The following is a 53,495-nucleotide window of genomic DNA, read 5'->3' as shown; positions in this document are numbered from 1 at the left end:
ATGGTTCCATCTTTTTTGAGTACAAATCTGACCAAAACAGTTCCTTGAATATGGCGCCTTTTGGCTTCGGGGGGATACTGCACGTTCTCTTGCACATAGGTGCGAATTCTGTTGAGTTCCTGATGCAACTCCTCCTCATTATCCACCCCAAAGGATTCTACCGGTCCTGTGGGTTCCTGTGGGGGCGGCGGTGCTATCACAGGCGGTTCGTCGGTTACAGGCAGCGCAATCACCGGCGGGGTGTCTTGCTCTTGCATTTTTACTACTTCTTCTCTCTTTTTTTCATCGGGCACTTCCGCCAACTCGGGCTCTTCGGGCTCTACCATTTGAGCCGAAGACGGTGACTGCACACCAAAGGGAATGTACTTGCCGACTACTTTCTCAACCTCCTCTGCCTCTAAAAATAAAAATACTCCCAAAGCAAAGGATAACCACAAAAAGCGAGATTGTAAAAAGCCGGATTTTTCTTTCTTTTTCATGCCTACTTGTTTTTAACATAATACAACTACTATATACTGCAAAAACAAATATTTAGCCAACTTATAATTAAGCCGGTTGGTTAAAACAAAAAAGCCACCCTTCCGGATGGCTTTCGTTTGTCTTTTCAGCACACATTATTTTAGCCTAAAGGTAATAGGCATATTCAGCTTTACATCTACCGGGCGCCCACGTTGCTTGGCAGGTTTCCAGCCGCTGGTGCCTTTCAACACGCGTATCACTTCCTCTGCCAAGATGCCGTCGCCTAAGTCACCACCGCGCAGCACTTCCACTTCGCCAATAGTTCCATCTTTTTTCAGTACAAATTTGACAAAAACAGTTCCTTGAATATTGCGCCTTTTGGCTTCGCGGGGATACTGCACGTTCTTTTGCACATAGGTGCGAATTCTGTTGAGTTCCTGATTCAACTCCTCCCTATTATCCACCGCAAAGGATTCTACCGGTCCCGAGGGTTCCTGTGGGGGCGGCGGTGCCGCAACCGGAGGGCCGTCAGTCACGGGCGGCGCAATCACCGGCGGGGTGTCTTGCTCTTGTATTTTTACTACTTCTTCTATCTTCTTTTCATCAGGCACTTCCACCAACTCGGGCTCTTCGGGCTCTACCATTTGAGCCGAAGGCGGGGGTGGCAACTGCACCGTAGGGGGAATGTACTCGAGGGTTACCTCAAATACTTCCTCCATATCTTTTTGCTCAATAGTTTCTTGCTTTTCATAGGTGCGCCACTTGAAAGCTACCAGCACCAGTGAAAGCGAAAGCACCAGCCCCAAGGCAAAGAATAGCCCTGTATAGCGCTCCGGGTCCACTTCCGGATTCTTCTTATACAGAGGCACCTCTGTGTTTTTCTCCGGAGCTTGCCGCGGAGTCTCCTGTTTGCTTTTTTCTAAATCCATAGCCCTTGCTTTGAACTTTTTAACAGTGTAAAACTTCTTATAATACTCTGATTGATTTGTAATTATATACGTTATACTCTGCCAAATATACAAAAAAGACAGCTTAAAGCAATAAAGCCCCCAATAAAGTTTCTTTTTTGCATGTAAGGCATTACAAAAATTTGTATTGGTTTTATGATTGCAAATTTTAAACAAGCCCACTCAGAGCTTGTAAATTAGCACAAAAAGCATCCACCCCAACAATACCCCTACCGTATTCATCAGCAAATCTTCCCATTCGAAAGTGCGCCCTACCGAAGCAAACTGCAATACTTCCAACAAAGCACCATACAGGATGGCTGTGACGATGGCTACCCGTTCAGCATAATAATGTAAGTAAAGGAAAGTAGTTTGCTTGCGAAACCCCACAATAAGCATCAACACCCATACCATAAAAACAAAAGCATGTGCCACCCTGTCGAAGAGCAGAAGATCGCCTGTAGGGGGCATCTCTTGCCCGGGCAAAAGCACCAAAAAGGCAATGAGCAGCCCCCATAAAATGCCAAAAAGGTTGTAGCGAACAAACTCCATGCTTTAGATTAGGCCCCTATCAGTTCGCGATAAGCCTCTGCATCGAGCAGCTCATCCAATTCTGCCAAATTGGTAGGTTTGATTTTCACTATCCATCCCTCGCCATAGGGGTCTTGGTTTACCAACTCGGGCGCATCTACCAAAGCAGGGTTGACTTCCAGAATTTCACCACTGACAGGCAGGAAAAGGTCAGAAGTAGTTTTTACGGCATCTACTGTGCCAAAAACAGCCCCGGCTTCGAGTGTTTCGCCCACGGTGTTCACTTCTACGTAAACGATGTCGCCCAACTCACTTTGAGCGAAGTCTGTAATGCCTACATAGGCAACTTCACCTTCCAGGCGAATCCATTCGTGTTCGCGCGAATAACGCAAATCATTAGGTACGTTCATGATGGTTATTGTTTAATGCGTTGAAACTTTTGTCTATGGCAAATATATGCAAACAGAAAGGTTTTAAAAATCCCTTTTGCTTGTTCTCTTTTCGCGCAAAGGCAAGGTGACAGCCACAAACCAGTAAAGCGTTACGCCGGTGGCAACCAAGGAAAGCAGCAGCACGCCCCAATGTACATGCTGCACAGCATCGGGCGCCAACTCCGGAAAAAAACGCTGTTGAAAGCGCATAAGCAACAAAGCCACGCCGTTGTTGACAAAGTGCCCCCACATGGCCAAGAGCAGGTTGCCGGACCAGTAGTAAATATAGCCCAGCAAAGCCCCCAAAATCCAACGGGGCAGCAAACCTAAAAACTGAAAATGCACTACGGAAAAAACAAAAGCGGCAGTCCAGATAGCCACATGCGGGTTGCGTAACCACGCCAGCAAACGATTTTGCAAAACCCCTCGAAAAAGTAATTCCTCACCCACCGCGGGTAATAACACAATGGCTAAAAAGCCCATGAGCGATTGCCCGGGTCCTTCGAAGCCTACCAGCAACTTGGTAAGTGCCGCCAACTCCTGTTCTTTCTGCACAGCCCACTCGCCCATTGGCAAGCGGTGGTTCCAATATTCCAAAAAAGAAATGGTGGGCAGCAATACAATAAGCAGCAGTGCTACCAGCGCCCAGTGCATGCTTTGATTGGCTGCATCGTCTGCACACCAATGTTTGCGTTGCAAGCGCTCTACGCCATACCAATACAGGAAACTACCGCCGAAGAAGCCGCCCGCGGCTGTCATGATTTGCAAAAAAAGCAAGGCAGAACGGGCCTGATGGGCATTGCCCCATTGCGCCGGTGCCGAAACCATATACTCCAGCTCTTCCAAAGGAAGCCCGTAAGCTACTTTTAGAATAAAAAAAGCGATAAACTGCGACAACACCATGCAGGCAAATACCAATAAAATCAAAGAAAGCAGGCTTTGCCAAGTGGCAGTGCGAAAAGGTAAAGGTTCAGCTAATTGCATATTTTACAGTAAATTTGCGTTCTCAAATAAACACATTTCATTTTTAAGGCACAAAGTTATGCAAAAACATCCGGTACGCATCGGTTCGGTAGAGTTGGAAGACTTCCCCCTGCTGCTGGCGCCCATGGAAGACGTGAGCGACCCGCCTTTTCGGGCAGTGTGTAAAGAGCAAGGTGCCGACCTGGTTTATACGGAATTCATTCCGGCCGACGGTTTGATTCGCCATGCCGACAAAGCCGTGCAAAAGCTCGATATTTATGATTATGAGCGCCCCATAGGCGTACAGATATTTGGTTCGGAAATAGAGCCCATGCGCGAAGCGGCCCGCATAGTGGAAGCAGCCCAACCCGAAATACTGGATATCAACTATGGTTGCCCGGTAAAAAAGGTGGCTTGCAAGGGCGCCGGTGCCGGCTTGCTGCAAGATATTGACAAAATGCAACGCATGACCGCCGAGATAGTCAAGCAGGTGCAGCTGCCTGTAACGGTAAAAACCCGCCTGGGATGGGATGAAAAGTCGATACGTATTGTGGAAGTGGCACTTCGCCTGCAAGATGCAGGCATCAAAGCATTGACCATTCACGGGCGCACGCGCGTGCAAATGTACAAAGGGGAAGCCAACTGGGAACCTATCGCCCAAGTGAAAGCACACCCTGACATAGAGATTCCTATCTTTGGCAATGGCGACATAGACTCTCCCCAAAAAGCGCTGGAATACCGGCAAAAATACGGCGTGGACGGCATCATGATTGGGCGGGCAGCCATAGGCTACCCCTGGATTTTCCGCGAAATCAAGCATTACTTTCAGACCGGCGAGCTATTGCCCCCACCCACACTCGACGAGCGCTTGCGTGTCTGCCTCAAACATCTTCGGTTTGCCGTAGAGTGGAAAGGCGAACGTAAGGCTATTTTTGAGATGCGCCGGCACTACACCAATTATTTCAAGGGGTTTTCACACTTTAAACCGTTCCGCACGCGTTTAGTAGAAGCCGGCTCGCTGGCAGAAGTAGAAGATATTTTGGCTGAAATAGAACATTTCTACACGCATGAACAAGCACCTTTTGAAAACAGTGCCTCCTAAGCAAGAGACCGGTTGGGTTTCGTGGTTGCTGCTTTTAGCCCTGGCACTCATTTGGGGCAGCTCTTTTATTCTCATGAAGAAAGGTCTAAGTGTCTTTTCTCCCGTACAGCTGGCTGCCATACGCGTCAGTTCGGCTTTTAGTGTGTTATGTGTGCCGGCACTTTATCATTTGCGCCGCCTGCGTCATGTGCCTTGGGCTATGTTATTTTTGTCGGGCTTGCTGGGCGTATTCATACCCGCCTTCCTTTTCGGCTATGCACAAACTCACGTCAGCAGTTCTACTGCCGGCATCCTTAATGCTCTTACTCCGGTATTCACCTTCATTGCAGGGCTTTTTATCCTCAAGAGTCAAGCAGTAAGCCGCTATAAACTGGCGGGGGTCATTGTCGGCTTGCTGGGCTCGGTCTTTCTTTTGTTGAGCCGCTCGGGAGGACGTGTCAGCATTGACGCCTATGCCCTGCCCATCGTGGTGGCTACACTCTGCTACGGCATCAACGGCAACCTCATCAAGCGGTACTTACACCACATGAAGCCGCTGCATGTATCTACTCTGTCGTTGCTTTGCATTGCGCCTTTTGCTTTGACTCTTTTTTGGTTTACCGGCGTGCCCGGCATGCTGCAAACCGGTGATAGTAACACTTGGCAGGCATTCTTCTACCTGTTTCTTTTGGGCACCATGAGCACAGCCATCGCCTTGATTCTGTTTAATACGCTCATACAACGGGCTTCGCCTGTTTTTGCCAGCTCGGTTACTTATCTCATTCCCATAGTAGCCCTTTTTTGGGGCATTGCCGATGGTGAAAATATCGGATGGATGCATCTCATAGGCATGTGCTCTATCGTAGGGGGCGTGGTGTTGATTCACCGCGGATAAAAGTCTTCTCCCGGCATGTGACCGGACTCCAAAGAAAAAACCTGCGGGGGGATTTTTCAGCATCCCGCAGGTTCAAACAATATGCTATCGCAATGGCAGCCTCTATGCAGTAGCCAGAACGCTGCTAAGGGCTTTTTCTATCTTGGCTTTCAACTGTGCCAGTTCGTCTTCGGTCCAGGTGATGCGTACCACGATGGAAATCAAACGGCTCATTACGGCATCGGACTGCGGTAACTGCAGGCTTGCGTAATCTTGTGGCGGGGTGATGGTGTGCACATATAACTTGGCCGGGGCTTTCATTTCGCGAATGTGCTCCCAGTTTTTGATATAGTGGAAATGGTTATCATACCAATACTGCACACCTTCCACACCCTCTTTGCGCAAAGCAGCCACCACGGCACGCGCAGTAGCCTCATCGGGCAAGAAGAAATCCATGAAAGTAGCGGCATCGCCGGCTTCGTCAGGGATATGACGGAAAGTGACTTCCGGGAATTTTGCAAGGCTTTCTTTCAATGCCTTTTTGTTGGCACGCTGACGCTCCAGGATATAGGGCATCTTGCGGAACTGTGCCAAGCCGATGGCAGCATTGATTTCGCCAATACGATAATTAAAGCCAATAATGGGGTGCCCTTCCATGCCGCGGTTGTCGCCTATGTGGTCGTGCCCGTGGTCGGAGAATTGGTGCGCACGCTCATAGATTTGCTCGTCGTCGGTAATGAGCGCCCCGCCTTCGCCACAAGTGATGATTTTAAAGAAGTCGAAAGAGAAAGTACCGCATTTGCCAAAAGTACCCAAGGGCTTGCCTTTGTAGCTACCGCCCAAGGCTTGTGCCGTGTCCTCAATCAAAATCAAGTTATGCTTCTTGCATACTTCCATGATTTCATCGAGGCGTGCCATGCTGCCACACATGTGCACCAGCATGACGGCTTTGGTCTTAGGCGTGATGACTTTTTCTATGCCTTCGGGCGAAAGGCAGAGTGTTTCGTCTATTTCGGCAAAGACGGGCACGGCGCCGGCCAACAATACGGCCTCTATCACTGCCACATAAGTAAAGGGCGGCACAATCACCTCATCGCCGATGCCAATGCCACAGGCTGCCAGGGCAATGGCGTCGGCAGTAGAACCGCTGCTGCAGGCATGCGCAAAGCGCACTCCATGATACTGCGCCAGTGCTTGTTCAAATTCTTTGGCTTTCCAGTGGCCTTTTCGCTGTGCATCGAAATTATAGCGAAAGAGAATGCCTGTATCGAGTACGTCTTGTACTTCTTTGCGCTCTTCGGCGCCGAATAATTCAGTTCCGGGCATAATTCTTTTCTTTTTAAGTGTTTTTGAAACAAATAAAGAACAGCAGTAAAATTAAAGATTTTGCAACTATCTCAAATAGGTGACTTGGGGGTTAGCTGTAAATGCTCCCATATTTTTTTCAGATGCGGGTACTCTTTGGCTAAGTAGCGCAGTTTGTCTTTGGTAGAATAAAGCGTGGCAGCATCATCAGATGCGCTGTCTTTGATCTCTATCTTGGCTTCAATATCGTAGGATTGGCCGGTGAGTTCAAGCAGACGCTTGCGCCAAAGTGGTTTATACTCTTCTGTCAGGTGAAGCAATGCACGGCTTTCCACAGACAGGCAGATGGTGTTTTGCCGCACTTCATAAGGTTTCGAAAGCAAATAGTGCAGTTGAGCATCGTCTTTGTGCTCCTGCGCGAGCTGTTGCCATGCCTCCTGCAACGAAACGGCGGGTTCTTCTACCGTCAGGGGGCTTGCCGGTGTGGCAGCCGGCACTTCTTTGCCGCTCCCGGCCGGCTCGTCTGCCATTTTCTTCTCTTTCTGAATCTCGTCCAGTTTGGGGGTGGTGCGCACCTTGCGGGGCACAGCAGGGCGCCGTGCCGGGTCTGCTTCATTCAGTTCATTTTTTTTTTCCTCCACGACCACCGGCCGCTTGGCAAGCTCTATGGCATCTTGCAGATGCGCCAGCTTAAGCAACAAGAGCTCCGTGTGTACACGGGCATTTTTCACCGAACGGAATTCCAATTCAAACTTATGAGCCAGATTGAGCGCCGTCATTATCCATGAAGGTGACAGGCGTTGGGCTTGTTCTTGAAAACGCAACTTGGCGGTTTCGGGCACCTCCAATAGCGAAAGCGTAGCCTGTTCGCGGCTCATCAACAAGTTGCGCAGGTGCTCTTCCAAGCCCACTACAAATAACTGTGCGTCGAAACCTTTACGCAATATTTCATCCAGAACGAGCAATGCTTCGGTCGTTTGCCGGTTGAAGAGCATATCCACCACACGGAAGTAATAATCGTAGTCAAGGATATGCAGGTGCTCCAAAGCACCGGCATAGGTCAGTTTCCGGTCAGTGGAAAAAGTAACCAGCAAATCGAACATGGACAAGGCATCACGCAAGCCGCCGTCTGCCTTCTGTGCAATCAGGTGCAAAGCCGCTTCTTCTGCCTGAACCCCTTCCTTTTCAGCAATGCGCTGCAAATGGCGCACCATATCGCTTACTTGAATGCGGTTGAAGTCATATACCTGGCAACGCGACAAAATCGTAGGTATGATCTTGTGCTTCTCGGTAGTTGCCAAGATAAAGATTGCATAAGGCGGGGGCTCTTCAAGTGTTTTCAAGAAGGCATTGAATGCCGCATTGGAAAGCATATGCACCTCATCGATGATGTACACTTTGTAGCGGCCATGTTGGGGCGGATAGCGCACCTGATCGACCAGGTAACGGATGTCTTCTACCGAGTTGTTGGAAGCGGCATCGAGCTCATGCACATTGAAGGATGCATTTTTTTGAAAGCTCATGCAGGCATTGCAGGTGCCACAGGCCTCTATGTCGGGCGTCAGGTTTTCGCAATTGACGGTTTTTGCCAGGATACGCGCGCAAGTGGTTTTACCCACGCCCCGCGGTCCACAAAAAAGATATGCCTGCGCTATCTGCCCGGTACGGATAGCGTTTTTAAGGGTGGTTGTAATATGCTGCTGCCCTACGACGCTGTCGAAGGTAGCAGGGCGGTATTTTCGAGCCGAAACGATGAACTGTTCCATAGCTGCAAGTTAAGAACTTTTCGGCACAGATTCCGCATCTTGCATGTAGGACGGTATGCGTGGTAAGCTGAGCAAAAATTCGGTATATCCGGCTTGTGTGTGTTTCAGGTGCACGTGCCCGCCCAGGCGCTCCATTGCCAGGCGCACTACGTATAATCCTAAACCTGCGCCGCGGGAACGGCTCCCTTTGGTGAATACGTCAAACACTTTGTCTTTTATTTCTTCTTCTATGCCAATACCGTGGTCCACAATGTGAATATGTACATAGCGCCGCCCACGGGGTACAACTTCTATATCGACCTGTACGCCTTGATAACGGTCGCAGTAGTCAATGGCATTCTGAATAAGGTTTTCAAGCACGAGGCGAAACAAGGCAGGGTCTGCCCACAGCTCCACTTCTTTCGAAACACTCAAAGACCAACGCAGCCGGTCTTTGTACAGCTCCGCGTCGAATTTTTGAAATACCTCTTCTACCATTTGCTGAAAATCTATCTGCTTGGCTACCGGCTCATGGTTGATGATGCTGTTGATGGTAAGCAGGCGGGCTAAGATATAATCCATTTCTTGTGCTGTGTGCATAATGCGCGAGAAGTATTCTGCCGCCTTAGGGTCCTCAACATCATGCAGTGCCACATTCACCAAGCCAAGCACCCGGGCAATGGGTCCTTTCAGGTCATGAGAAGCACGGTAAAGGAAACTGTCCAGGTCGTTTTTTGTGCGCAGCAACTGTTTGTAAGACTCCTTCAACTCCTGTGTGCGGGCTGCCACCTGCTCTTCCAAACTTTTATTGGCAAGACTCAACTCCCGGTTTTGCCTTTCTATTACATGCTGATAAGCCTCCAGCTCTTCGTTCTTTTCCAGTATTTCCCTGCGGTGAGCTTCCACCTCCCTGCTTTTAGCTTCTAAGGCATTCAACAATCTTTTCTTTTCTGCATAACGCCGGTAAATAATCACGACAGCCCCCAACAATACCAGCAAAGCAAAACCGGCAAAAAGTAGTATCAGCAGCTTTTGCCGCTCTTCGAGCGCAGCCAGCTGCTCTGCCTTACGTCGCAGTTCGGCTTCCTTCGTGCGTCTTTCCGCCTCATATTGAAGCTGCAACTTAAAAATTTCGGCACGCTTGTCGCCCGGGTAAATTTTATCTCTGATTCGCTCATATTCACGCAAGTGCTTGTAAGCACGGGCATAGTCTTGTTTTTTTGCATAAATGTCAGACAGCAGGGCATGTGTTTCCATGATGATGCGTTGCACGCCGGCTGCCTGTGCATGATTCAAGGCGACAAGTGCCGACTGTTCGGCTTGCTCCGGTTCTTCCCGGTGATAATACAAACGCCCTATGTTTAAATAAAAATCGGCCAGCTCGGCAAGGTTATTATTGGTTTCTTGCTCCACACGCAACCCTTCTTCAAAGCATGCTTTTGCACGCTCGTAATCTTGCAAACGCAGGTAAATTTCCCCCATATTGCGCAAAACAATGGACACACCTTTTTTTGTACCATATTGCGCTGCCATGTCTAAATACTTCTGATAATAAGCCAGCGCTTTTTCGTACTGCCCCAAGCCGCGGTAAGCATTGGCCAGGTTGTTATAACTAATGATGGTTCCCACCCAGTCTTTGCGCAAGCTGTCTATTTCAAGTGACCTTTCAAGATAGGTGCGCGCCGCTTCATATTCCCCCATGTCGTTATAAATATTCCCCAAGTTATTGTACACACGCCCCATGCCACGAACATCTCGCTGTTCTTCAAATATTTTTAAAGCCTCCAGGTAGGTTTCTACAGCCCGGGCATATTCCCCCAGTTCATAATACATATTGCCCACATATACATGCATATGGGCTGCCTGCAACGTATCGCCGGCCCGCCAATAGTCACTTTCTGCCTTTTGGTAGAATTCTTTGGCTTTTTTAAAATCACCTTTACGGTGGTGCATGATGGCCTCAATGAAGGCATCAATCGCCTGAATATGGTGGTTATTGGAATGCCGGCGTGCCAGCTCATGCAACTGCCGGCGATAGATGTGCATTTGAATCGAATCATTGGCTACAAAACGTGCCGTAAGTTTTTTCAGCACTTCGGCCTCCCGGACTGCATCATTTTGACGACGACACTCCTCCAAAGCCTTTTTCAGACTGTCCACGTCGTACTGCCCACACAGCTCACAGAAGCTTCCGGTAAAAAGAAACAAAGATATGCAAAGAGACAGCCGCCACTTCATGAATACCTGCGATAAGTAAAAGTCGATTAAATATCAAGGTACTACATTATTTACGCAAATGCAAGCGTTCGGTCACTGCCAAAGCAGCATATTGCACCCTCTTTGTTCGGCAAAGTCCATGCGTCCGGTGATACGGAAACGCCCGTCAGGTAACAGGCTGCCCATATCTTGCGTGGCAATAAAAGCACAACTATCAATGTTGGCAAGGTCAATGATATTGACTGCGCCGGCCCTTTGACGGGGGTTCAGCGTTAAGGGGTCATTGGGCTCGCGCAGCAGCACACGCATCCAAGGCGGCGCATCGAAAATGCCTTCACCTTTTGAATAAGCTTGCGAAAGCAGCTCTGTCATACCATACTCGGAATGCACCCTGCGAAGATTCATTTTTTCGCAGAGAAGGGCATGCAGTTCCTCGCGCAACAGCTCCTGCCGTCGCCCTTTCATGCCCCCTGTTTCCATGACTATTAAGCCCGACAAATCGGGCGCATGGCGCTCTGCCAACTCCAGCAAAGCAAACGAAACGCCTATCAATAAAATGCGCCGCCCATCGGCTTGTTTCTTTAACTGCTCCACCTTGCGCAAAAGCTCCTCGTAGTTATAAAGGTAAAACCCCGATGCTTCCGACCGGCTCTGCTCTATGAAATGGCGCACCATCCACACCAAAGAAGACGTTTGGCGTTCGAGATAAGAAGGCAAAAGTGCCAATATGTGAAAGTTCGACAAAGGGCCATACAGACGCTCGAAAATTTGCCGGCTTACGGTGGCATACCATGCCGGGTCTGCCACATAGTGGCGGCTGCGCTGCTGCCCGGTCGTGCCGCTGCTCTCAAACACCAAAGCGGGGGACAAACCCTCGCACAATATTTGATGATCTTTAAACAACTCAATAGGCAAAAAAGGGATTTCTTCTATTTTGTGTATCTTAGAAGCATCAAGCCCCAGCGCCTGAACAAATGCACGATAGACCGTGTTTCGCTCGTATTGATAGCGAAACACATCTAAGGCAAGCAGCTCAAAGCGCTCTGCCGTGCACGTCAATATGCGGTGCATCAGTTGTTGGCGAAGGGGGTTGTTTAGCATAAGCGCAAGGTATTTAAAGGAAATAGAAATGCATATGCAAAAATACAATATTCTGCTTGCCTGCCTATTGACAGGGCTGCTTGGTGCCTGCTATGAAAAACCCAGCTTCCCTTTGGCACCCCAAATTACTTTTAAAGAAATCACGGCCATCCCGCAGCGCGACTCTACCACCGGCTTTTACTTGGGCGACTCGGTTATTATTGCCGTTGATTTCACCGACGGCAACGGCGACATTGGTTTATCACAAGCCGATACCCTTCCGCCCTATCAGCTGTACTTAGATGAAGACTCAACGCAAATCAACCGCTTTTACTTTAACTATTTTTGCGATGTGGAACGCCGCGAATCGGGCAGCTACGCTCCCTTTGCCCTTCCGAACGGTACTACCCTCAACGGACGCATCAGTCCCATTACCGATTCGCCCAACCCTGTTGAAGGCACCATCATCTACAAGACCTTTATACCTGCCTTCTCCAATGACCTACAATACACCTTGAATCCTTACGACACCCTGCGTTTCCGTATTTCCATTGCCGACCGTGCACTCAACGAAAGTAATGTTATCTTTACCGACTCTATTGTAGTTTATCAAACCCCTTGAAACAAAAACAAAACACAGCTAAGTGCATGGAAGGAATTGTTTTTCGCTCTACCGGTTCATGGTACGACGTGCGCACACCCGAAGGCGACTTTTACAAATGCCGTTTGCGTGGCAAGCTACGCCTAAAAGGATTTAAGACCACCAATCCGGTAGCCGTGGGCGACCGCGTGCATTTTGAAGTAGAAGATGAAACAGAAAAGCGTGGCTTGATAGTAGAAATAGAAGCGCGCCGCAATTATATCATACGCAAGTCGGTACACCGGACCGGTCATGCCCACCTCATTGCTGCTAACATTGACCAAGCTATTTTAATTGCCACTTTGGCTATGCCGCGCACTTCGTTCGGTTTTATCGATCGTTTTTTGGTGAGCTGCGAAGCTTACGACGTGCCCGCTGTCATTGTTTTCAATAAAACCGATATTCTCACCGACGAAGGGCGGGATTACCAAGCCGAAATTATGGACATGTATGAGGCTATAGGCTATCGCTGTCTGGATACCTCCGTAACCGAACGTTATCATATCGATGAATTTCGCGCTTTGCTCGACGGCAAAATATCGCTGCTATCGGGGCACTCGGGTGTGGGCAAGTCCTCGCTTATCAATGCCATCAAACCGGAATTGAACTTGAAGACCTCTGAAATATCGCATTACTCCCAAAAAGGAAAGCATACCACCACCTTTGCCGAGATGTTCGAGCTGTGGGAAAATACCTTCATTATAGACACGCCGGGCATCAAAGAAATGGGCTTGGTTGATATTGCAGCACAAGAGCTCTCGCATTACTTCCCTGAAATGCGGAAGTATTTGGGCGAATGCAAATTTCATAACTGCATCCATGTGCATGAGCCGGGCTGCGCCGTACGCGAAGCTTTCGAACGGGGCGAAATAGCCGATACACGTTATCACAGCTATCTGAGCATGCTCGAAGACCACGACAACCGGCGCTGAAGCATTTTTTGAGCGCTTTACTTGCCAAACAATTTGGGGGCAAATCCGTTATTCTTTATATTCAAAATAAGACAAACCATCATCATTATGCTTGACCTTTACGAACGCACCACGCTGGAGTGCAGCAAGCTCATTACGCGGCGCTACAGCACTTCTTTCAGCTTGGGCATTCGCACCTTACACAAGCGCTTTCACGCCCCCATTTACGCTATCTATGGCTTTGTGCGCTACGCCGACGAAATCGTGGATACTTTCCACGGACATGATAAAAAACAACTCCTCGACCGCTTCAAAGAAGACACCTACCGTGCCATAGAAGAAGGCATCAGCCTGAACCCGGTGCTGCATTCTTTTCAGTGGGCTGTGCGTCAATATAAAATTGAACGCGCGCTGATTGATGCTTTCCTGCACAGTATGGAAATGGATTTGTGGCTGACACGCTGCGACCGCCAAAGCTACGAAACCTATATTTACGGTTCTGCCGAAGTAGTGGGCCTGATGTGCTTGCGTGTGTTCTGTGAAGGCGATGAAGTGCTCTATGAGCTACTGAAAGAACCTGCACGCCGCTTGGGGGCTGCCTTTCAAAAAATCAATTTCCTTCGCGACCTGCGCAGCGACTACGTCGAGCGGGGGCGCACCTACTTCCCGGGCATCGACTTTGAGCATTTCAGTGAAAAAGAGAAAAAAGCAATAGAAGACGAAATAGCAGCCGACTTTCAAGCGGGTTACGAAGGCATTTGCCGTCTGCCCGAAGGTGCCCGCTTGGGCGTTTACCTGGCTTATGTGTATTATACCAAGCTGTTCGATAAGATACGCAAGCTGCCGGCAGCCACCATCATGCAAGAGCGGGTGCGTGTGCCCAACTTGCATAAGTTTTTGTTGTTGGCAGGTTCATACCTGAAAAACTTCTTTGTGGGGTTCCCTCAGAAAAACATGCAGATACAAAGGGTGCAATCGAGCTAAAGGCACGGGTTCCGCATGGGCAGCTGCCAAACGCTTGGCACCTTTTCCTTCGAAAGGAAATGCCTGCTGAACTTTTTCCATCCGCAAAAAGAGTTGATTCCTCCCATAAACGAAAAAACCGGGCAGCCGCATAATAGCAAACCGCCCGGTGAAAACTTAATGAGAGGACCATCAGGCATTCACTTTCTCCTCTACTTTATTACGGCGTTGCGCATCCACTACGGCAATGGCTACCATATTGATGATTTCGCGAATAGAGCTGCCCAGCTGCAAGATATGCACCGGCTTGTTCATGCCCAGCAAGATGGGTCCGATGGCTTCCAGCCCACCGGCTTCCTGCAGCAGCTTATAGGCAATGTTGCCCGATTCAAGATTGGGGAATATCAAAGTATTGGCTCCTTCTTTTGCCAGCTCGCTGAACGGATAGTTTTCGCGCAACAGCTGCACGTCCAGCGCCACGTTGGCCTGAATATCGCCATCCACAATAATGTCGGGGTAGCGCTCTTTTGCCAAAGCCACGGCTTTTTGCACTTTTTCAGGCACTGCCCCTTCGGCAGAACCAAAATTCGAGTAAGACAAAACAGCCATACGGGGCTCAAAACCGAAGAACTGCACGCCGCGCTGTGTCAGTTTGATGATATCAACCAGCTCTTCGGCAGTGGGGTTTTCATTTACGGTGGTATCGGCAAAGAACAAAGTGCGGTGTTTGGAATGCAGGATATACATGCCGGCAACGCGCTTCATGGGCGCCCGTGCCCCCACTATCTGCAAAGCCGGACGAATTACGCGGGGGTAATTTTTAGTCAAGCCCGAAATGAAAGCATCGGCTTCGCCGGTTTCCAGCATGGCAACGCCAAAGTAGTTGCGGTCGAGCATGAGCTTGCGGGCATCATAAAGCGTAACGCCCCGTCTTTGCCGCTTTTGATAAAGTATTTGGGCAAAGCGCTCACGACGCTCCTCTTCTTCGGCCGGGTCTATGATTACACAAGCCGAAAGGTCTAAATGCAACTCAGCGGCTATTTGCTCTATTTTTTGACGGTTGCCCAGCAAGATAGGATGCGCAATGCGCTCGTCTGACACCACTTGTGCCACTTTCAGTATTTTAGGGTTGTCGGCTTCGGCAAATACCACCCGTTTGGGATTACTTTTGGCTTTTTGTATGATGGTGGACATCAGCTTTTGGTCTATGCCAATACGCTCTTGCAGCTCCACTTCATAAGCCGCCCAGTCGGTAATATGCCGGCGTGCAACGCCCGATTCCATGGCTGCTTTGGCTACCGCCGGCGAAATGGTGGTAATCAGGCGGTAATCCAGTGGCTTGGGAATCAGGTAGTCTTTGCCAAAAGACAGGGTTTTGTCGCCATAAGCACGGCTTACCGCATCGGGCACCGGCTGCTTGGCCAAGTCGGCAATGGCGCGCACGGCTGCCAGCTTCATGGCTTCGTTGATTTCGGTGGCACGCACATCCAAAGCCCCCCGGAAAATGTAGGGGAACCCCAAGGCATTGTTCACTTGGTTGGGGTGGTCCGAACGCCCAGTTGCCATGATGACATCGGGGCGGGTTTTCATAGCCAAATCGTAGGCTATTTCGGGATCGGGGTTTGCCAAGGCAAACACAATGGGGTTGTCTGCCATGCTCAACAGCATTTCGGGCGTAACCACGTTGCCGCGGGACAAGCCCACAAACACATCGGCGCCTTTCATGGCGTCCTCGAGTGTGTGCAAATCACGCCCGGTAGCAAATTCGGCTTTGATGGCATCCAGGTTTTCACGGTCTTTTCGAATCACGCCTTTGCTATCGAGCATCACGATATTTTCGGGGCGTGCGCCCAAACTCACATATATCTTGGCACAGGCAATAGCCGACGCCCCCGCACCATTGACTACGATGCGCACTTGGTCTATAGACTTGCCCACCAACTCCAAAGCATTGAGCAGGGCAGCTGCCGAAATGATGGCAGTGCCGTGTTGGTCGTCGTGCATAACCGGTATGTTCATCTGCTCACGCAGTGCCTTTTCTATTTCAAAGCACTCGGGCGCTTTGATGTCTTCCAGATTGATGCCCCCAAAGGTAGGCTCCAGCGCTTTCACAATCTTCACGAACTCGGCGGGGTCTTTGCAGTCCACTTCTATGTCGAACACATCAATGCCGGCAAACTTTTTAAACAATACACCTTTGCCTTCCATCACCGGCTTGGAAGCTTCGGGACCGATGTCGCCCAAGCCCAAAACAGCCGTTCCGTTGGAAATGACGGCTACCAAATTGCCTTTGGCAGTATATTCATAAACCTTTTCTTTATCGGCGGCAATCTCTTTGCAAGGCTCTGCCACACCGGGCGAGTAGGCAAGTGCCAAGTCCAACTGGGTGCTCAAGGCTTTGGTAGGCACCACTTCGATTTTACCGGGAACGCCTTCCCGGTGGTAATTCAGTGCATCTTCACGTCTTACTTTTATTGGCATAGTCCAAACTTTTGTTGATTAAGTGCAAAGCTAAAAAAAGCCTTTTATTGAAGCGAAAAGCAAGGTGGAAATATTCGCGCTGCCATCCAAACATTATGTTTTAACAAAAGGTGAAACTTATTTAAGTTTGCAGGGCTGTTCATTTAAATATCAAGAATATGACAACCTTCATGACGCTATTTCAGCGTATTTCCCTGCTGGCATTTGTGGTGGTGCTTCTGTATGGATACAGCCTGCTGCCCGAGGTAGTAGGTTTTCAATTCAATGAATTTCAACAACCGCTTGAAGCTTTTCATAAAAGCCAGTTTTTTTATGTGACGGCCGGTTTTGTGGTGTTTTTCAACCTCTTGATGGTGTTGTTCGTGCAATTCGTAGCCCAAATACCGGTACGCCGCCTTGCCATTGCTTCGTTTTGGACCCAAGACAAAGCCCATGTGCAAGCCACCTTTCAAATATTGCGCGGATGGGCCAATGGCTTTGCCGGCTGGGTCAATGCCCTTTTTGCATGGTTTGTATATCAGTTTGTACATCACAATACCATCACCTACCTTTCGCTTGACCTCTCGCCCTACTTGATGGCAGGGGCAGTGCTGCTGGTGGTGTGGATGCTTGCCCTGCCACTGCGTTTTGCTGTCAAACGCATTTAGTACAGAAAGTATTTTCCACCGCAGCGGAACAATTATCCTCTGCGGTTTTTTTATCTTTAATGCAACCCCCAATAAAAAGAAACGGCTTTGTGGAATCTACTCTCAAACTTATGGCGTATGCCCTCAGGTAATGGTAACCGCATGAAGAAAGTAGTGGTACTGACCGGCGCCGGCATCAGTGCCGAAAGTGGATTGAAGACTTTCCGCGACGCAGGCGGGCTGTGGGAAGGCTACGACATCACCGAAGTAGCCTCTATTGAAGGCTGGCACCGCAATCCGCAAAAAGTGCTGGAGTTTTACAATATGCGACGCCGGCAGCTGGCGCAAGCACAACCCAATGCTGCCCACCGGGCGCTCAAAGAGCTGGAGCGCTGCTACGAAGTAGTCATCATCACGCAAAATGTAGATGACTTGCACGAACGGGCCGGTTCCTCGCGCATCATACATCTGCACGGCGAACTGACCAAAGCACGCAGCAGCCGCAACCCACAGCTTATTTACGACATAGGCTACCGCGATATTCAATGGGGCGACACCGCCGAAGACGGCAGCCAGCTGCGTCCGCATATTGTGTGGTTTGGCGAACCGGTGCCCATGATGGATGCCGCCATTGCCGAAGTAGAACAAGCCGACCTGTTCATAATCATAGGCACCTCGCTGGTGGTGTACCCTGCCGCCGGCCTTATCGACTACGCCTCCCCTCATATTCCCAAGTATTTGGTAGATATCAAGCGCCCCGACATTTCATGGCGCCGTTATCCTCACTTGCACATGATCGAAGCCAAAGCAAGTGAAGGCGTGCCCCGTCTGGTCAAAGAGTTGTGCCCGCAAGCCGATGTATAGCGGCACTTTAGCTAACTGTTTACTTCCAACACTATGATTTTAAGTATAGAAACCGCCACCGACGTTTGCTCTGTTGCCCTGCATAACGAAGGGCAACTGCTTGCTTCCTTTGCACTTCATTTGCCTCAAGCACACGGCAAGCATTTGGCATCACTCATAGACAAACTGAAACAAGAACTATCGCTCGATTTACGGCAATTGAGCGCCATTGCTGTTTCCAAGGGACCCGGCTCTTACACTGGCCTGCGCATAGGCGTAGCCACTGCCAAAGGGCTTTGTTATGCTTTGCAGAAGCCACTGATAGCTGTCAATACGCTTGAAGCCATGGCTTACAGCGCACGCCAATACAACCTCATACAAGATGCCTGGATATGCCCCATGATTGATGCCCGCCGGATGGAAGTGTATTGTATGCTCATAGACCACCGGGGCAAGGTGCAAAGCCCCACCGAAGCCAAAATTATAGACAAAGACAGCTTCAGCGAACTTTTATCTGAAAGATATGTTATCTTTTGTGGGAATGGCATGCCCAAGTGCCGCTCTTTGCTTGAAAAGCATGAACGGGCACTTTTCATGGACCATGTGGTGCCACACGCCGAAGCCGTAGGTGCTTTGGCATGGCAACGCTTCCAAGAAGGGGCTTTTGAAGATGTTGCCTATTTCGAGCCTTTCTATTTGAAAGACTTTATTGCCGGCAAGCCCAAATCAAAAATCAACCCACAATGAAAGAAGAACCGATTGTCAATCGTGTAGCACGCAGCCCGCTTGTGAGCATAGACCTTCAGGAATTCTATCCGGAAGGTGAATGTGTTTGGCTCGACATAGCCCCGCAGCTCTTTCAAGGCATGGTGCTGCGGGAAAAAGATTTTCGCGAATACGTAAAAAGTGAAGACTGGAGCCGCTATGAAGGCAAAAATGTGGCAGTAGGTTGCAGTACCGATGCCATTGTGCCTGTATGGGCTTATATGTTGCTGGCCACATCACTGGCTCCTTATGCACGCTATGTTACCTACGGCACCCTCGAAGACCTGCAGCGCGAGTTATGGCAGCAGCAAATCGACACCATCACCCCCCAAGCCTATCAAGACAAAAAGGTGGTGGTAAAAGGATGTGGCGAAAAACCCATTCCTGAATATGCCTTCACCTTGCTGGCGGCACGTCTGCAGCCCTATGTAAGCAGTTTGATGTATGGTGAACCATGCAGTACGGTGCCCATTTACAAACGAAAAAAATAAGCACATACATGGCCGACTTATATGACCTTATCATCATCGGTGCAGGACCATGCGGGCTGGCCTGTGGCATTGAAGCGCACAAAGCCTCTCTGCGCTACCTCATCGTGGAACAAGGCAGCATAGCAGAGTCTATTCGCCGTTATCCCGTGCATATGCGTTTCTTTTCCACTGCCGACAACATCAGCATCGGCGGCATTCCATTTGCCATTGCCGATGCCAAAGCCAACCGCAGCGAAGCCCTGCAGTATTACCGCAAGGTGAGCGAGTACTTTCAGCTGCACATCCGGCTTTATACCCGCATCGAACGCATTGAGCCGCAAGGCAATTCCTTTGTTTTGCATACACACCGCGGCGAACAGCTCCACAGCCGGGCAGTAGTGGTGGCCACCGGTTATTTCACCTGTCCACGCCTCCTGCAGGTAGAAGGCGAAGACCTGCCGCATGTATCGCATTACTACAAAGAGCCTTTCGAGTATGTGCATCAGCGCGTGGTCATTATCGGCGGGGGCAACTCTGCCGTAGAAGCCGCCCTTGATCTCTATCGCCACGGCGCCAAAGTGCACATGCTGGTGCGCGGGCAAGACTTCAAACCTACTGCCAAATACTGGCTGGTGCCCGACTTGAAACGACGCATTGCCGAAGGGCATATACAAGCCTCGTTTGGATGCCAAGTGCAACGCATCACCCCCACCATCGTGGAATATACGCAGCAGGGGCAAGTGCACCGCCTACCCGCCGATTTCGTGCTGGCGCTCACCGGCTACCTGCCCGATGACAACCTGCTCCGCCAGGCAGGCGTGAAGGTGGACAATGAGCTGGTACCTCAGCACAACGAGCATTTCGAAACCAACGTAAAAGGCTTGTATGTGGCGGGCACTGCCATTTGTGGCATACACACCGAAAAAGTGTACATAGAGAATGGGCGCTTTCATGCCCCCGTGATTATAAAACACCTAAGCCGACGTTTGCAAAATGAATCTACAATCGGCACCCAAAGAAGTGCTCATTGACTATATCCGCCAACTGGAGCAGGAAGTCGCTTTTTTAAAAAAAGACCCGGAAGGCATTTACAAAGAGCTGCAGCGCACCAATGCCGCCCTGCTTGACCTGTTCGACAATGCACACGATTTGATATTTGTGATTTCCCGCTCCGGCGAATTCTTGTTTTACAACCGGGCCTGCCGCGAAAAGCTGGGCTACACACAAGAAGAACTGCAAAAGTTGCGTATTCAAGACCTCATTCATCCGCAATATAAGCACGAGACCTACCAACAGGTGTTTGCCCAAGCGCGGGAAGGGGCTCCCTACCGTCTGCCTTTTCACACGGCACTGATGCACAAAAGCGGCAAAGTGGTTTATTTGGAAGGGCACATCAGCTTGCGTTATGAGCAGAGCCGCATTGCAGCCATCCGGGGCATCTTGTACGACGTGACCGACCGCGTGAAAGCAGAGCAAGCCCAGAACCTGTACAACAGCATTGCCCGCCTGGCTATTGAAAGCGACAGCATGCGTGAGCTGTTTCGCAACATACACATAGAGTTGAGCAAGGTGATGGAAGTAGAAAACTTTTACATCACCCTTTATCACCCGGAAGAAAACACGCTCACTTATCCCTACTACGTGGACCAATACGCCCCGGAAAATGCCCTTGCGGGGCGCCGCCCCATCGGCAAAGGACTGGTAGAGTATGCCTTGCGCCAAGCCAGGCTGGTAGTACTCAACAAGCATAAAATAGAAGCACTTATTGAAGAAGGCGAGCTGGCACTGAGCAACCGGCAAATGGTGCCTTTGGTGTGGGTAGGCATTCCTTTGCGTACAAAAAAAGGAACGCTGGGCGTCCTCTCGCTCAAATCATACCGCAATCCGCATGCCTACACGCAACAAGACCTGAAACTGCTCGAATTCATTTCGGGACAAGTGGCCGTGGCTGCCGAACGTAAGCAAACCGAAATGCAACTGCGCAACCAAACGGCACGCCTGCGCGCCATCTTTGAAAGCGGCTCGCACATCATGTGGACGGTCAACCGCAAGCGCCAATTCACTTCTTTCAATCAAAATTATGTGCGCACGCTGCAAGAGCAATATGGCATCACCCCCAAGCTCTATGAATACCCCAAAGAGCTGAAAGATCTCATGCGGCAAGAACAAGTGGACCTGTTTTGGAAAGAAAAATTCAAACAGGCATTTGAAGGCAAGGCGCTGCATTTTGAAATGACCGTCAAGGACCTGAAAGGCAACGTGCGGTGGCGTGAAATCTATTTAAACCCCATTCCCAACGACGAAGGCGAAATTGAAGAAGTATCAGCCATTGCCCATGATATTACCGAAAAAAAGCTTTCAGAGATAGCCCTCAAAGAAAGCGAAGAAAAGTTCCGCACCATCTTCGAATCTTTCCAGGATATTTACTATCGTTCCGACCTCAAAGGGCGTATTCTGATGATTAGCCCCTCCATCAAAGAGTTGGGCGGCTATGAACCCGAAGAGCTGATAGGCAAACCCGTAACCAGCTTCTATACGCGCAATATAGACAAGCGCTCGGCTTTCAGAGCCATACGCGAGCTTATGCGCAAAGGGCGTCTCAAAAACTTTGAAATAGGTTTGCGCCGCAAAGACGGCACCGAAGTGGAATCTATTTCCAACATACGCCTGCTTTACAACGAGCAAGGCAAGCCTTATGGTATTGAAGGCGTAGTGCGCGACATTACCGAACTCAAACGGGCTTCCGAAGAAGTGATGCGTGCCAAAGAGTTGGCAGAACATTCGCTGCGCGTCAAGGAAAATTTCCTTGCCAACATGAGCCACGAGATACGCACGCCCATGAATGGCATCATCGGCATGATAGACCTGCTCGACAGCACCCCTCTAAGCCCCGAGCAGCGCGAGTATGTAAACATTCTGAAGGAATCGTCTGAAACCCTGCTCAACATATTGAACGACATCTTGGATTTGTCCAAGATAGAAGCCGGCAAGATGCAACTGCGCCCCCGCGCTTGCTCCGTGCATTCCATCGTGGAACGTGTGCACCACCTATTCCTCCCCCGGGCGCACCACCGCGGCAATCAGCTGCGTTTCCGCATCGATGAAGGTGTGCCGCCCTATGTGGTAGCCGACGAAACCCGCCTGGTGCAAGTGCTCAGCAACCTGGTAAACAATGCCATCAAGTTTACCGAGCAAGGTAGTATCGACATTGTAGTGAAGGTGCTGGAAGAACAAAAACAACAGCTCACCCTTTACTTCGAAGTGAAAGATACCGGCATAGGTATTGCCCCGGAAGACCAAAAGAAGCTGTTTCGCACCTTCAGTCAGTTAGACACCTCCACCAAAAAGGCTTATGCCGGCACCGGCTTGGGCTTGGCCATCGCCAAGCAGCTGGTAGAGTTGATGGGGGGCAGCATCGGTTTGCACTCCACACCCGGGCAAGGCAGCCGTTTCTTCTTCACCATACGTGTGCGCAAACACAACCAACCGCTTGCCACACAGCACCAAGACCCCATGCACCGCCTCTATGACATCTTAAAAAAACGGCGCCCGCGCCTGCTGGTGGTTGACGACAACGCCGTAAACCGTAAGGTAGCCGCCGAAATACTGCGGCGCGCCTACTGCCACGTGCAACTTGCCGAAGATGCACGCAAAGCGCTGGAGCTGGTGCAAAGCCAAGACTTCGATTTGATACTCATGGATATTCAAATGCCTGAAATAGATGGCATTGAAGCCACTCAAATGATGCGCGATTTGCGCCACGACCTGCCGCCCATTGTGGCAATGACAGCCTATGCCATGCCCGAAGACCGCCAACGCTTCTTGCAACTGGGCATGGACGATTACATAGCCAAGCCTTTGCGCGCACAGCAGCTTTTACAAAAAGTAGTGGACCTTACCACGCTCTCGCCGCCCGCACCGGAAGAAAAAGGTGCCCCCCGGCAGGCACTGCCCACGCCACAAGGCACCCACTTGCCGGTACTCGATGAAGAAGTGCTTGAACAACTGAGCAAATACGGCGGAAAAGCCATTGTGCAGGCAAGCCTGACTGAGTTCATAGAAGAAAGTCAAGGCATGCTTGATGACTGTTTTCGCTTGCTCAAGCAAGAAGACTACGAAGGCATCCGCAAGTTATTGCACACGCTGAAAGGCACTTCGGGCACCTTAGGGGCAGCCCGCTTTGCACAAGCCGTTACCGAAACCGAAACTCTGATGAAAAAAGAAGTGCCGCAAGACCTGAAAGAAAGGCTTTTGCTTTTTGTGGATTTGCTGCAGCAGGTGCGCGATGCCTGTCGCAAGCGCTTCGGTTTACAGTGATTTTACGTAAATTGCCATCCCTTTAAAGAAGGAACAACACAGCTTTTTCTTTTTTGTCTTTTAAAATTTTATCAACATTTATGTGGTCTAAGCTTGCACGATTCATCTTGGTTTATCGCCTCCCCCTGTTGATTGTCATTTTGCTGCTTACTGCCTTTATGGGCTATATGAGCCGGGGCGTCGAGCGTGCCTACGATTATGCTGCCGTCGTGCCCGACAAAGACCCTGACATGCAGTATTTCAAGCTCTTCAAACAAAAATATGGTGAAGACGGCAACATATTGGCCATAGGTATCCACGACAGTAGCATTTATCAACTGGATAATTTCCGGGCATGGGCAAAGCTGGCGCAACAGCTGGAAGGCATCCGGGGCGTTGAGCGTGCCGTTTCCATAGCCCACCTGCAGTATCTGTACAAAGACACTGCCGACAAGGTCTTCCGTTTCCGCCCTATTTTCGAGCCGATGCCCCAAACCCAAGCCGGGCTTGACAGCCTGCTGGCATTCACCCGCCGGCTGCGTTTTTATCGTGGACAGATATTCAACGAAGCAAGCGGCGCCACTGTGTTGCTGGTGTCCATAGATAAACAAGTGCTCAACACGGCCTACCGCGAAACCGTCATACGCCACATAGAAGATGCTTGTAAAGCCTTTCAAGAGAAAACCGGCATCGAAATTCACTATGCAGGTCTGCCTTATGTGCGTTCGACCATGGCAACCAAAGTCACCGATGAGTTGAATTTGTTTTTGATTCTTTCGGTGATAACCACCGCCGTCGTGTTGTTTCTTTTCTTCCGTTCGTTCAAAGCCGTTGTTTTCCCTCTGATTATCATCGGTATCATCATCACATGGACGTTGGGCTGGATGGGCATCCTCAACTATAAAATCACTTTGCTCACAGGGCTGCTGCCGCCCATCCTGGTTGTCATAGGTATTCCTAATGCCGTGTATATGCTCACGAAGTATCATCAAGAGTTCAGAAAGCACGGCAACAAAATATTGGCATTGGTGCGCGTGATTCAAAAAATAGGTGTGGTCACGCTCATTACCAATACCACCACCGCAATAGGCTTCGGTGTGCTCATGTCCACCAACATTGCTATTTTGCGTGAGTTTGGTGTGGTTGCCAGCATCAATATCTTTTGCACTTTCCTGCTGAGCATTGTTTTAATTCCTGTCTTTTTCTCTTATCTGCCCGAGCCCAAAAGCCGCCATTTGCGCCATTTGGACGGACGCATGCTCAACGGGCTCATCAACACTTTCACGCATTGGGTCACGCATAAGCGCTTGTATATTTACACCTGCGTAGTGGTCTTGGTAGCGCTTTCTATTTATGGCACTTACAAGATACGGGCGGTTTCTTATATGGTCGATGACATCCCCGAGCATAGCCGGCTACGCCAAGATCTCGCTTTCTTCGAAAAGCAGTTTAAGGGTGTCATGCCTTTGGAAATTGTGGTGAATACAGGCAAGCCGAAGGGCACGCGCAGCTACAGCAAGCTGAAAAAAATAAACGAATTTCAGGCATCGCTCGACAGCATAGGCATTTCGCCCCCTTCGCTCTCCATGATTACCTTTCTGAAAGCTGCCCGTCAGGCTTTTTATAACCAAGATACCGCTTATTATGCTTTTCCCACAAAGCGAGAGCTCCCTTTCTTGATGCGTTATCTGAAAGGGGAAGAAGACAAATCGGCGCTTACACGCAGCTTTATCGACTCTACCGAACAAGAAGTGCGTATCTCCATGAAAATTGCCGACATAGGCTCCATACGCATGGATTCGCTCATTCACCGTGTCATAGAGCCTAAAATTGAACGTTACTTGCCCCAAGAAGCAGGCTTTGAAGTGCATATCACGGGCACCACGCCCATTTTCATCAAAGGCAACAGCTATTTGATTCGCAATTTGAAACAAAGCATCTTGTTGGCCTTTGCCTTGATAGCCGTTATTATGGGGCTTTTGTTCCGCTCCTTGCGCATGGTGTTGGTGTCGGTCATTCCCAACTTCATTCCCCTGCTTATCACGGCGGGCATCATGGGGTGGTTCGGCATTCCACTCAAGCCCAGTACGGCGCTGATATTTAGTATTGCCTTCGGCATTGCCGTTGATGATGCCATTCACTATTTGGCACGCTTCCGCAGCGAATTGTTTAGCCGGCGCGTGAGTGTGCGCGAGGCGGTGGTGATAAGCTTGCGCGAAACAGGGCAAGGCATGATTTATACCTCCATCATTCTGTTCTTTGGTTTTGTGATCTTCGTAGGTTCCAATTTTGGCGGTACCGTAGCATTGGGGCTGCTCACTTCCCTGACCTTGTTCACTGCCATGCTTACCAACTTGATTCTGCTGCCCTCGCTCCTGCTTAGCTTCGACAAATATGACCGGCGCCGCTTGGCATGGGCTGAGAGCTACGACGAAAACAAAGAACCTGAAGCATCAACACCTTCGGAAGCAAAATAAGCCCCTTGCAAAGGCCTTCATAATCAAAAAGCGGAAGTACCCGGGTACCTCCGCTTTTCTTTATGAAAGAAAGTGTTCGTCCATCATTTACACTGCCACATGCTCCAATATGCTTTCAAAGAAAGCACGTCCGTCGGTATTTTTGAGCAACTCATCGGCAGCGCGCTCCGGATGGGGCATCATGCCAAAAACATTGCGCTCTTTGTTACAAATACCTGCAATATTCAGCAAAGAGCCATTGGGGTTGGCTTCCTCGCTTACCTTTCCCTGCGCATCGCAATACTGAAACAGTATCTGGTCGTTATCCCGGATGCTTTTCAGCATGTCTTTGGGCGCATAAAAACGTCCCTCGCCATGGGCAATCGGTATTTTGTAGGCTTTCTTTTGCGACAGGCCGGCCGTCAAAATGGTGTTTTGTGTGGCCGGCTTTATGTAAACATTTTTACAGATATAGCGCTGATTCAGGTTGCGCAACAAAGCCCCTTCGAGTAGCCCCGACTCTGTCAAGATTTGAAAGCCGTTGCAAATGCCCATGACATAGCCTCCACGCTTGGCATGGCGGATGACTTCCTGCATGATGGGCGAAAAGCGCGCAATAGCCCCCGCCCGCAGATAGTCACCATAAGAAAACCCACCGGGCAGCACGACAAAATCGACCCCTTGCAAATCCGTATCTTTGTGCCAAAGCTTGACGACCTTCTGCCCCATGACATGGCGCAGAGTATAAATCATATCTTCGTCGCAGTTTGAGCCGGGAAATACCACTACTCCAAATTTCATTTCTCTTGAATTTGTTGTTAAATTGATGGCAATTTAGGGCTTTTTCCGTGTTTTTTAAAAAACCAAACAAGTCATTTTTTAAACATTCATTCATATGCTATTATCCATGACGGGCTATGGGCGTGCCGAGTACCAAGACGCCCATCTTTACATCAAAGTGGAAGTAAAAACACTGAACTCCAAGTACCTGGACCTCAACCTGCGCAGCGGGCGCCTGCTCAACAGCAAAGAAATAGCACTGCGCAACCTGATTCAGCAAAAATTGGTACGCGGTAAGGTGCAGATGAGTATCGACTTTGAACGCATCGACTTGGAAAATCCGCTTCAGCTCGATGAAACCTTAATCACCCAGGCCTATCGCCAATTGGAAGCCCTTGCCGACCGTCTGCAAGCCGACAAACAAGATCTTTTACGCCTGGTGATTCAGAAAACCGAAAACCTCAACAAACAGGAAGAAGACAGCCTGCGTGATGAAGAGTGGCAGCAACTGCTTGCCGTTGTAGAACAAGCCATTGAGCAATGCACACAGTTCCGGCGCCAAGAAGGCGAAGCGCTCAGCCGCCAAATCAACGACGAGCTGGATAGAATAGAACACTACTTGCAGGAAATCAACACCTTGGACCCACAGCGCATACAACACATACGCGAGCGTATTCAAAAGCACCTGCAGGAAATTGCCCAGAACGACCACTTCGACCCGAATCGCTTCGAGCAAGAAATGATTTACTACATCGAACGTCTCGATATCAGCGAAGAAAAGGTGCGTTTGCAAAACCACCTGCAGTATTTTCGTAAATTGATGGGCAGCGCTGAAAGTCAAGGAAAAAAGCTTAACTTTCTTTGCCAGGAAATAGGCAGGGAAATCAATACCATTGGCTCTAAAGCCAATGATGCGCAAATTCAGCAGTATGTAGTGCACATGAAAGATGCCCTCGAACGTATCAAAGAGCAGGTGCAAAACATACTGTAAAGCGCCGGTGGCTACGCTCATTTACTTATTGCCGTCCCGAAGAATAAAGAAATGATATGCTTCGAAGATTTGTATTTCTGCTGCTGTGTTCTTTAAGTGGAAGCGTGGGAATTGCCCAAAACACGCCAAAGTACAGCAACGAGTTTTTGAATATAGGTGTAAATGCGCGGGCCATGGCGTTGTCGAATGCACAAACCGCCACCGTATCTGATGTAACCGCCGGTTATTGGAATCCTGCCGGCCTGATGCACACTTCATATCAATATGAAGGGGCGCTTACACATGCCGAATATTTTGCCGGCATCGCACAGTACGATTATATGGGCTTCACCACGAGCATAGACAGCAGCAGCCGCCTGGGCGTTTCATTGATTCGCTTCGGCGTGGACGACATCCCCGATACGCGCTTCATTTACGATGCCAACGGTGCCATCAACTACAACAACATACGTTATTTTTCAGCTTCAGACTACGCCTTTCTGCTTTCCTATGCCAAAAAAACAAGCGTGGAAGGCTTAAGCTGGGGAAGCAATTTCAAAATCATTTACCGGCAAGCCGGCGACTTTGCCACCGCCTGGGGCTTTGGCTTGGACATGGGCATGCAGTACCGGCGCGGACAATGGCAGTTTGGCGCCATGGCGCGCGATATTACGGGCACCTACACCACCTGGAGCCACAATGTGGCATTGCTTTACGATGTGTATGCCCAAACCGGCAATGAGATTCCCAAAAACTCGGTGGAAATCACCCTGCCCCGCTTGCAGGTGGGCATTGCACGGCAGTTCCGGTGGAAACAGTTCGGCATATTGCCCCAAATCGAGTTGCCACTCACCTTTGATGGCATGCGCAACACTTTAATACGCAGCCACACCGTATCCATAGACCCCTCACTGGGCATTGAGCTGGACTATCAAAAAATGGTGTATGTGCGTTTTGGTGCCGGCAACTTTCAGCAAATCAAAGACTTTGACGGCAGCCGCTCGTGGACCTACCAAATCAATTTTGGTGCCGGCTTCCGCCTCAAACGCTTCACCATAGATTATGCCCTTACGGACTTGGGCGATAATGCTGAAGGTTTGTATTCTCACGTCTTTTCACTCAAAGCAGGCTTTAACAAATAACATCATGATACAGTCGGCAATACAACATCTTATCCGGTGGTTCCTCTTCCTTGCGCTTCCCTTCTGCCTGCAAGCGCAATATGGCAATGAATGGATCAATTACAACCAAAGCTACTGGAAGCTGAAAGTGGTACAAGACGGCTGGTATCGCATAAGCAGTGCCGAATTGGCTGCTGCCGGTTTTCCTACTGCAAGCATAGACCCACGTAAAATACAACTCTTTCATCGTGGCCAAGAGATGGCTATCTACGTCAACGGCGAGCAGGATGGCAGCTTTGACAGCGGCGACTACATCGAGTTTTACGGAAGAAAAAATGACGGCACCAACGATGCCGAACTGTATTACCCCACCCTCGCCAACCATTTGAACCCTTACTATAATTTGCACAGCGACACCAGCGCCTATTTTCTCACCTACCGTCTGGACGCCGGCAATGGCAAGCGCATTACACAAAACAACCTGCCCAATAGCGGCTATTCTTCGCTTCCTTATGGCTGGGCAGAAAGTCTGCAGGTGCCTGCCGAGCAGTGTTCACCCGGCAGAAATTATGTTATCACGGGAAGTTATGTATTCATCAGCAGCTACGACGTAGGCGAAGGATGGGCAAGTACGCCTATCAATGCGGGCAGCAACCGTGTATTTAGCTTTACTATTCAAAGTGCGGCCTATGGTGTGTCCGATAAACCCACCCTCGAAATAAAGCTTGTCAGTCGAAGATATTACACCAGCACGCTCAGTATCGATGTGGGAAGCGGCGGAAGCTATCGCACCATAGGCAGCTTGAATGTAGCCAACTACACCCCCAACACTTTTACCCAAACACTCGAGTGGAGCGATTTCCCCGGAAGCAACGGCACCTTCAATGTGCGTGTTCGCAATACTTCTACCAACGGCACCAGTGCTTCGGTAGTATATGTGCGCCTGCGTTATCCCAAAAGCTGGGATGCTCAAAGCAGCGAGCTCTATTTTGAAGTACCTGCACAAGCAGCTGCCTCTACCGTTACCCTCAATAATATTCCTGCCGGAAGCCGTTTGTTTCACATTACCGACCCTTACAATATAGAAGAGTTTGTGTTGAATGCCGGCACTGCGGTCTTGCCTGCCGCCGGCTCTGCCCGCAAATTTTTTCTACAGAACAATACACTCAACATAGCCGGTGTGGAGCCGGCAAACTTCGTACAAATCAACCCTTCGGCTTATAATTACCTTATTGTATCGCACCCCCGGCTGATGCAACCGGCCGGCGGATACAACGACCCCGTAGCAGCCTACGCAGCCTATAGGGCTTCGCCCGAAGGGGGAAGTTATGCCCCATTGGTAATGAGTATCTACACACTGTATGACCAATTTAACTACGGCGAAACCAGCCCTTTGGCCATCCGCCGTTTTGCACGCTATATGTACGACAACGGAAACCCGGATTTTCTCTTTCTCATTGGTGAGGGCGTCACCCTTCCTTTTCGCGATGTTGCATTCGGCAACGTATCCACAGCTTTGAACATACGTAGCAACCCTGCTGATTTTGCACGAAACTTGATTCCCACTTGGGGCTACCCCGGCTCTGACCTGCCCTTTACTGCCGGCTTTGACCCGGCTTATCCCTATGCACCGGCTATTCCCACGGGGCGCATCAGTTGCAAAAGTGCAGAGGAAGTGGCCGCTTACCTCGACAAAGTGAAGGCGCATGAAAGTACAAGTTGTGCATACTGGCGCAAGCGCCTCATTCACCTGAGTGGGGGCGTCAGTGTGAGCGAGCAAAACGCTTTCCGCTCGTTTGTCGATTTTTATAAAAGCATTGCCGAAGGTGATTATCTGCATGCTGAAGTAAAGACAGTATCCAAGAAAAGTACAGAAGCCGTTGAGTTTATCAACATAGCGGAAGAAGTGAACCGGGGCGTAGCCTTAGTTACTTTCTTCGGGCACTCTGCGGCCACACTTACCGATATAGATATAGGCTTTGCCTCTGTTGACGGCAACGGCTATCGCAATCAAGGCAAATACCCTATGATTTTAGCCAATGGCTGCAGCCTGGGCGATGTGTACTCTGCCAAGACGACCTTAGCCAATGACTGGCTTTACACCCCCAACCGGGGAGCTATTGCATGGAAAGCCAATACCTCATTGGGAGGCGCAGCCTGGTTGCACAATTATTCTACCCGCTGGTATAGCATCGCTTTTGCACAAGATGTATCATTCAGTGACCCGGTAGGCAAAATAGACCAATACGTGGCACAGAGCTATGGCCCGGGACTAAGTCCCGGTATCGACTTGGCACATGTGCAGCAAATGACTCTTCAAGGCGATCCCGCCCTGCGTCTGATTGGTCCCAACCTACCCGACCTGTGTACGCAAAATGCATGGCTTTCGCTGGAGTCTTTTGACCAAGGTGCGCCTGCGGCTCAAAGCGACTCGCTGCGCTTGAAGCTGGTAGTTGCCTCTGTAGGGAAGCACAGCAATCAGAACTTTTCAGTAAAGGTAACCCGCACTTTCCCCGATGGCAGTACACAGGTCTTCTATCCCATACAAAAATATGGACCGGTAGAGCGCTTCGATACCCTCAGCATCACGGTCTATCAACCGGAAGACATCAACACGGCCGGCTTGAACCGCTTTGAAGTAGAAATCGACGGCTTATCGGAAATCGAAGAGTTCAACGAAAACAACAACATCGCCGTGTTGGAATACAACCTGCCGGGCATTGCAGTCATTGCCCGTTTCCCGGCCGAGTACAGTATTGTTTCACAACAACCTGTCAAGCTGATTGCCCAAGGAAGCAACCTGCTGGCCAACGATGCTGCCGAAGTAGTTTTTGAAATAGATACTACCGCCTTTTTCAACAGCCCTGCCAAACAAACAGCTACCCGCCCACTACAAGGTGGCACGGCTACCTGGGAAGTCAACCTGCTGACCGACCAATACCCCTCCGACAGCTTGGTGTATTTCTGGCGTGTAAATTTGGCCAATGCGGTATCGAACCCCAATGCCCTATGGAGTGAAAGCTCTTTTACCTACATCAAAAACAGCCCCGAAGGATGGGCACAACGTCATTTCTATCAATTCAGAAAAAGCATAGACCAACAGATAGAAAAAGACTTTGGCAGCCGGCAATGGAAATTTGCCCAGGTAAACAACACCATCAAAGTACAAACCTATGGCGCTGCCCATCCCGACGTAAACAACACCTCGCTCTATATCAATGATTTTGGTATTGTTTTCAACTATCCTAACAACACCTGCGCCAACAACCAGCTGATAGTCATGGCTATTGATGCCGAAACTAAAAACCCCTATGTGCTAAGCAGCCATGGTTTGTGCGGGCGCGTTCCCGGCTATGTCAGCTCTTTTACGGATGCCGACCTGCAAGCAGGCCTGTTACAAGCCTATGTCAACACCTTGCCCGTGGGCGACTATATCGTGGTATTCAGCAAAGGGCAGATAACTACGGCCGGCTGGCAAGCCGCACAAAGCGCCTTGCTGCAGGTGGGCGCTTCTCCGGCGCAAACGGCTACCTTACAAACCGGCCACCCCTATATTCTTATCGGACGGAAAGGGGGCAGTGCCTTGGCAGAAGTTATTTCTTCTTCCATTACCAACCCAACCGGCGATGCCATCAGTGCAGAGGTGCAACTTGGTGGTGGTTTCAATAGTGGTACTGTTACCTCTTCCCTCGTTGGTCCTGCTGCCCAATGGGGGGCTGTTTTCTTTGAATGGCGTTCAAAAGAAAGCCCTGTCACCGACCAAACCACCATCGATGTTATCGGCGTACGATTCAATGGGCAGGAACAACTGTTGTTTTCCAATGTGTTCAGTGGGCAAGACCTGAGCAGCATCGATGTAAACACCTACCCTTATTTACGCCTGCGCATGAACACCAAGGATGAAACCAATCAGACGCCTTCACAACTAAGACAGTGGATTGTTCGTTACCAAGGTGTTGCTGAAGGATTCTTAAACATAGAAGCCGCCGGCGGGGCTGCCACCTACCAAATCCCCGACAAACTCGAAGGGGAGCCGCTCAGTATTCCTTTTGTCTTCGAAAACATTTCTGAACGATACTTTGAAAGCGACTCACTGGAAGTAGAATACACCCTTCAAAACAGCACTTTAAACAAAAACGCTACCTACACATTTAAAATAAAGGCGCCTGCCCCCAAACAACAAGAGAAGTTCACCATTCATATTCCTACCGAACAATGGGCAGGCAGCAATAAACTCAAAGTGTATGTGAACCCGCAAAAGGTAGCCGAACAGTACTACGACAACAACCGCCTCGACCTTGAATTTAAGGTATTGGAAGACAACAAAAACCCAAACCTTGAAGTAACTTTCGACGGCATCCGCATTATGAATGGCGATATAGTATCGCCCAACGCACTCATTCGCGTGCGCCTGCACGACGACAACCCCTATCTCATCAAACAAGATACCAGCGGCATGACCCTTGAACTGCGCCGCCCTTGCGAGGGCTGCACCTTCGAGCGCATTTATTTTTCTAATCCACAAGTGCAATGGACTGCCAAAGAAGGGGAGTTTGTCGTAGAGTACCAGGCACAAGATTTGGAAGATGGCGTGCATGCCCTGCGTGTGCAAGGCACCGATGCCAAAGGAAATGCAGCAGGCACACAGCCCTACGAAGTAGAGTTTGAAGTCATCAACGAATCCACCATTTCGCACTTTTACCCTTACCCCAACCCTTTCTCAAGCAACTGCCGGTTTATATTCACCCTTACGGGCAAAGAGGTACCCGAAGAAATAAAGATTCAAATCATGACAGTTACCGGAAAAGTAGTCAGGGAAATCACGCAGGATGAAATAGGACCTATTCATATTGGACACAATATCACCCAATACGCATGGGATGGCACCGACGAGTATGGCGACCGCCTGGCCAATGGGGTGTATTTATACCGTGTGCTGGTGCGTCTTCATGGAAAGATGGTGCCCCTGAGAGCAACTGCCGGCGACCGGGCTTTCAAAGAAGGCTTCGGCAAGCTTTATATTTTGCGTTGAGTCGCTTTTCTAAAGCCGTAAGGACAATGCTTACATCCGTTTTTGCAGCAATACCCTCGCTTGCGTAAATAATGTTCGGTAAGCACCATAAAACCCTGCTCATTAAAATAATAATCAATGCCCTCCTGCAAAGGGGGGCTTTTTTTGTGTCTTTTCATTTTGCTTCCCACTCCTTAAAAAAACAACAAAATTGGAATTTATTAAAAAACAATAGAAAAATAGCAAAATATTATTACACCCACGATTCACAAGCCAAATTTTTGTATAACTTGAGGGAGATTTTTTACAAACTTTAAGTAAGGAAAATTTTCTTCTTATGGAAACTATTTATGAAAGCAAGTATCAACGGGTTCTCTACAATCCGGAACTCAGTATCTTTGAAGAGATATGGCTTCCGGAAAGTGAGTATATGAATGATGACATTTACAAACAGGAATTCCGCGACATTCTGAAGGCGGCACAGCCTTACCGGGGCAAAACAGACAAAATATTTATTGACGCCGTCAATGCCATGTATGTGGTTAGTCCGGAATTGCAAGAATGGCACAATCAAAATGTATTTGCCAAGTTGATAGAAATGGGGGTTACCCGTTTTGCCGTGTTGCTGAGCAAAGACCTTTTCACACAGGTATCTTACGAGCAGACTTTTGAAGAAGCAGAAGATGCCGGTTTCCTCATTGAATATTTCGACGATCGCGAGCAAGCCCGCCAATGGCTTCTCGAGCAGCACGCATAATCAATCCGGCACCTTACAACGATTGCAAGCAGAGTGCTCCGGCACCCTGCTTTTTCTTATTCTACGTACAACACCAACCCTTTGAGATACTCCCCTTCCGGGTGATAAATATTTACGGGATGGTCAATGGGCTGCGTAAGCTGGTGAAGGATGCGCACGTCACGTCGCGCGTCGGCTGCACCGGCAAATACCGCCTTGCGGAACATGTCTTTGTCTATGTTGCCGGAACACGAAAAAGTAAAGACCAAACCACCGGGCTTTATTTTTCTAAATGCCAGCAGGTTGAGCGCTTTGTATCCACGCATGGCATTGGGCACAGCACGCGCATTCTTGGCAAAAGCCGGCGGGTCCAATACTATGATATCATAAAAATGGTCAGGTGTTTGTTTTTCAAGGTATTTGAAGCCATCCATGGCAAAAGAGGCATGCTTTTCCTGTGGCAATTCGTTCAATGCCACATTACGCGCCGCCGTTTCCAGAACTGCCGGGGCAATATCTACCGAGTGAACGAGCTCCGCACCATGTGCCAGTGCATATACGCTAAAACCACCGGTGTAGCTGAATGTATTGAGCACCCGCATACCACGGCTGTAACTTCCCAATAAGCGACGGTTATCGCGTTGGTCCAAGAAGAAGCCGGTTTTTTGTCCTCGTGCCACATCCACGATAAAACGCAAACCGTTCTCTTTAATTTCCACTTCCGGGCTTCCGGGTGCAGCCGCATACCACCCTTCCTCCAAGCTTACTTGTTCGATGCGCTGTGCTACCTCTTTGACATTGAGATAAATAAAGCGGACGCCATAAGAAAGAAGCACCTCTGCCAAAGCAGGCAATAGATGCTCCACGCCTTTGATAAGGACCTGAACAACAGCCACCTCATGATACACATCCACAATCACGCCGGGGAAGCCATCCCCTTCGGCATGAATCAAGCGGTAAGCATTGGTATGGTCACTGATGACAAAACGCCGGCGCAGACGATAAGCATCCGCTACTTTCTGCTGCCAGAAAGCTGTGTCTATAGTACATAGTTCCCGGCTAAAATGAAAGATGCGGCATGCTATTTGGCTTTGGGTAGAGAAAAACCCATAGCCCAAACGTTCTCCATGGTAGTCTTGAATTTCTACAATTTCACCATTGCCGGCTTCTACGGGTTCTGCTATGGCTCCCGAGAATATCCAAGGGTGGCGATGCAACACGGCTCGTTCCCGCCCCTTTTTCAGTTTCAAAACCGGATATTTCATCAGCTCTTTCCTTCTACGTAATCCTGTAAATATGAATAGCGGGGTGTCAGCTTGCCATCTTTGGCAATGGTAGCCCGCGCAAGTACCTCCTCCTTGTCTCCGTTCATAAAGTGGGGGAAAACATTTTCTATAAACTGCCTGCCAAAAGAACGGGACGCATCTAAAGGCAACTCACAAGGTAGATTATCCACAGCCATGACCGTCACAAAACGCTCATTGCTGAATGGTGCCCGCTCTTTGCCTGTGAAGGGGTCAAAGTCATACACCGGCGATTCGATGGTTGTTGCCCGGATGGTAGAAGGCACAGAGCCACGAATGTCGCAAGTGATATCGGCAATAATTTTTATCTTGAATGCCGGAGACTGCATGTCATCGACCGTAAAGAGGGGCTCGGAGCGTGGATTCCAGAAATGGCCGGTAATCAGCATATCGGCAGTAAGGGCATACTTCAAAAAGTCGCTATGAAAACGTTCCGGATGAGAATAGAACTCCTGCTCATCGAAATAAACACCTTCGTTGGGTGCGTAATAATCCCGGGATGCCAGCTGGGCATAAACGGGCTCTTCAAAGGTTTGCCCTACGAACTCTTGCGGGCTCACTTTTCGAATACCTGCCGCATCCAACACTTCCGCCGCTCCATTGCCCACACGTCCGCGCCCGGTGAGGGCTATTTTGTAATTGGCAGGCAGCTTTACCTTTTTCAGCTCCTTTTTCAATTCTTCGTAATCTTTGCAGGTATAAGCTCGCTTCAGTTCGTAAGCACCAAAACGTTTGCCATAGGTCCACAAGGCATTGTAAGCCCCCACGATGCCGGCAAAGCGCCCGAAGGCAATCAGGCGGTTGCCGGCTTCATCTGTCAGGCATTCGAAGTCAATCAGTGTAATATTTTTTTGCAAAATGGTTTGTAGCAGCTTGCGGTTGTAAGGCTGTTTTTTGATGGTATGCGAGAAAAACATATAGGTTTTCTCCGGAATCAGGGCATCGACGGGCACTTCCTTCACACCTAAAAGCAAGTCTGCCACGCTGATGTCGTCCACGACCGGCAAGCCGGCTTTTTCATAGTCTGCATCAGGCACACAGCGCACCTGACTTTTTTCTACATATATTTGAACCTCCGGATAACGCTCTTGCAAAAGCAGGCATTGCTCCGGCAATAAAACAACACGCTTATCCGGGGGTGTTTTTCCTTCTCGTATCAAACCGATTTTCATAGGAAATACCTTTTAAACAAACTGCTTACGCAGCAGGGGTTTTCAAAGGTGCGAATTTAGTACAAAGATGGCAAAGAATATAGGAAAATTACAATTTTATTTGGCTTTTTTATAAACAGATATCCGGAAATACCCAATAAACAAAAAAGCAAACCACCGGTGGATGATGGTTTGCTTTTGCAAAAGTCACGTTACTGGCCGGCCATTATTTTTTCGAGGCAGGTGTATATTTTTCAGCCAGCTCCGTCACTTTATGAGACAGTTGGTTTACCTGCTCCTGCAAATCATATTGCAAATCCTTGGCTTTGTTTTTCAAGCGGCGACGGGTTTCGGAACCACTGTAAGGCGCAACCAGAATACCTGCCATAAAGCCGACAGTTGCTCCTGCCAAAAAAGATACAAGAAGAGAAGTTGTTTTACTCATAGTTATTGTGTTTTAAGAGTCTATCGAGGTTTTACCACTCTTTGTATCCGCAAAAATTATGCAATAACTGCACTTTCTGTCTGCACCTCCTGCACTATTTTTTTCACCAGTCCTTGCAACACCTTACCCGGTCCGCACTCCACAAAGTGCGTAGCCCCGTCACGATGCATGTTTTGCACGCTTTGTGTCCAGCGCACGGGGGCTGTGAGCTGTGCAATCAGATTTTTTTTGATGGTTTCTACCTCGGTGGCAGGCTCTGCATTTACATTTTGATAAACAGGGCAAACAGGGGTCTTAAAAGGCGTTTCTTCAATGGCAGCCTGCAACTCTTGGCGTGCGGGCTCCATAAGCGGCGAGTGGAAAGCGCCACCCACTTGCAAGACCAAAGCACGTTTGGCACCGGCTTCTTTCAAGCGCTCGCAAGCACGATTGACCCCCTCTACCGTACCGGAAATAACCAGCTGTCCGGGGCAGTTATAGTTGGCAGGCACCACCAAAAAAGCATCGCCTTCGGCACTCACTTCCTCGCATATTTTTTCTACCACGGCATCCTCCAAGCCTAAGATGGCTGCCATAGTAGAAGGCTGCTGCTCACAGGCTTTTTGCATGGCTTCGGCCCGCTTGGCCACCAAGCGCAGCCCGTCTTCAAAGGCAAGCGCCCCTGCTGCCACTAAGGCAGAAAACTCACCTAAGGAATGCCCGGCTACCATATCGGGGCGAAAATCGGGCAGCAAGCGTGCCATCACCACTGAATGAATAAAAATAGCCGGTTGCGTTACATTGGTCTGTTTGAGCTGTTCTTCGGTACCTTCAAACATAATATCGGTAATACGAAAGCCCAAAATATCATTGGCTTTTTCGAAAAGCTCTTTGGCTTCGGCATTGCTTTCATAGAGTTCTTTGCCCATACCGGGAAACTGTGCGCCTTGTCCGGGAAATACGTATGCTTTTTTCATTTTTTCCATTTATTTTAGTATTTAACAATGGGTAAAGATAAGAAAGGCTGCCCGAATGATACAAAAAAAGACCTTGGCTTTCACCAAGGTCTTTTCGGCCATGCGGTATAGCCAAGCATATCAGCGCAAGTCAACTACTTCTACCCCCGGGTAGTCGGCAGGGTTGAAGGTGAAGTATTTGTCATCTACTGCTACATTGAACTCCAAGCGCGTGAAGGTGTATTTATAACGGTTTTGGTTCTTTTCAAATATCTCGAAGCTTTTGATGGAATGAGTAGCCTCATTGATGACCAGGCGAATTTTGAAATGATTTTTGTTTCTGTCGATGGGCTGCAGGTCAATGACATTGTATATTTTGCCACGCTCGGCTATGCGCTCCACCCAAATGTATTTGTAGTCGCGTTTGTAAAGTGTAAAGATTTTATCCGGTGTAATTTCCGATTCGTCGGGCTCATAGTCCGAGATATTCACCTCGTTGGTCTCTTTCAGATAAGTCCACAGCGTGGTTCCGTTGTTGATGACTTCCTGCTCGGGCAGTATCAGGCGGTACTTATCGCCTTTCATCACAAAAACGCCTTCAGTTTTTTCATATACATTGTGCACCGGGTTGCGCATCTCGTAGGTAAAGTAAGCCCGCAGGGCTTCTACGTTCTTGTATTTTTCCTCTACCTTTTGCAAAATCTCTGCGGCTTTTTGCTCGTAAGCGGTTTGTGCATAGCTGCTCCAAGCTATCACAAAGGCAAGACACAGGAATAGGCTTTTTTTCATCATGTTCATCACTTTTTCTTTCACTTATTTTAAAGGTTAACCATGTTTGTTGTTTAGTTCATTCAATAACTGTTCCAAAGCATACTCATCGGGTATAAGTACCTCACGTGCCTTGCTGCCCTCGAAGGGTCCTACGATGCCGGCTTGTTCAAGTTGGTCGATGATACGCCCTGCCCGGTTGTAACCTATTTTTAAGCGGCGTTGCAAAAGCGAAGTACTGCCTTGTTGATGCATGACCACAATGCGGGCTGCTTCTTCAAAGAGGGCATCGCGGTCAGACAAATCCACGGCGCCGGCTTCATTTTCGCCCGCTTCGCCTACATATTCGGGCAGCAGATAGGCCGAAGCGTAGCCCGGCTGCTCGCCAATGAAATCGCAGACGGCTTCCACTTCATGCGTGTCGATGAAGGCGCATTGTACCCGCACCAGGTCGGCGCCTGTAGAAAACAGCATGTCGCCCATACCAATCAACTGTTCGGCACCACCGGTATCCAGAATGGTGCGCGAGTCCACTTTGGATGTTACGCGGAATGAAAGACGTGCCGGGAAGTTGGCTTTAATGATACCTGTAATAACATTGACCGAGGGGCGTTGGGTAGCCACCACCAAGTGGATGCCTATGGCGCGCGCCAGCTGTGCAAGGCGTGCTATGGGCTGCTCTACCTCTTTGCCGGCGGTCATCATCAAATCGGCCAGCTCGTCAATAATCAACACGATATAAGGCATGAAGCGGTGCCCTTTCTCAGGATTAAGCCGCCGCTCCAGAAACTTCTTGTTGTATTCTTTAATGTTACGGCAACCTGCTTTTTTCAACAGGTCGTAGCGCGTATCCATTTCAATACACAACGAGTTCAGTGTATTGATTACCTTGGAAGTATCGGTAATGATGGCTTCCTCTTCATCGGGCAGCTTGGCAAGAAAATGACGCTCTATTTTATTATAAAGAGTGAGTTCCACCTTTTTGGGATCAACCAGCACAAACTTCAACTCGGCAGGGTGCTTTTTATAAAGCAAGGAAGCCAAAATCACATTCAAACCGACGGATTTACCTTGCCCGGTAGCCCCTGCAATGAGCAGGTGTGGCATCTTGGCAAGATCTACCATGAAAATCTCGTTGGTTACAGTCTTGCCAAAAGCAATAGGCAAGGCATATTTCGTATTGCGAAACTGTTCACTCTCCAAGATAGGGCGCAAAGCAACCAATTCGCGTTTTTTGTTTGGCACCTCAATGCCAATGGTGCCCTTACCGGGGATGGGCGCAATGATGCGAATCCCCAAAGCAGACAAGCTCAGTGCAATGTCGTCTTCAAGGTTTTTGATTTTGGAAATACGCACCCCTGCTTTGGGCACCAGCTCATACAGAGTAACCGTAGGGCCTATGGTCGCTTTGATGGACTCAATGCCAATGCCATAATGCCCCAGTGTTTCTACGATTTTATCCTTATTGGCTTCCAGCTCTTCGCGCGTCACCTGCACACTTTCGGCGGGTGCATCGTCGAGCAAGGAAGTGGGCGGCATTTGATAGCGCGACAACTCCAACCGCGGATCGTAGGTCGTACTTAGGCTCCCGGGCGTCGAATTGTCCAAAATGTCTTCTTCGTCCTCGTCTTCCTCGTCCTCGTCCACAACCGCCGACACAGGGGGCAAGTCCGTAGTATTGACCACCTCTACCGTAAGGGGCGCATCTTTTGATGGTTGTTTCTCTTTGCCGCTTTGTTTTTCTTCTTCTTCTTCAAGTGAAAAAGTAATGGTAGATGCTTCTTCTTTCTCTCCTGCCTCCTCCTCTTCTTCTGTATCCGCAGCAACAGGTTTGGATGCTTTCTTAGTAGCTTCGCTGTGCTGTTGCTCTTCCTCCTCCTCGCCGATACGAACCAGCTTCATGCCCATCTTTTCAACTTCTTCTTCTATTTTCTTTTCGTCTTCATAAAGCAAACGGCTCACTTCTTCGCCTTTTTCCTCCTCGTCTTCTTCATATTCATCGCTTTCTTCCTCTGCGGTATCCAACGAAGGCGTTGCGGGCGGTACCGGATGCTTCTTCGATGAAACGGCTTCCATGCCGTGAGCGGCCATACGCTTGAACGCACGCCACTGCTTCCAATCCACGGCTGTGATGTTCCAGAAGTAAATGGCAAAGACAATGAAGCAAAATGCCAGCCACAAGGGAGTGCCCCAGCCAATGAGGGCGTGGGTCCATCGTGCCAGCTCGTAGCCCACACCGCCGGCAATCAGTGTAAAGTAGTTGCCACCGGGCAGTGTCACAGCCAAATAACCGAGCGTGTAACTAAGCCAAAAAGCCAAAAAGAGAAAAAGCAAGAAGGTGCGCTTAAAAGCAAACAAACGCACCCGGAAAATAAGGTCCACGGCTGTGTGTACCAGCAAAGGCACAATAAAGAAAGCGCCTAAGCCCATCCAACGAAAGATGAAACGATAAGACAGCAAGGCCCCATAAATACCCAGCCAGTTTTCCACTTCGTCGCCGGCTTCAATTACGCCGGTGCTGTCGATGGCTTCCACCACGCTTTGGTCGGCTTTGGCTGTAAACAAATAAGAAGTGAAAGCCAAAAGCAGGTAAAAAGCCATAAAAAACAAAGCAAAGCCCAGCACCAGCTGCAAGCGTCTGTCTTTCAGCAGCCCTATTCGTTTTTTGGCTCTGCGTATAGGTTCGTTTTTGGGTGTATTCTTAGGTATGTTTTTGGTCATAATGTCAACAAGCAGGCATGTTTTGCAAAAGCTAATTTAACGAAATCATTTCAACTTTCTTCATGCAACAGCTGTTCGAGACTGCGCTTCACCAAAGCAGGCCCGGCATACACAAAGCCGGTATAAAGCTGCACCAGGTCGGCACCGGCACTCAAGCGGCGGCACACGTCACCGGGCGTCATCAAGCCGCCTACCGAAACAATGGGGAAATCGTCGCCCGCATATTTGCGCAACAGCTGTAATATTTCTTCCGAACGCGCGCGCAAGGGGGCACCACTAAGCCCACCGGCGCCTATGGCTGCCACTTTTTCCGGGGGGGTACGCAGTCCGTCCCTGCCAATAGTAGTGTTGGTGGCAATAATGCCGGCAATGCCGGTATGCTTTACTATTTCAATAACATCTTTCAATTGCTCTTCGCTCAAATCGGGGGCTATTTTCAATAAAATAGGCTTGGGCTGCGGCTTAGCCATATTGCGACGCTGCAGCTCTTCCAGCAGTTGCTTTAGCGGCTCTTTTTCCTGCAGTGCCCTTAGGTTGGGCGTATTGGGCGAACTCACATTCACCACAAAATAATCCACATATTCGAACAGTTTTTCGAAGCAAATCACGTAGTCTTCTACGGCACGCTCATTGGGGGTGGTTTTGTTTTTGCCTATGTTGCCGCCTATCACAATGTTCGATTTGCGTTTTTTCAAACGCTCCACGATGGCATCCACCCCATCGTTGTTGAAGCCCATCCGGTTGATGATGGCGCGGTCCTGAATAAGGCGAAACAAGCGGGGGCGGGGATTGCCTGCCTGTGGACGGGGCGTCACAGTCCCTATTTCCACAAAACCAAAGCCGAAATATTCCCACGCATCTATCAACAGGGCGTTTTTATCGAAGCCTGCCGCCAACCCTATGGGGTTACGGAAGCGAATACCCCAATACTCGCGTTCCAGGCGCGGGTCTTCTACTACGAAAAGCCTTTTGCACAAAGCTTTGACAAAAGGCAGGCGCATGAGCACGCGCAAGCAGGAAAAGGTAAAAAGATGTGCCTGCTCGGCAGGCAATAAAAAAAGCAAACGGCGAATCAGTGAATACATCCCTCAATTTTATTTTTTGGGTTCTCGAACGAAGAAAGCAAAGCCACCTTTTTCGCCTATCAGCTTCACGTCGGCATAAGGTGCCATGCGGTCTTTTTGGTTGGCTTTCACCACAAAGTAGGCGGGCTTGTCTATGTCGCCCTGCAACAACCACGCTTCGTCTTTACTTTTGGGGTTGGCTTGTGGCTGCACACGGGCATAGAAGTAATGAGCGTAGCTCTTAAAGCCTACCGGACGCACATACACATCTTTTCCCTGCAGGCTTTCGTAGAACTCAATGGCCGGTCTTTGCGAATAGGCTTCTATCTTGGGCACTATCACTACCAGATAGCCCATCAGACAGACGGCCGTGGCATAGCAAAGCCACAACAAACCGGCACGCAGGCGGTGCTGCCATATCCAATAGATGCCTACCGAAGCCAGTACTACATAAATCAAGCCCATCAGGAATTCCCAACCGCCCCAATGTACCTCTGTTTGCAAGCAAGCCACCGCGAAGGGGTCTTTAATAAAGTGGTAGAACGACTCTTTGAAATAGGCAAACAAAGGAAGGGCCGTAAGCAACAAACCAAAAACGGTAGCCACAATCAATAACAAGCGGCGCACATACAGCGGCAAAGGCTTTTGCTCTTCCATGTGCCAGTACACTACATAGGCAGCCAAAAAGGAAAGCGGGAAATAAGACAGCGATGAATAATGCACGATTTTGGTTTTCACCAGAGTGAATACAATCATTACCACCCAGAAGAGTGCCAACATCCAACGGCGCAGGTGCAGGGGGTCGGGGCGCTGCTCCTGTTTGCCAAAGGCGGGCAATGCCAGCACAGACATGGGGAAGCAACCCAAAAACACCACTACAAAATGATAAAAGAAAGGCTGCTCGTGGCCGGCATCCGGTGTGGTCAGCAAGCGAATGTGGTAACGGATAAACTCCTCAACAAACCAGGTGCCATGTTGAATGAGTTCCAGGCCATACCAAGCAAAAGAAGTCACAAAAGCAGCGAATGCAAACGCAAGTACATCTACCGGGCGTGCTACCTTACGAAAGCCATACCAAGCCCCGAAAACCAAAAAACTCAAGCCCACCATCAACAAGCCCACCGGTCCTTTGGTTAAAATAGCCATGCCGGTAGCTGCACCGGCCAGCGTTGCCCATTTCAAAGCGAAGGGCGTCTTGTAAGCTGCTACAGCACGTGCCAAGCCATACACTCCCATGAATATAAAGTAATTGAACACGGGGTCGATGATGGCAGATTTAAAATAAAAATGCGGCAAAAAAGAACCCAAGTAACACAACCCCCAAATGAAACCAAAGCGCCCATCGTAATGGCGCTTTCCTATAAAATAGAAAGTAAGCAGTGTAATTACCCCAAAGACGGCATTGGGAAAGCGGGCTGCCCATTCATTCACCCCAAAAAGCTTCATGCTAAGCGCCTGCAGCCAGAAGAAAAAAGGCGGTTTTTCCCAAAAAGGCTCAAAGTTGATTTGCACGCGTGTATAGTTGCCCGTCACGAGCATTTCACGTGCCGACTCGGCAAAGTTGATCTCATCCCAGTCGAAGAGATGCACTTTTCCCAGAAAAGGAAAGAAAAAGACCATCCCCGACAGCATCAAAATCAGCCAATGGTAGGGATAGTCTTTATCGAAGATGCGCTTTATCATAACCTTACTTTGTTGTTGACGTACCGGTTTGTTTTTTGAGCAACTGCCAAGGCCACACACCCCAACGATGCAAACGGTAACGCAAAGACACACGCAACACACCCAAGCCATAAATCACGCTGCGCTTGAAGTTGATCGAGGAAGCCTCCTCAAAGTAGCGTGTGGGGCAGGTTACTTCGGCTATTTCATAGCCTGCATTGAATATTTGCGCTATGATTTCGTTATCGAAAATAAAATCATCCGAGTTTTGCTCGAAGTCTATATTGCGCAATACCTCTGCCGAAAAAGCCCGGTAACCGGTGTGGTACTCCGACAGCTTTTGGTTCAGCAGTATATTTTGGAAGAGTGTCAAAGCGCGATTGGCTACATATTTGTACAAGGGCATGCCGCCACGCAAAGCGCCTTTTCCTAAGATACGGGAAGCAAACACTACCGGATACACCTCCTCACCTATGATAGACACCATGGCGGTTATCAGCTTGGGCGTGTATTGATAGTCGGGGTGTAGCATCACCACAATGTCGGCGCCCAAGGCAAGCGCCGTCCGGTAACAGGTCTTTTGATTGCCCCCATAACCCTTGTTTTGCTCATGCCGAATCACGTGCCGTATGCCAAGCTTGCGCGCCAGCTCAGAGGTATCGTCCGAGCTTGCGTCATCTACCAGTATCACTTCATCTACAATATCAAAAGGGATTTCCCGGTAGGTTCTTTCCAGTGTGCGGGCTGCATTGTAGGCAGGTAAAACAACGGCTACTTTTTTTCCTGAATACATGTTGGTTCAATGATTTTGGCACACAAATATAAAAGCATTTCGGGGCACTGCCAATTAAGCCAAACAAAAAGCCGGGTGCAGCGGGCTGCACACCGGCGGTCATCAACAAACAGTCGGCATTATATAGGTAGCTACAATGAGTAGAAAAGCCTTTATTCCGGGCGGACATACACCTTCTTTCCCCTGCTGTTGTAATAATAATGCCCACCACGGGGGCCCGTATAGATCGGGCGCACGCTTGCCGGCATCGAGTAGGAAGGCACTGCATAAGACGGACTCGCCGGGCGCTGTGGTCTTGTAGTTACCGCAGGGTTGCGGTCATTGTAATCATAGTAGCCCACATAGCCATCTCTGTCTGCATCCTTCCACAGGTTCTCTGCATGCTTGTAAGCATGATTATACACATCACGATAAGGACGGCTTGAATAGTGGTAGTTGTTGTCAAGGGAATGCCATCCGTTTATCCCTTGCGCTTTCACTCCACTTATTACCAAAAGTATGCCAAAAACGATAAAAAGTGCTTGATTTTTCATCAGTGCTTTTTTTGGGTAAACGTTGCAAATATAAAGGCCACCCAAAGCGGAAGGTGTCTTTTGCAAGCTTGCAACAAACAAAACAGGGATGCCCACGAGAGCATCCCTGTCATAAAACAATGTAAGTTATAGGATTATGGTTTTTGTTCCGGTTTCAATACGGCACGAATAAATGCATTTGTATCCAAATACTTTTTCGCTACGGTTTGCAGGTTTTGCTTCGTAACGCTCTGCAGCTTTTCTTCCCACTTGAGTATGCCTTCGGGGTCCATCTGTTCAAAGTAACGGCTTTGCAGGGCATTCAACCAATAGTTGTTGGTCTGCAGTTCCACTTCCTTCTTGCGGCGGTATTGTTCTTTTATTTTCTGCAGGTCTTCTTCTGCTATTTTGCCTTCCTGCACTTTCTTTACCTCCGCCAGCGCCAAAGCAGTGAGCTCTTCCACACGTTCAGGTGCACAAGGGAAAGAAATGCCGAATCTGTAACCGGCAGAGGGCGATTTTGTCATGTAGCCGTAAGCGCCTACGGTGTACACCCCCGAAGCTTCCTCGCGTATAGTTTCAACCAATTTGATATTGAGCAAATCGCCCAGCATTTGCAGCAAGAAAGCCTCTTTTTCGTCATAGGCGGGCAGCTCGCCGGCAAAGACCATTTGCACCATGCTTTTTGGGTCACTGCCTTTGTAGAAGATAGTATCCACTTTGCCTTTTGGGGGGCGTACCCCGCGGTCTATCCACTTCTCTTTGCGGTTGAGCGAAGGCAGCGAGGCAATGTAGCGCTCAACCATGGGCTTGAAGGTTTCCGGGTCTATATTCCCCACAAAAAGGAAGGTAAAATCCGAGGCATCGGCAAAGCGCTCTTTGTAGAACGCAAAGCCCTTATCATAGTCTATCTTGTCGTAATCCGGCAACCAAGCGTCGCCATACGGATGGTAATTGCTCAGCAGCCTTGCATATTGGTCATAGAAGTAATACATGGGGTTTGCCATCAGGTTGGTCATAAAGCCTTTGCTGCGTTGCAGAGCAGAGCGGAAAGCCTCGGGGTCGTGGCGCGGTGCCACAAAGTAAAGATGCAAGAGCTCCAGTGCTGTCTGCAGGTCTTTAGGTGTTGTTTTTCCACGGAACCCTTCCAATAAATTACCGATGGTGGGGCTTACTTCTACATTTTTTCCTGCCAGCATCTTAGACAGCTCGGTGGCAGAGAATTGATACACGCCACTCTCAGCAACCACGCCGGCTATAAATTCAGCTGAAGGCAGGTTCTTTTCATCGGCAAGCCAGCTGCCCCCATAGCTGAAGGCAGAGATAAGTACCTCATCATCCTTGAAGTTGGTAGGCTTCAACAGCACACGTGCCCCGTTGGACAAGGTCCATTCTATCACACCCAAAGATTCTATTGTGTGTTCAGCTGTCACTTTACCCGGCTTCAGCTCTATGCCCTGCATCAAAGAAGCAGCCAACGCTTTGGCTTCGTAGGGCTTCACTTCCTGCTTTTGTGTCTCCTGCACCATCCGGCGCACCTCCTCTTCGGTAGGCATTTTCACCCCTTCTTTTTCAGGTCCCTGCACTACTACCACCATGTTTTCTCCGGTAATCATTTGCTTTATCAAGGCATTCAAGTCCTCGAGCGTGATTTTATCGAGGTGCTCTTTCGCAAAAGCATATTTATACTCTATGCCGGGTGCAGGTGCTCCTTCCAAGTAATGGTTCACATATGCCCAAACCAAGCGCTTGGATTCGGTTTTTTGACGGTCATTGTATTGCAATTCCAGTTCTGCCAAATATTTCTTCTTGTAAAGTTCAAATTCCTGCTCCACAAAGCCGTAAAGCGCCGCCCGGCGTGCCTCGGTCAGCAGGGTTTGCAAAGCATCTTGCAGCTTGCTGCCGTCGGTTATGGCATCAAGCGAAAAGGCATCTTTGGTACGCACGAAGTTGCCGTAATTTGCCCATGCATAAGAAAAAGGCGGCTCTGCCGAAAGGCGCAACTCCTCGAGGCGCTCAGAGAGCATCCCTTCTACCATTTCCATCTTCAGGCGTTCCAAGTAATCTTGCTCGGTTTTGATGCTTACAGGTGCTTTTTTAAAGAGCAGCTGCACCGAAGGAAAGGCTGCCTCTTTGTCGCTTGCCACCGTTACAAGCATCTCCTTATGGTCAGGCACGGGGTAAAACTCACGCTTGGGCGCTTTCTTGGGGGCTTTCAAATCCCCAAACAGCGCTTTTATCTTTTGCTCTATTTGTGCGGGGTCTATGTCGCCCACCACCACTACTGCCATCAGGTCGGGGCGATACCAATCTTTATAAAAGCGCACCAAGTCTTTATACTTGAAAGTCTTTAAGCTTTGCTCAGTACCAATAGGCAAGCGCTTGGCATAACGCGAGCCTTTCAAAATCACAGGAAACTGTTTGTCCATCATACGCTGCTCGGCACCACGCCCCAAGCGCCACTCTTCGAGCACTACGCCACGCTCTTTTTCTACTTCCTCGGGCTCGAAGGTTACATTGCTTGCCCATTCGCGCAAGATTTCAAGCCCTTTATCCACCAATTCCGGTTTGTCGGTAGGTACCGGTAGCATATACACGGTTTCATCAAAACTTGTATAGGCATTCAAATCCCCACCGAACTGCACCCCAATAGATTGAAGGTAACTTACAATTTCATTTTTAGGAAACTTTTTAGTGCCGTTAAAAGCCATGTGCTCAACGAAATGAGCCAGACCTAACTGCTTTTCATCTTCGAGAACAGAACCGGCATTGACCACCAAGCGCAACTCTACCCGCTTTTCGGGTTTTTGGTTGTGCCGGATGTAATAGGTCAGTCCATTCGGCAAAACGCCGGTTTTCACATGCGGGTCCAAGGGAATGGCACGATTTGATACACTTTGTGCCCAAATAACTCCTCCCCAAAAGACCAACCATACGGTAAGTAGTGTTCTTCGTAGTAACATAGACAATGTTTTTTGGTTAATGTGCCCAATTTAATAAGTCAAGTTTTTTTATCAAAAAAAATAAAAAGCACATATATTGCTTTTTAAGATTATTGAAAAATATAAAAGGCGATTAAGCCAAATTAAGTAGTTATACAAATTTACGATTCATTTTATCCGTATGCTTTTTCAGAAACAATCAAACAATATCTACGAAAAAAATAACCTTAGCGAGTACTCAATTGCTCCACTAAGGTTATTTTTTATTTTTCCTAAAAAACAGAGGATAGCAATATTTTCAACAACCATATCACCTCCATGCATCCAGCTCACGCCACTTCTTTGCCGCTTGTTGCAAAGAGAAAGGCGAAGCAGCACCCCTCATCCTTTGTTTGCGGTTTTCTTCCTCTATTTGTGCTTTCAAATAATCGTGGCGCGATGCGTAATAAGACGAAGGCTTGATTTGCCGGCGCACCTGCTCTACCTCGTCTTCCAGGCGTTTCTGCTGCAGGTACTCCACGCCCACCAGACGAAAAACCAGTTTTTTGTTTTCCTCATATGCTTCCAATATCAGGCCGGGCAGCCCGTTCAGCTTCCACGGACCATGGGCATACGGAATAGAAGGCGCATACCACGCCACATATTGCCGCCCCCGGAAACGCCCCACTGCCTTTTTGCAAGCTACTCCCGATATGACACGCTGCTCTGCAGGCTGCACAACCCAGCGTATCTGCAAGGACTCGCACGCTTCGTTGCCTCCCATGGACCGGCTTGCCACCCACTCCCAAGCTTGCTTTCCGGAAGCACAGGCATTGTAGAAATAGTACTCCCAAGGATTCAGGCGAAAAGGCATCTCGTTTGGATTGATGAGCGCCGTCCCCTCTTCTTGTGCCTGCTCCATCTTTTCAGACATCCAGCGCATTTGCTCTTCTTCGGAAGCGGGCTCTGCCCGCTCTACATAAAGCGATGCGGATGCATCAAAATACAGGTCTGCATACCATGCATTCTTTTTGGTAGCTTCGGGAAAGTGCGCGCTGTCTTTCCACCTCCAATCTTCCACCACCAAATACCTGACATGCGTAACCTGTGCGCGAGCAGGCATACACTGTATGATGAATAAAGCAACGATAAACACACTTTGTAGTCTCATGAGATGGTTGTTTTCATTTATTATCTCTTGTTTCTTACCACGACAGCCGGCAGCCAAGCAACACATAACGTGGCAAAAGATTGAAGCTTCGTGTGCTGCCCGCCACATCGCTTGATGCATTGATTTGCAGCACCTGCCGGTCGGTCAGGTTATAGGCACGTATGAACAAAGGGAAACGCCCTTCTTCATGCCAGTTGATAGATATTTCTGTATCGAGAAAATGATAAGCATCCTTTTGCTCCGGCAAATACACCACCTGATTATTGATTTTCCACAACAGGCGTTCGTCCCAGAAACGTAAAGAAAAATTCAGGTAAGCATTGAAATAGCGGTTGTCGAAAGAAAAAGTACTGCCTGCTTCTTCTACGGACGTCATGCTTTGCTGCATCTCCGCGCCTGCATAGTAATTGAACCACCCAAAGAAACGCGACTCAATGAATACAGCGGGCATCAAGGCATATGCCACAAAACGGCGTTCTCCTACGCCAATCCCTTCATTGAGGCTTTGTGTGCGTGAAGCGTTGAGTTCCACATGTGCTTTGGAATTGATGAAATACAGCGGGAACTCCCATTCAATGTTTTGGGCGAGTGTGGCACTATTGCCTGCCCAAATGAGCTGCGTGTAATCGAGCAAGGGCGCAAAACGAAAACGGGAAGAAGAAGCCGGCAGGTGGTAGGTATAAGAGAGATTCCAGCGCAGCCAAGAAGCGAAACCATGATAGCGCGACAAGCTTAAGTTGAAGCTGTGTGAGCGCAATACCGCCAGGCTGTCGGCACCGGTATAAATGCGGTCGAAGTTGGGCAAGTATAGCATGCCATGCACAGACCGCAAGGTAGGCAACTGTGTTTGATAGCCATAAATGAAGCTCCAGGTAGAAGTAACCTTATCGCTCTTTTTTTCATAGGCAAAGCCGGTGGAAGCGCTTCCCAACCAAAAGCCGGAATGCTCTTCCGCATCGGCCTGCCTGCGTTTTGCGTATGCACGCCGGGCATGCAGACTGCTGCGCCATTTCAAGGCTTTCGTAATGGCATAATGATGCGACAACATAGCCCCCACATCTTGGACCTCCAAGCTTTGGGACTTTCCGAAGTCAACAGGTGCAAAGCGTTCGTTGTTATCGCCTTGCAGGACGGTGCTGCCCTGCAAGCGCTCTTTGTGCGCCGTGTAGTGCGTGGTGTATTCCCAATAACTGCGTGGACTCAAACGGTACACGCCTTGCAGCTGCCCGCCCCACCGTTCAAAATAGCTGAGTACCTCTTGTTCTACGCCATTGGCGGCGAAGTCAAGCCTGAAAAAGTCTGCATAACGATCGGCCTGCGCGCGGGCATCGAGTGCTTCGCGCAGCGAGTCGGCATGGTAGTAGGCCGATACCACCCAGGCATGGTGTTTGTTCCACCGCTTGGTGAGTTTCAGCTCGTGGTCTTGGGCAAAATAGCGGCGTTGTTGGGCTTGTGCCAGCCGGTCTGCCAACAAGCCATCGATGAAGGTGCGATTGGTTTGACTAAAAGGGCGGTTGTTTTGCTGCCATACCGTATTCAGTTCTATGTTTGCCTCTTGGTTCAACTCCACAAACTGCCGCAGCCGGATTCCTCCCAGCCACTCGTGCAGCTGCTCGACATGCTCATAGGCGCGAGAGAAGGCAGCCCCTGCTGCCGCATAACGGCTCGACTCGCTGAATGCTTGCTGCACGCGGTCTTCATAATACAACACGGTGGCTGTAGATTTCCAATCAGCGGCAGGGCGAAAAATTAAGGTATTAAGAGACTTTACGCCGTCGTTGAACAGGTTGCGCTGTTTTTGCAAGGCTACAGGCGACTGCAGGTAAAAATCATTGAGATAGCCGTCGCGCACATCGCCAAAGTCGAACGGACTGCTGCCAAACGGATCGAAGCTGTAGCGATTCATCAGGTCATTGCCGGTGTTGTTGTGGTTGGTCAAGCTCACCAGCTTATTGACACGCCGCTTGGCTTTGGCTTCTTCCACGGCCTGCCCTTTCGCCCACAAATAAAGCAAAGAAGCAGAGACTTCACGCCGCCATGTGTCGGTGCCGGTTTTTACATCGGCGCCCGAAGCAAGGCTTACGGAACCGACAAATTTTCCAAAGCTTTTTTTCTTGACTTTTAAATTCAAAATCAGCTCGTCGGTTTGCGACAAGCCACGCAAGGCAGGATTGTCTTCGTAGTTATCCACAAAGTGGAACTCCTCCACCAAGTCAACCGACAGGTTGCGCGTAAGCAAGGTATAATTCGAGCCGGTCAGGTCGTCATCTTCCAACATCACCTTCGACACCCGCTTCCCACGCAAATACACGATGCCGTCTTTATCTACCTCCACGCCCGGCAGTTTTTTCAAAGCATCTTCCACATTGCGCTCGTTGCCTTCCAGGTAGTCCTCTGCTTTGTAAATGGTGCTGTCGCCATTTTCTTTGATTTCATAGCGTTGCCCTTCAATGACCACTTGTTCTATATTCATAGCGAATGGCTCCAAGACGATGGGCGCCAAACGAAGGCGGGCGTTCCTGCCCCACTCCACCGGCAAACGCTTTTCGCGGTACCCCAACGCTTCTATAATCAAAAGCGCACGCTCCGGGAAGCGTCCTTCCATTTTGAAGTACCCCTCCGCATCCGTGATTTGCTGCGCATGCAGGTGCATTGAGCTGTCAACCAGTGACACAAAAGCCGACGCTACGGGACGCTGCAGGCTGTCGCGCACCCACCCTTCCAAAACATGCTGCGCCTGCCCTGCCATTGCGTGAAAAAACAATAGCAGAGCCAATAACCCTCTCCGATACATCATTTATCCTTTTTATTCAGATTTCAATATTGTAATTCTGATTTTACCGTCCCCTTATTCTATTTCTATTCTTGACACTACCCATTTTTATTTCTTCCTGCGTAGTACTTTGTCAAGCGCATTTTTTTGGATTTGTAGCGAATATTGGTCCATTTCCCTACCTTTACTAATAACGGTTTCGTCCAATGACACCTCTATGTCGTAGTCCGTATCGGCGAGCATTCTTATAACCTTAACCATGCTTTCCATCATAATATCATAGTACTTTTCCCTGCTCACTATTTTCACTTTCCTTTTTTTCTTACTTATATCCTCCACCCGGGGTACTTTTACCTGTTCCGACAAAGTAAGGCTCTTAAAAAGGAAATTCACTTGCCGGGAAAGGTCGTGAGCTTCTACAATCAAGCCCGGCAAGCCATTCAGCAACCAAGGCCCATAAGGAACCGGTATTTGCGGGCAATACCAAGCCACATAAGTACGCCCCCTAAGGCTCCCCACTGCTTTCCGGCATAGCAGCTCGCCTATTTGCTTTTCTTCGGGGAACACCTTCCA

The 53,495-nt window shown here is 49.3% G+C and carries 42 protein-coding genes; 16 read left to right on the top strand and 26 right to left on the bottom strand.

All coding sequences use genetic code 11. The features are described from left to right. The 5 genes from K384_RS10945 to K384_RS13485 form a co-directional block, all read right to left on the bottom strand. The coding region (locus tag K384_RS10945; RefSeq protein ID WP_038032289.1) for an energy transducer TonB at positions 1–479 on the bottom strand (479 nt) is incomplete at its 3' end. Positions 480–614: 135 nt separating this feature from the next. Further along, positions 615–1,388: an energy transducer TonB gene (locus K384_RS10940; protein ID WP_038032288.1), complete on the bottom strand. Its 774-nt coding sequence runs from the start codon at positions 1,386–1,388 to the stop codon at positions 615–617. A gap of 201 nt (positions 1,389–1,589) precedes the next feature. Beyond that, positions 1,590–1,958: a VanZ family protein gene (locus K384_RS10935; protein ID WP_038032285.1), complete on the bottom strand. Its 369-nt coding sequence runs from the start codon at positions 1,956–1,958 to the stop codon at positions 1,590–1,592. Positions 1,959–1,966: 8 nt separating this feature from the next. Beyond that, entirely contained in the window at positions 1,967–2,347 is a 381-nt protein-coding gene (gene gcvH, locus K384_RS10930; protein ID WP_038032283.1) for a glycine cleavage system protein GcvH, read from the bottom strand. A gap of 63 nt (positions 2,348–2,410) precedes the next feature. After that, positions 2,411–3,352 carry a CPBP family intramembrane glutamic endopeptidase gene (locus K384_RS13485; RefSeq protein ID WP_051633343.1) on the bottom strand — a complete coding sequence of 314 codons (942 nt, stop codon included), beginning with the start codon at positions 3,350–3,352 and terminating at the stop codon, positions 2,411–2,413. 58 nt (positions 3,353–3,410) lie between these two features. Here K384_RS13485 and dusB point away from each other — a divergent pair, with 58 nt between their 5' ends. Next, positions 3,411–4,433 (top strand): tRNA dihydrouridine synthase DusB, encoded by a 1,023-nt coding sequence (gene dusB / locus K384_RS10920; RefSeq protein WP_038032282.1) that lies wholly within the window; start codon positions 3,411–3,413, stop codon positions 4,431–4,433. Beyond that, positions 4,399–5,307 (top strand): DMT family transporter, encoded by a 909-nt coding sequence (locus K384_RS10915; protein ID WP_051633342.1) that lies wholly within the window; start codon positions 4,399–4,401, stop codon positions 5,305–5,307. The genes dusB and K384_RS10915 overlap by 35 nt, the downstream gene beginning before the upstream one ends. 102 nt (positions 5,308–5,409) lie before the next feature. Here the strand turns inward: K384_RS10915 and K384_RS10910 are convergent, their stop codons facing one another. From K384_RS10910 to K384_RS10895, 4 genes are all read right to left on the bottom strand, one after another. Then, positions 5,410–6,612 (bottom strand): DegT/DnrJ/EryC1/StrS family aminotransferase, encoded by a 1,203-nt coding sequence (locus tag K384_RS10910; RefSeq protein WP_038032280.1) that lies wholly within the window; start codon positions 6,610–6,612, stop codon positions 5,410–5,412. A 71-nt stretch (positions 6,613–6,683) separates the two neighbouring features. Beyond that, positions 6,684–8,357, bottom strand: coding sequence for a DNA polymerase III subunit gamma/tau (locus tag K384_RS10905; RefSeq protein ID WP_038032279.1), 1,674 nt, complete (start codon positions 8,355–8,357; stop codon positions 6,684–6,686). A gap of 9 nt (positions 8,358–8,366) precedes the next feature. Further along, on the bottom strand, positions 8,367–10,574 hold the full coding sequence (locus K384_RS10900) for a tetratricopeptide repeat-containing sensor histidine kinase (protein ID WP_038032277.1): 2,208 nt from the start codon (positions 10,572–10,574) through the stop codon (positions 8,367–8,369). 72 nt (positions 10,575–10,646) lie between these two features. After that, complete coding sequence (locus tag K384_RS10895) at positions 10,647–11,654, bottom strand: LuxE/PaaK family acyltransferase (RefSeq protein WP_245605305.1); 1,008 nt, start codon at positions 11,652–11,654, stop codon at positions 10,647–10,649. 34 nt (positions 11,655–11,688) lie between these two features. Here K384_RS10895 and K384_RS10890 point away from each other — a divergent pair, with 34 nt between their 5' ends. The 3 genes from K384_RS10890 (at position 11,689) to K384_RS10880 (ending at position 14,168) form a co-directional block, all read left to right on the top strand. Beyond that, the gene (locus K384_RS10890; protein ID WP_038032276.1) at positions 11,689–12,255 is read left to right on the top strand and encodes a hypothetical protein; all 567 of its coding nucleotides are present in this window, start codon (positions 11,689–11,691) and stop codon (positions 12,253–12,255) included. Between the two features lie 26 nt (positions 12,256–12,281). Next, positions 12,282–13,205 (top strand): ribosome small subunit-dependent GTPase A, encoded by a 924-nt coding sequence (gene rsgA, locus K384_RS10885; protein ID WP_038032274.1) that lies wholly within the window; start codon positions 12,282–12,284, stop codon positions 13,203–13,205. Between the two features lie 87 nt (positions 13,206–13,292). Continuing rightward, the gene (locus K384_RS10880) at positions 13,293–14,168 is read left to right on the top strand and encodes a phytoene/squalene synthase family protein (protein ID WP_051633345.1); all 876 of its coding nucleotides are present in this window, start codon (positions 13,293–13,295) and stop codon (positions 14,166–14,168) included. 171 nt (positions 14,169–14,339) lie between these two features. On the opposite strand, the gene K384_RS10875 is transcribed toward K384_RS10880, so the two are convergent. Then, positions 14,340–16,628, bottom strand: a complete 2,289-nt coding sequence (locus tag K384_RS10875) for an NADP-dependent malic enzyme (RefSeq protein WP_211245249.1) — start codon at positions 16,626–16,628, stop codon at positions 14,340–14,342. Between the two features lie 158 nt (positions 16,629–16,786). Here K384_RS10875 and K384_RS10870 point away from each other — a divergent pair, with 158 nt between their 5' ends. The 7 genes from K384_RS10870 to K384_RS10840 all read left to right on the top strand — a co-directional run bounded on the left by K384_RS10870 (position 16,787) and on the right by K384_RS10840 (position 26,105). Then, a complete protein-coding gene (locus K384_RS10870; RefSeq protein WP_157630140.1) occupies positions 16,787–17,275 on the top strand; it encodes a hypothetical protein in 489 nt (162 codons plus the stop codon). 87 nt (positions 17,276–17,362) lie between these two features. Then, entirely contained in the window at positions 17,363–18,118 is a 756-nt protein-coding gene (locus tag K384_RS10865; protein ID WP_394330439.1) for an SIR2 family NAD-dependent protein deacylase, read from the top strand. 33 nt (positions 18,119–18,151) lie between these two features. Then, a complete protein-coding gene (gene tsaB, locus K384_RS10860; RefSeq protein WP_038032269.1) occupies positions 18,152–18,844 on the top strand; it encodes a tRNA (adenosine(37)-N6)-threonylcarbamoyltransferase complex dimerization subunit type 1 TsaB in 693 nt (230 codons plus the stop codon). Next, positions 18,841–19,353: a DUF2480 family protein gene (locus K384_RS10855; RefSeq protein WP_038032266.1), complete on the top strand. Its 513-nt coding sequence runs from the start codon at positions 18,841–18,843 to the stop codon at positions 19,351–19,353. Before tsaB ends, K384_RS10855 begins: the two co-directional genes overlap by 4 nt. An 8-nt stretch (positions 19,354–19,361) precedes the next feature. After that, positions 19,362–20,363 carry a YpdA family putative bacillithiol disulfide reductase gene (locus K384_RS10850; protein WP_038032265.1) on the top strand — a complete coding sequence of 334 codons (1,002 nt, stop codon included), beginning with the start codon at positions 19,362–19,364 and terminating at the stop codon, positions 20,361–20,363. Further along, positions 20,326–23,649, top strand: a complete 3,324-nt coding sequence (locus K384_RS10845; RefSeq protein WP_051633340.1) for a PAS domain S-box protein — start codon at positions 20,326–20,328, stop codon at positions 23,647–23,649. Before K384_RS10850 ends, K384_RS10845 begins: the two co-directional genes overlap by 38 nt. Before the next feature lie 80 nt (positions 23,650–23,729). Beyond that, the gene (locus K384_RS10840) at positions 23,730–26,105 is read left to right on the top strand and encodes an efflux RND transporter permease subunit (RefSeq protein ID WP_038032262.1); all 2,376 of its coding nucleotides are present in this window, start codon (positions 23,730–23,732) and stop codon (positions 26,103–26,105) included. An 87-nt stretch (positions 26,106–26,192) separates the two neighbouring features. Here K384_RS10840 and purQ read toward each other — a convergent pair whose 3' ends face one another. Next, positions 26,193–26,885: a phosphoribosylformylglycinamidine synthase subunit PurQ gene (gene purQ / locus K384_RS10835; protein WP_038032259.1), complete on the bottom strand. Its 693-nt coding sequence runs from the start codon at positions 26,883–26,885 to the stop codon at positions 26,193–26,195. Positions 26,886–26,979: 94 nt separating this feature from the next. On the opposite strand from purQ, the gene K384_RS10830 reads away from it, so the two are divergent. From K384_RS10830 to porU2, 3 genes are read left to right on the top strand one after another with little or no spacing between them, the layout of a single operon-like run. After that, positions 26,980–27,855, top strand: a complete 876-nt coding sequence (locus K384_RS10830) for a YicC/YloC family endoribonuclease (protein ID WP_038032255.1) — start codon at positions 26,980–26,982, stop codon at positions 27,853–27,855. Positions 27,856–27,911: 56 nt separating this feature from the next. Continuing rightward, positions 27,912–28,976, top strand: coding sequence for a putative type IX sorting system protein PorV2 (locus K384_RS10825; RefSeq protein ID WP_038032253.1), 1,065 nt, complete (start codon positions 27,912–27,914; stop codon positions 28,974–28,976). A gap of 4 nt (positions 28,977–28,980) precedes the next feature. Beyond that, complete coding sequence (gene porU2 / locus K384_RS10820) at positions 28,981–33,987, top strand: putative type IX secretion system sortase PorU2 (protein WP_038032251.1); 5,007 nt, start codon at positions 28,981–28,983, stop codon at positions 33,985–33,987. On the opposite strand, the gene K384_RS13995 is transcribed toward porU2, so the two are convergent. Further along, a complete protein-coding gene (locus K384_RS13995; protein ID WP_169737649.1) occupies positions 33,972–34,145 on the bottom strand; it encodes a DUF5522 domain-containing protein in 174 nt (57 codons plus the stop codon). The two genes, porU2 and K384_RS13995, sit on opposite strands and share 16 nt — an antisense overlap. A 158-nt stretch (positions 34,146–34,303) precedes the next feature. Between K384_RS13995 and K384_RS10810 the strand changes: the two genes are divergently transcribed. Next, positions 34,304–34,723, top strand: coding sequence for a hypothetical protein (locus K384_RS10810; protein ID WP_038032249.1), 420 nt, complete (start codon positions 34,304–34,306; stop codon positions 34,721–34,723). A gap of 56 nt (positions 34,724–34,779) precedes the next feature. Here the strand turns inward: K384_RS10810 and K384_RS10805 are convergent, their stop codons facing one another. From K384_RS10805 to K384_RS10740, 14 genes are all read right to left on the bottom strand, one after another. Beyond that, entirely contained in the window at positions 34,780–35,967 is a 1,188-nt protein-coding gene (locus K384_RS10805) for a class I SAM-dependent rRNA methyltransferase (RefSeq protein WP_038032248.1), read from the bottom strand. Beyond that, positions 35,967–37,178 (bottom strand): NAD(P)-dependent oxidoreductase, encoded by a 1,212-nt coding sequence (locus tag K384_RS10800; RefSeq protein ID WP_038032245.1) that lies wholly within the window; start codon positions 37,176–37,178, stop codon positions 35,967–35,969. Before K384_RS10800 ends, K384_RS10805 begins: the two co-directional genes overlap by 1 nt. Positions 37,179–37,383: 205 nt before the next feature. Then, positions 37,384–37,602, bottom strand: a complete 219-nt coding sequence (locus K384_RS10795; RefSeq protein ID WP_051633338.1) for a YtxH domain-containing protein — start codon at positions 37,600–37,602, stop codon at positions 37,384–37,386. A gap of 56 nt (positions 37,603–37,658) precedes the next feature. Further along, complete coding sequence (gene fabD, locus K384_RS10790; protein ID WP_038032301.1) at positions 37,659–38,558, bottom strand: ACP S-malonyltransferase; 900 nt, start codon at positions 38,556–38,558, stop codon at positions 37,659–37,661. Between the two features lie 120 nt (positions 38,559–38,678). After that, a complete protein-coding gene (locus K384_RS10785; protein ID WP_038032298.1) occupies positions 38,679–39,329 on the bottom strand; it encodes a LolA family protein in 651 nt (216 codons plus the stop codon). 33 nt (positions 39,330–39,362) lie between these two features. Then, positions 39,363–42,026, bottom strand: a complete 2,664-nt coding sequence (locus K384_RS10780; RefSeq protein WP_038032242.1) for an FtsK/SpoIIIE family DNA translocase — start codon at positions 42,024–42,026, stop codon at positions 39,363–39,365. A gap of 50 nt (positions 42,027–42,076) precedes the next feature. Then, positions 42,077–43,111 carry a quinone-dependent dihydroorotate dehydrogenase gene (locus K384_RS10775; RefSeq protein WP_038032239.1) on the bottom strand — a complete coding sequence of 345 codons (1,035 nt, stop codon included), beginning with the start codon at positions 43,109–43,111 and terminating at the stop codon, positions 42,077–42,079. A 9-nt stretch (positions 43,112–43,120) separates the two neighbouring features. Continuing rightward, positions 43,121–44,773, bottom strand: a complete 1,653-nt coding sequence (locus K384_RS10770) for an ArnT family glycosyltransferase (protein ID WP_038032236.1) — start codon at positions 44,771–44,773, stop codon at positions 43,121–43,123. Positions 44,774–44,777: 4 nt separating this feature from the next. After that, positions 44,778–45,545, bottom strand: a complete 768-nt coding sequence (locus tag K384_RS10765; protein ID WP_038032232.1) for a glycosyltransferase family 2 protein — start codon at positions 45,543–45,545, stop codon at positions 44,778–44,780. A 152-nt stretch (positions 45,546–45,697) separates the two neighbouring features. Next, positions 45,698–46,078 (bottom strand): hypothetical protein, encoded by a 381-nt coding sequence (locus tag K384_RS13480; protein ID WP_157630138.1) that lies wholly within the window; start codon positions 46,076–46,078, stop codon positions 45,698–45,700. 134 nt (positions 46,079–46,212) lie between these two features. Then, positions 46,213–49,020 (bottom strand): M16 family metallopeptidase, encoded by a 2,808-nt coding sequence (locus K384_RS10755; RefSeq protein ID WP_038032229.1) that lies wholly within the window; start codon positions 49,018–49,020, stop codon positions 46,213–46,215. A 289-nt stretch (positions 49,021–49,309) separates the two neighbouring features. Beyond that, the gene (locus K384_RS10750; RefSeq protein ID WP_038032226.1) at positions 49,310–50,149 is read right to left on the bottom strand and encodes a GLPGLI family protein; all 840 of its coding nucleotides are present in this window, start codon (positions 50,147–50,149) and stop codon (positions 49,310–49,312) included. Positions 50,150–50,183: 34 nt separating this feature from the next. Next, positions 50,184–52,946: a carboxypeptidase-like regulatory domain-containing protein gene (locus K384_RS10745; protein WP_157630137.1), complete on the bottom strand. Its 2,763-nt coding sequence runs from the start codon at positions 52,944–52,946 to the stop codon at positions 50,184–50,186. An 84-nt stretch (positions 52,947–53,030) separates the two neighbouring features. Further along, on the bottom strand, positions 53,031–53,495 hold a 465-nt coding region (locus K384_RS10740), incomplete at its 5' end, for a GLPGLI family protein (protein WP_157630136.1).

The sequence above is a fragment of the Thermonema rossianum DSM 10300 genome, from assembly GCF_000426825.1.
Classification (GTDB): domain Bacteria; phylum Bacteroidota; class Bacteroidia; order Cytophagales; family Thermonemataceae; genus Thermonema; species Thermonema rossianum.
Note: the sequence above shows the minus strand (reverse complement) of the source record. Positions and strands in the feature narration are given on the sequence as shown.

Excerpts from the sequence above, each read along its gene's own strand:
- K384_RS10940 (WP_038032288.1), bottom strand. The coding sequence starts at position 1,388 with ATGGATTTAGAAAAAAGCAAACAGGAGACTCCGCGGCAAGCTCCGGAG.
- K384_RS10935 (WP_038032285.1), bottom strand. The coding sequence starts at position 1,958 with ATGGAGTTTGTTCGCTACAACCTTTTTGGCATTTTATGGGGGCTGCTC.
- gcvH (WP_038032283.1), bottom strand. The coding sequence starts at position 2,347 with ATGAACGTACCTAATGATTTGCGTTATTCGCGCGAACACGAATGGATT.
- K384_RS13485 (WP_051633343.1), bottom strand. The coding sequence starts at position 3,352 with ATGCAATTAGCTGAACCTTTACCTTTTCGCACTGCCACTTGGCAAAGC.
- dusB (WP_038032282.1), top strand. The coding sequence starts at position 3,411 with ATGCAAAAACATCCGGTACGCATCGGTTCGGTAGAGTTGGAAGACTTC.
- K384_RS10915 (WP_051633342.1), top strand. The coding sequence starts at position 4,399 with ATGAACAAGCACCTTTTGAAAACAGTGCCTCCTAAGCAAGAGACCGGT.
- K384_RS10910 (WP_038032280.1), bottom strand. The coding sequence starts at position 6,612 with ATGCCCGGAACTGAATTATTCGGCGCCGAAGAGCGCAAAGAAGTACAA.
- K384_RS10905 (WP_038032279.1), bottom strand. The coding sequence starts at position 8,357 with ATGGAACAGTTCATCGTTTCGGCTCGAAAATACCGCCCTGCTACCTTC.
- K384_RS10900 (WP_038032277.1), bottom strand. The coding sequence starts at position 10,574 with ATGAAGTGGCGGCTGTCTCTTTGCATATCTTTGTTTCTTTTTACCGGA.
- K384_RS10895 (WP_245605305.1), bottom strand. The coding sequence starts at position 11,654 with ATGCTAAACAACCCCCTTCGCCAACAACTGATGCACCGCATATTGACG.
- K384_RS10890 (WP_038032276.1), top strand. The coding sequence starts at position 11,689 with ATGCAAAAATACAATATTCTGCTTGCCTGCCTATTGACAGGGCTGCTT.
- rsgA (WP_038032274.1), top strand. The coding sequence starts at position 12,282 with ATGGAAGGAATTGTTTTTCGCTCTACCGGTTCATGGTACGACGTGCGC.
- K384_RS10880 (WP_051633345.1), top strand. The coding sequence starts at position 13,293 with ATGCTTGACCTTTACGAACGCACCACGCTGGAGTGCAGCAAGCTCATT.
- K384_RS10875 (WP_211245249.1), bottom strand. The coding sequence starts at position 16,628 with ATGCCAATAAAAGTAAGACGTGAAGATGCACTGAATTACCACCGGGAA.
- K384_RS10870 (WP_157630140.1), top strand. The coding sequence starts at position 16,787 with ATGACAACCTTCATGACGCTATTTCAGCGTATTTCCCTGCTGGCATTT.
- tsaB (WP_038032269.1), top strand. The coding sequence starts at position 18,152 with ATGATTTTAAGTATAGAAACCGCCACCGACGTTTGCTCTGTTGCCCTG.
- K384_RS10855 (WP_038032266.1), top strand. The coding sequence starts at position 18,841 with ATGAAAGAAGAACCGATTGTCAATCGTGTAGCACGCAGCCCGCTTGTG.
- K384_RS10850 (WP_038032265.1), top strand. The coding sequence starts at position 19,362 with ATGGCCGACTTATATGACCTTATCATCATCGGTGCAGGACCATGCGGG.
- K384_RS10845 (WP_051633340.1), top strand. The coding sequence starts at position 20,326 with ATGAATCTACAATCGGCACCCAAAGAAGTGCTCATTGACTATATCCGC.
- K384_RS10840 (WP_038032262.1), top strand. The coding sequence starts at position 23,730 with ATGTGGTCTAAGCTTGCACGATTCATCTTGGTTTATCGCCTCCCCCTG.
- purQ (WP_038032259.1), bottom strand. The coding sequence starts at position 26,885 with ATGAAATTTGGAGTAGTGGTATTTCCCGGCTCAAACTGCGACGAAGAT.
- K384_RS10830 (WP_038032255.1), top strand. The coding sequence starts at position 26,980 with ATGCTATTATCCATGACGGGCTATGGGCGTGCCGAGTACCAAGACGCC.
- K384_RS10825 (WP_038032253.1), top strand. The coding sequence starts at position 27,912 with ATGCTTCGAAGATTTGTATTTCTGCTGCTGTGTTCTTTAAGTGGAAGC.
- porU2 (WP_038032251.1), top strand. The coding sequence starts at position 28,981 with ATGATACAGTCGGCAATACAACATCTTATCCGGTGGTTCCTCTTCCTT.
- K384_RS13995 (WP_169737649.1), bottom strand. The coding sequence starts at position 34,145 with ATGAAAAGACACAAAAAAAGCCCCCCTTTGCAGGAGGGCATTGATTAT.
- K384_RS10810 (WP_038032249.1), top strand. The coding sequence starts at position 34,304 with ATGGAAACTATTTATGAAAGCAAGTATCAACGGGTTCTCTACAATCCG.
- K384_RS10805 (WP_038032248.1), bottom strand. The coding sequence starts at position 35,967 with ATGAAATATCCGGTTTTGAAACTGAAAAAGGGGCGGGAACGAGCCGTG.
- K384_RS10800 (WP_038032245.1), bottom strand. The coding sequence starts at position 37,178 with ATGAAAATCGGTTTGATACGAGAAGGAAAAACACCCCCGGATAAGCGT.
- K384_RS10795 (WP_051633338.1), bottom strand. The coding sequence starts at position 37,602 with ATGAGTAAAACAACTTCTCTTCTTGTATCTTTTTTGGCAGGAGCAACT.
- fabD (WP_038032301.1), bottom strand. The coding sequence starts at position 38,558 with ATGAAAAAAGCATACGTATTTCCCGGACAAGGCGCACAGTTTCCCGGT.
- K384_RS10785 (WP_038032298.1), bottom strand. The coding sequence starts at position 39,329 with ATGATGAAAAAAAGCCTATTCCTGTGTCTTGCCTTTGTGATAGCTTGG.
- K384_RS10780 (WP_038032242.1), bottom strand. The coding sequence starts at position 42,026 with ATGACCAAAAACATACCTAAGAATACACCCAAAAACGAACCTATACGC.
- K384_RS10775 (WP_038032239.1), bottom strand. The coding sequence starts at position 43,111 with ATGTATTCACTGATTCGCCGTTTGCTTTTTTTATTGCCTGCCGAGCAG.
- K384_RS10770 (WP_038032236.1), bottom strand. The coding sequence starts at position 44,773 with ATGATAAAGCGCATCTTCGATAAAGACTATCCCTACCATTGGCTGATT.
- K384_RS10765 (WP_038032232.1), bottom strand. The coding sequence starts at position 45,545 with ATGTATTCAGGAAAAAAAGTAGCCGTTGTTTTACCTGCCTACAATGCA.
- K384_RS13480 (WP_157630138.1), bottom strand. The coding sequence starts at position 46,078 with ATGAAAAATCAAGCACTTTTTATCGTTTTTGGCATACTTTTGGTAATA.
- K384_RS10755 (WP_038032229.1), bottom strand. The coding sequence starts at position 49,020 with ATGTTACTACGAAGAACACTACTTACCGTATGGTTGGTCTTTTGGGGA.
- K384_RS10750 (WP_038032226.1), bottom strand. The coding sequence starts at position 50,149 with ATGAGACTACAAAGTGTGTTTATCGTTGCTTTATTCATCATACAGTGT.
- K384_RS10745 (WP_157630137.1), bottom strand. The coding sequence starts at position 52,946 with ATGATGTATCGGAGAGGGTTATTGGCTCTGCTATTGTTTTTTCACGCA.